This is a genomic window from Micromonospora sp. NPDC023814 (assembly GCF_040639595.1).
Lineage (GTDB): Bacteria > Actinomycetota > Actinomycetes > Mycobacteriales > Micromonosporaceae > Micromonospora.
In genome coordinates, this window is the sequence record NZ_JBFAAF010000014.1 from 1 (window position 1) to 54,955 (window position 54,955).

57 protein-coding genes (1 of these 57 cut by a window edge) are annotated in these 54,955 nt (G+C 73.4%); 26 read left to right on the top strand and 31 right to left on the bottom strand.

Annotated elements, in window-relative coordinates; genetic code table 11:
- Positions 1 to 621, top strand: a 621-nt coding sequence (locus AB0G14_RS10180; RefSeq protein WP_357695740.1) for an SseB family protein, incomplete at its 5' end; no start/stop codon positions are given.
- 181 nt (positions 622 to 802) lie between these two features.
- On the top strand, positions 803 to 994 hold the full coding sequence (locus tag AB0G14_RS10185) for a DUF5703 family protein (RefSeq protein WP_053655860.1): 192 nt from the start codon (positions 803 to 805) through the stop codon (positions 992 to 994).
- Positions 995 to 1,067: 73 nt separating this feature from the next.
- Here AB0G14_RS10185 and AB0G14_RS10190 read toward each other — a convergent pair whose 3' ends face one another.
- A complete protein-coding gene (locus AB0G14_RS10190) occupies positions 1,068 to 1,718 on the bottom strand; it encodes a hypothetical protein (protein WP_357695948.1) in 651 nt (216 codons plus the stop codon).
- 62 nt (positions 1,719 to 1,780) lie between these two features.
- The gene (locus AB0G14_RS10195) at positions 1,781 to 3,109 is read right to left on the bottom strand and encodes a M20/M25/M40 family metallo-hydrolase (protein ID WP_357695742.1); all 1,329 of its coding nucleotides are present in this window, start codon (positions 3,107 to 3,109) and stop codon (positions 1,781 to 1,783) included.
- 184 nt (positions 3,110 to 3,293) lie between these two features.
- Between AB0G14_RS10195 and AB0G14_RS10200 the strand changes: the two genes are divergently transcribed.
- From AB0G14_RS10200 to AB0G14_RS10210, 3 genes are all read left to right on the top strand, one after another.
- Positions 3,294 to 3,902, top strand: a complete 609-nt coding sequence (locus AB0G14_RS10200; RefSeq protein WP_357695744.1) for a hemerythrin domain-containing protein — start codon at positions 3,294 to 3,296, stop codon at positions 3,900 to 3,902.
- 110 nt (positions 3,903 to 4,012) lie between these two features.
- Positions 4,013 to 5,047, top strand: a complete 1,035-nt coding sequence (locus AB0G14_RS10205; protein ID WP_357695746.1) for a LysR family transcriptional regulator — start codon at positions 4,013 to 4,015, stop codon at positions 5,045 to 5,047.
- 135 nt (positions 5,048 to 5,182) lie between these two features.
- The gene (locus AB0G14_RS10210) at positions 5,183 to 5,425 is read left to right on the top strand and encodes a hypothetical protein (RefSeq protein WP_357695748.1); all 243 of its coding nucleotides are present in this window, start codon (positions 5,183 to 5,185) and stop codon (positions 5,423 to 5,425) included.
- A 68-nt stretch (positions 5,426 to 5,493) separates the two neighbouring features.
- On the opposite strand, the gene AB0G14_RS10215 is transcribed toward AB0G14_RS10210, so the two are convergent.
- The 3 genes from AB0G14_RS10215 to AB0G14_RS10225 are packed head-to-tail and all read right to left on the bottom strand — an operon-like array spanning position 5,494 to position 8,584.
- Positions 5,494 to 5,844, bottom strand: a complete 351-nt coding sequence (locus AB0G14_RS10215; RefSeq protein ID WP_350704392.1) for a DUF3140 domain-containing protein — start codon at positions 5,842 to 5,844, stop codon at positions 5,494 to 5,496.
- Entirely contained in the window at positions 5,844 to 6,014 is a 171-nt protein-coding gene (locus AB0G14_RS10220; RefSeq protein ID WP_357695751.1) for a hypothetical protein, read from the bottom strand. The genes AB0G14_RS10215 and AB0G14_RS10220 overlap by 1 nt, the downstream gene beginning before the upstream one ends.
- A 14-nt stretch (positions 6,015 to 6,028) precedes the next feature.
- Positions 6,029 to 8,584, bottom strand: a complete 2,556-nt coding sequence (locus AB0G14_RS10225; RefSeq protein ID WP_357695753.1) for an ATP-dependent Clp protease ATP-binding subunit — start codon at positions 8,582 to 8,584, stop codon at positions 6,029 to 6,031.
- A 198-nt stretch (positions 8,585 to 8,782) separates the two neighbouring features.
- Here AB0G14_RS10225 and AB0G14_RS10230 point away from each other — a divergent pair, with 198 nt between their 5' ends.
- The 5 genes from AB0G14_RS10230 to AB0G14_RS10250 all read left to right on the top strand — a co-directional run bounded on the left by AB0G14_RS10230 (position 8,783) and on the right by AB0G14_RS10250 (position 14,185).
- Positions 8,783 to 9,190 carry a hypothetical protein gene (locus AB0G14_RS10230; RefSeq protein ID WP_357695755.1) on the top strand — a complete coding sequence of 136 codons (408 nt, stop codon included), beginning with the start codon at positions 8,783 to 8,785 and terminating at the stop codon, positions 9,188 to 9,190.
- A gap of 124 nt (positions 9,191 to 9,314) precedes the next feature.
- Positions 9,315 to 9,575: a hypothetical protein gene (locus tag AB0G14_RS10235; RefSeq protein ID WP_089000636.1), complete on the top strand. Its 261-nt coding sequence runs from the start codon at positions 9,315 to 9,317 to the stop codon at positions 9,573 to 9,575.
- An 8-nt stretch (positions 9,576 to 9,583) separates the two neighbouring features.
- Complete coding sequence (locus AB0G14_RS10240) at positions 9,584 to 10,867, top strand: hypothetical protein (RefSeq protein ID WP_357695757.1); 1,284 nt, start codon at positions 9,584 to 9,586, stop codon at positions 10,865 to 10,867.
- Positions 10,860 to 13,523 (top strand): FtsK/SpoIIIE domain-containing protein, encoded by a 2,664-nt coding sequence (locus AB0G14_RS10245; protein ID WP_357695759.1) that lies wholly within the window; start codon positions 10,860 to 10,862, stop codon positions 13,521 to 13,523. The genes AB0G14_RS10240 and AB0G14_RS10245 overlap by 8 nt, the downstream gene beginning before the upstream one ends.
- The gene (locus tag AB0G14_RS10250) at positions 13,520 to 14,185 is read left to right on the top strand and encodes a hypothetical protein (protein WP_357695761.1); all 666 of its coding nucleotides are present in this window, start codon (positions 13,520 to 13,522) and stop codon (positions 14,183 to 14,185) included. The genes AB0G14_RS10245 and AB0G14_RS10250 overlap by 4 nt, the downstream gene beginning before the upstream one ends.
- 66 nt (positions 14,186 to 14,251) lie before the next feature.
- Here the strand turns inward: AB0G14_RS10250 and AB0G14_RS10255 are convergent, their stop codons facing one another.
- Positions 14,252 to 15,520 (bottom strand): cupin domain-containing protein, encoded by a 1,269-nt coding sequence (locus tag AB0G14_RS10255; protein ID WP_357695763.1) that lies wholly within the window; start codon positions 15,518 to 15,520, stop codon positions 14,252 to 14,254.
- A 9-nt stretch (positions 15,521 to 15,529) separates the two neighbouring features.
- Positions 15,530 to 15,880, bottom strand: a complete 351-nt coding sequence (locus tag AB0G14_RS10260) for a hypothetical protein (protein ID WP_357695765.1) — start codon at positions 15,878 to 15,880, stop codon at positions 15,530 to 15,532.
- Positions 15,881 to 16,137: 257 nt separating this feature from the next.
- Between AB0G14_RS10260 and AB0G14_RS10265 the strand changes: the two genes are divergently transcribed.
- A complete protein-coding gene (locus AB0G14_RS10265; RefSeq protein WP_357695767.1) occupies positions 16,138 to 16,884 on the top strand; it encodes a PIG-L deacetylase family protein in 747 nt (248 codons plus the stop codon).
- 112 nt (positions 16,885 to 16,996) lie between these two features.
- Here the strand turns inward: AB0G14_RS10265 and AB0G14_RS10270 are convergent, their stop codons facing one another.
- From AB0G14_RS10270 to AB0G14_RS10310, 9 genes are all read right to left on the bottom strand, one after another.
- Positions 16,997 to 17,425, bottom strand: coding sequence for a DUF2267 domain-containing protein (locus AB0G14_RS10270; RefSeq protein WP_357695769.1), 429 nt, complete (start codon positions 17,423 to 17,425; stop codon positions 16,997 to 16,999).
- 304 nt (positions 17,426 to 17,729) lie between these two features.
- The gene (locus tag AB0G14_RS10275; RefSeq protein ID WP_357695771.1) at positions 17,730 to 18,602 is read right to left on the bottom strand and encodes a DUF72 domain-containing protein; all 873 of its coding nucleotides are present in this window, start codon (positions 18,600 to 18,602) and stop codon (positions 17,730 to 17,732) included.
- Between the two features lie 44 nt (positions 18,603 to 18,646).
- On the bottom strand, positions 18,647 to 19,045 hold the full coding sequence (locus AB0G14_RS10280) for a TraR/DksA C4-type zinc finger protein (RefSeq protein WP_350704414.1): 399 nt from the start codon (positions 19,043 to 19,045) through the stop codon (positions 18,647 to 18,649).
- Positions 19,046 to 19,206: 161 nt separating this feature from the next.
- On the bottom strand, positions 19,207 to 19,845 hold the full coding sequence (locus AB0G14_RS10285) for a uridine kinase (protein ID WP_357695773.1): 639 nt from the start codon (positions 19,843 to 19,845) through the stop codon (positions 19,207 to 19,209).
- Positions 19,846 to 19,971: 126 nt separating this feature from the next.
- Positions 19,972 to 20,577 (bottom strand): winged helix-turn-helix domain-containing protein, encoded by a 606-nt coding sequence (locus AB0G14_RS10290; protein WP_357695775.1) that lies wholly within the window; start codon positions 20,575 to 20,577, stop codon positions 19,972 to 19,974.
- 473 nt (positions 20,578 to 21,050) lie between these two features.
- On the bottom strand, positions 21,051 to 21,551 hold the full coding sequence (locus AB0G14_RS10295; RefSeq protein ID WP_357695777.1) for a hypothetical protein: 501 nt from the start codon (positions 21,549 to 21,551) through the stop codon (positions 21,051 to 21,053).
- 285 nt (positions 21,552 to 21,836) lie between these two features.
- Positions 21,837 to 23,108 (bottom strand): CapA family protein, encoded by a 1,272-nt coding sequence (locus AB0G14_RS10300; protein WP_357695779.1) that lies wholly within the window; start codon positions 23,106 to 23,108, stop codon positions 21,837 to 21,839.
- 53 nt (positions 23,109 to 23,161) lie between these two features.
- Positions 23,162 to 23,836, bottom strand: coding sequence for a response regulator (locus tag AB0G14_RS10305; RefSeq protein ID WP_357695781.1), 675 nt, complete (start codon positions 23,834 to 23,836; stop codon positions 23,162 to 23,164).
- Positions 23,833 to 25,527 (bottom strand): ATP-binding protein, encoded by a 1,695-nt coding sequence (locus AB0G14_RS10310; RefSeq protein ID WP_357695783.1) that lies wholly within the window; start codon positions 25,525 to 25,527, stop codon positions 23,833 to 23,835. Before AB0G14_RS10310 ends, AB0G14_RS10305 begins: the two co-directional genes overlap by 4 nt.
- Positions 25,528 to 25,626: 99 nt before the next feature.
- On the opposite strand from AB0G14_RS10310, the gene AB0G14_RS10315 reads away from it, so the two are divergent.
- From AB0G14_RS10315 to AB0G14_RS10340, 6 genes are all read left to right on the top strand, one after another.
- Positions 25,627 to 26,634 (top strand): tripartite tricarboxylate transporter substrate binding protein, encoded by a 1,008-nt coding sequence (locus AB0G14_RS10315; protein WP_357695785.1) that lies wholly within the window; start codon positions 25,627 to 25,629, stop codon positions 26,632 to 26,634.
- A 5-nt stretch (positions 26,635 to 26,639) separates the two neighbouring features.
- Positions 26,640 to 27,398: a tripartite tricarboxylate transporter TctB family protein gene (locus tag AB0G14_RS10320; RefSeq protein ID WP_357695787.1), complete on the top strand. Its 759-nt coding sequence runs from the start codon at positions 26,640 to 26,642 to the stop codon at positions 27,396 to 27,398.
- A complete protein-coding gene (locus tag AB0G14_RS10325; RefSeq protein ID WP_357695789.1) occupies positions 27,398 to 28,903 on the top strand; it encodes a tripartite tricarboxylate transporter permease in 1,506 nt (501 codons plus the stop codon). Before AB0G14_RS10320 ends, AB0G14_RS10325 begins: the two co-directional genes overlap by 1 nt.
- Positions 28,900 to 29,292, top strand: a complete 393-nt coding sequence (locus AB0G14_RS10330; protein WP_350704433.1) for a universal stress protein — start codon at positions 28,900 to 28,902, stop codon at positions 29,290 to 29,292. The genes AB0G14_RS10325 and AB0G14_RS10330 overlap by 4 nt, the downstream gene beginning before the upstream one ends.
- 50 nt (positions 29,293 to 29,342) lie before the next feature.
- Positions 29,343 to 30,503, top strand: coding sequence for an MFS transporter (locus AB0G14_RS10335; RefSeq protein WP_357695791.1), 1,161 nt, complete (start codon positions 29,343 to 29,345; stop codon positions 30,501 to 30,503).
- 381 nt (positions 30,504 to 30,884) lie between these two features.
- Entirely contained in the window at positions 30,885 to 31,949 is a 1,065-nt protein-coding gene (locus AB0G14_RS10340; protein ID WP_357695793.1) for an N-acetylmuramoyl-L-alanine amidase, read from the top strand.
- A gap of 130 nt (positions 31,950 to 32,079) precedes the next feature.
- Here the strand turns inward: AB0G14_RS10340 and AB0G14_RS10345 are convergent, their stop codons facing one another.
- The 5 genes from AB0G14_RS10345 to AB0G14_RS10365 all read right to left on the bottom strand — a co-directional run bounded on the left by AB0G14_RS10345 (position 32,080) and on the right by AB0G14_RS10365 (position 36,128).
- Complete coding sequence (locus AB0G14_RS10345; protein ID WP_357695795.1) at positions 32,080 to 32,388, bottom strand: ATP-binding protein; 309 nt, start codon at positions 32,386 to 32,388, stop codon at positions 32,080 to 32,082.
- Positions 32,389 to 32,521: 133 nt separating this feature from the next.
- Entirely contained in the window at positions 32,522 to 33,838 is a 1,317-nt protein-coding gene (locus AB0G14_RS10350; protein ID WP_357695797.1) for a multidrug effflux MFS transporter, read from the bottom strand.
- 666 nt (positions 33,839 to 34,504) lie between these two features.
- Positions 34,505 to 34,828: a carboxymuconolactone decarboxylase family protein gene (locus AB0G14_RS10355; RefSeq protein WP_357695799.1), complete on the bottom strand. Its 324-nt coding sequence runs from the start codon at positions 34,826 to 34,828 to the stop codon at positions 34,505 to 34,507.
- A 68-nt stretch (positions 34,829 to 34,896) separates the two neighbouring features.
- Positions 34,897 to 35,061, bottom strand: coding sequence for a hypothetical protein (locus AB0G14_RS10360; RefSeq protein ID WP_357695801.1), 165 nt, complete (start codon positions 35,059 to 35,061; stop codon positions 34,897 to 34,899).
- An 83-nt stretch (positions 35,062 to 35,144) separates the two neighbouring features.
- Positions 35,145 to 36,128: a zinc-dependent alcohol dehydrogenase family protein gene (locus AB0G14_RS10365; protein WP_357695803.1), complete on the bottom strand. Its 984-nt coding sequence runs from the start codon at positions 36,126 to 36,128 to the stop codon at positions 35,145 to 35,147.
- A gap of 289 nt (positions 36,129 to 36,417) precedes the next feature.
- Here AB0G14_RS10365 and AB0G14_RS10370 point away from each other — a divergent pair, with 289 nt between their 5' ends.
- The 5 genes from AB0G14_RS10370 to AB0G14_RS10390 all read left to right on the top strand — a co-directional run bounded on the left by AB0G14_RS10370 (position 36,418) and on the right by AB0G14_RS10390 (position 41,923).
- Positions 36,418 to 37,308 carry a helix-turn-helix transcriptional regulator gene (locus AB0G14_RS10370; protein WP_357695805.1) on the top strand — a complete coding sequence of 297 codons (891 nt, stop codon included), beginning with the start codon at positions 36,418 to 36,420 and terminating at the stop codon, positions 37,306 to 37,308.
- Between the two features lie 459 nt (positions 37,309 to 37,767).
- Positions 37,768 to 38,712 (top strand): PQQ-dependent sugar dehydrogenase, encoded by a 945-nt coding sequence (locus tag AB0G14_RS10375; protein WP_357695807.1) that lies wholly within the window; start codon positions 37,768 to 37,770, stop codon positions 38,710 to 38,712.
- Between the two features lie 270 nt (positions 38,713 to 38,982).
- A complete protein-coding gene (locus tag AB0G14_RS10380) occupies positions 38,983 to 40,026 on the top strand; it encodes an NAD(P)-dependent alcohol dehydrogenase (protein WP_357695950.1) in 1,044 nt (347 codons plus the stop codon).
- Positions 40,027 to 40,208: 182 nt separating this feature from the next.
- Positions 40,209 to 41,057, top strand: coding sequence for an inositol monophosphatase (locus AB0G14_RS10385; RefSeq protein WP_357695809.1), 849 nt, complete (start codon positions 40,209 to 40,211; stop codon positions 41,055 to 41,057).
- Positions 41,054 to 41,923 carry a PhzF family phenazine biosynthesis isomerase gene (locus AB0G14_RS10390; protein WP_357695811.1) on the top strand — a complete coding sequence of 290 codons (870 nt, stop codon included), beginning with the start codon at positions 41,054 to 41,056 and terminating at the stop codon, positions 41,921 to 41,923. Before AB0G14_RS10385 ends, AB0G14_RS10390 begins: the two co-directional genes overlap by 4 nt.
- A 268-nt stretch (positions 41,924 to 42,191) precedes the next feature.
- On the opposite strand, the gene AB0G14_RS10395 is transcribed toward AB0G14_RS10390, so the two are convergent.
- Genes AB0G14_RS10395 through AB0G14_RS10435 form a run of 9 tightly spaced genes read right to left on the bottom strand, consistent with a single transcriptional unit; the run spans position 42,192 to position 50,859 of the window.
- A complete protein-coding gene (locus AB0G14_RS10395; protein ID WP_357695813.1) occupies positions 42,192 to 43,946 on the bottom strand; it encodes a ubiquinol-cytochrome c reductase cytochrome b subunit in 1,755 nt (584 codons plus the stop codon).
- Positions 43,943 to 44,806, bottom strand: a complete 864-nt coding sequence (locus AB0G14_RS10400; protein WP_357695815.1) for a Rieske 2Fe-2S domain-containing protein — start codon at positions 44,804 to 44,806, stop codon at positions 43,943 to 43,945. Before AB0G14_RS10400 ends, AB0G14_RS10395 begins: the two co-directional genes overlap by 4 nt.
- Positions 44,803 to 45,648, bottom strand: a complete 846-nt coding sequence (locus AB0G14_RS10405) for a c-type cytochrome (protein WP_357695817.1) — start codon at positions 45,646 to 45,648, stop codon at positions 44,803 to 44,805. The genes AB0G14_RS10400 and AB0G14_RS10405 overlap by 4 nt, the downstream gene beginning before the upstream one ends.
- A 4-nt stretch (positions 45,649 to 45,652) precedes the next feature.
- Entirely contained in the window at positions 45,653 to 46,042 is a 390-nt protein-coding gene (locus AB0G14_RS10410; protein WP_357695819.1) for a c-type cytochrome, read from the bottom strand.
- Complete coding sequence (locus AB0G14_RS10415; protein ID WP_357695822.1) at positions 46,039 to 46,923, bottom strand: cytochrome c oxidase assembly protein; 885 nt, start codon at positions 46,921 to 46,923, stop codon at positions 46,039 to 46,041. Before AB0G14_RS10415 ends, AB0G14_RS10410 begins: the two co-directional genes overlap by 4 nt.
- Positions 46,920 to 47,309, bottom strand: coding sequence for a hypothetical protein (locus AB0G14_RS10420; protein WP_357695824.1), 390 nt, complete (start codon positions 47,307 to 47,309; stop codon positions 46,920 to 46,922). Before AB0G14_RS10420 ends, AB0G14_RS10415 begins: the two co-directional genes overlap by 4 nt.
- Positions 47,309 to 47,938 carry a heme-copper oxidase subunit III gene (locus tag AB0G14_RS10425; protein WP_357695826.1) on the bottom strand — a complete coding sequence of 210 codons (630 nt, stop codon included), beginning with the start codon at positions 47,936 to 47,938 and terminating at the stop codon, positions 47,309 to 47,311. The genes AB0G14_RS10420 and AB0G14_RS10425 overlap by 1 nt, the downstream gene beginning before the upstream one ends.
- A complete protein-coding gene (ctaD, locus tag AB0G14_RS10430; protein ID WP_357695828.1) occupies positions 47,935 to 49,863 on the bottom strand; it encodes a cytochrome c oxidase subunit I in 1,929 nt (642 codons plus the stop codon). The genes AB0G14_RS10425 and ctaD overlap by 4 nt, the downstream gene beginning before the upstream one ends.
- A 21-nt stretch (positions 49,864 to 49,884) precedes the next feature.
- Positions 49,885 to 50,859: a cytochrome c oxidase subunit II gene (locus tag AB0G14_RS10435; protein ID WP_357695830.1), complete on the bottom strand. Its 975-nt coding sequence runs from the start codon at positions 50,857 to 50,859 to the stop codon at positions 49,885 to 49,887.
- Between the two features lie 201 nt (positions 50,860 to 51,060).
- Here AB0G14_RS10435 and ccsA point away from each other — a divergent pair, with 201 nt between their 5' ends.
- From ccsA to AB0G14_RS10455, 4 genes are read left to right on the top strand one after another with little or no spacing between them, the layout of a single operon-like run.
- The gene (ccsA, locus tag AB0G14_RS10440; RefSeq protein WP_357695832.1) at positions 51,061 to 51,822 is read left to right on the top strand and encodes a cytochrome c biogenesis protein CcsA; all 762 of its coding nucleotides are present in this window, start codon (positions 51,061 to 51,063) and stop codon (positions 51,820 to 51,822) included.
- Positions 51,819 to 52,226 (top strand): cytochrome c maturation protein CcmE, encoded by a 408-nt coding sequence (locus tag AB0G14_RS10445; RefSeq protein ID WP_357695834.1) that lies wholly within the window; start codon positions 51,819 to 51,821, stop codon positions 52,224 to 52,226. Before ccsA ends, AB0G14_RS10445 begins: the two co-directional genes overlap by 4 nt.
- Entirely contained in the window at positions 52,216 to 54,156 is a 1,941-nt protein-coding gene (locus AB0G14_RS10450; RefSeq protein ID WP_357695836.1) for a cytochrome c-type biogenesis CcmF C-terminal domain-containing protein, read from the top strand. The genes AB0G14_RS10445 and AB0G14_RS10450 overlap by 11 nt, the downstream gene beginning before the upstream one ends.
- Entirely contained in the window at positions 54,153 to 54,692 is a 540-nt protein-coding gene (locus AB0G14_RS10455) for a redoxin domain-containing protein (RefSeq protein WP_357695839.1), read from the top strand. Before AB0G14_RS10450 ends, AB0G14_RS10455 begins: the two co-directional genes overlap by 4 nt.
- Positions 54,693 to 54,811: 119 nt before the next feature.
- Here the strand turns inward: AB0G14_RS10455 and AB0G14_RS10460 are convergent, their stop codons facing one another.
- Positions 54,812 to 54,955, bottom strand: partial view of an RNA-guided endonuclease TnpB family protein gene (locus tag AB0G14_RS10460; RefSeq protein WP_357695841.1) — the final stretch only. It continues 966 nt past the right edge of the window; 144 of the gene's 1,110 nt are visible here — the last part of the coding sequence; its start codon lies beyond the right edge, outside the window; the stop codon is at positions 54,812 to 54,814.

Here is a 54,955-nt window from a genome sequence, read left to right on the forward strand (position 1 = left end):
CGCCCGCCCGCCGGCCCGGCCGTGCCCGTGGCCCCGCCAGCCGCACCGCCGCCCCCGCCCGTTCCGGCCGTCCCGCAGCCGCCCGCCGGGGACCGGCCGGAGCGGAGCGGACCGGCCGCCACCTCGGCCCACCGGCCCGCCGACGGCACCGCGCCCACCGCCGACGCCCGGGACGGGTCGACCCTCACCGGGTCCGAGCCGGCCGGCGCCGTCGAGGACGGTTCGGCGGGGGGCGGCCGGACGGTGCAGGACCTACTCGGCGACGCCGTCGCGCGGCGGGACCTGCCGGCGTACCTCGGCGTCCTGGCCGCCTCGATGGTGTGCGTACCGCTGGCGGCGGAGCCGGGCCCGGACCGCGACGTGCCCTGGACGGTCGTCGCCGACGCGGCCGGCGCGCCGCTGCTGCCCGTCTTCACCACGCCGGACGCCCTGGCCGCGTTCGCCGGGTCGGGCGTGCCGTTCGTCGCGGTGCCCTGCGCGGACCTGCTCGCCGCCTGGCCGGACCCGGCGTGGGGGCTGGCGGTGGACGCCGGCACCCCGCGGACGCTGCTGCTGGCACCGCCGGCGCTGGCCGCCCTGCTGGCGGCGAACCCGCTCGTCGACAGCGCGCCCCTCGACTAGACAGCGCGCCGCTCGACTAGGAGGTGTCGGGACCGGCCGGCGTCGGGTGGACCGGCCCGGTGCGGGGGCGACGACGGGCCCCGGCCCGGGGTGGGCCACCTCACACCCGGGCGTCGGACGGCGGCGCGGGTCACCGGCGAGGGGGTGGCGGACGGCCGCCGGGCTGGGCAGCATAGGGCTCATGGACTACGAGTACGCGCCGCTGCGGTTGCCGCCGAACGTCGACCGGTTGACCGCCGCGGCGCAGTTGGCGATCCAGGCGGAGTTCTCCGGGTGGGAGTTGGCCCGGGTGCGGCTGTTCCGCGACGGCACGCGCCAGGTGGTGCTGCGCCGCCGACGGGTCAACCAGCCGCAGCCGGGCCTGTCGTACTGATCACCGGCGGCACCGCCGGTACGCGGACGCCCCGGGGCCCGGCCGAACCGCCGGGCCCCGGGGCGTCGCCGCCCTAGTGGGCGTGGTCGTGCTCGTCGTCGAGTTCCAGGAACGGGTGCTCGTCGAGCCGGCCCACCAGCCGGTCGTCGGGCGCCGGCTGGAACGGGCCGACCGGGTCGTCGTCGTCGAAGGACTCCAGGTCGACCGGGGTGCCGACCTCGCTGACCATCACCACACCGTCCAGCGGTTCCAGCTCCGGCACGTCCAGCGCGCCGAGCGAGCCGTCGCCGCTCTGGAGCAGCTCCAGCACCGCCTCACCGACCCCCTCGACGGGTGCCGGCTCGTCGTCGGCCGGGGTGCCCTCCCGGCGGGCCGCCTCGGCCACCCGGATCAGCGCCGACACGCTCGGCACCCGGTAGTCGCGCCGCTGGCGCACCGAGATGACCCGGGGGTGCGGGTCGGTGGGCTCCACGCCTTCCCCGCCGAAGCGCTCGTCGGCCTCGTCCGGGTCGATCGACTCGACGTCCCAGGGGGTGACCTCGCCGAAGGCGTCCAGGAGTTGCTCGTCGTACGCGAAGGAGGCGTTGTTCAGGGCGACGTACGCCTGCCAGACGTCGTCGTCGACGACGCGGCCCTGCGCGGCTCGGACGGCGGCCAGGTGGTGGCGGGCCGCATCGATCACGCGCTCGAGGGCGGCGTCCAGCTCACCGTGCTGGTCGGTCATGTGGGTCAGTCCCTTCACGATGGGGAGGTTCCCCGGCGGAACACTGGTGTTCCGGACGGGGGCTAGCAGGTGCGGAGGAACCGGTCGAGAACCCGCACGCCGAACTGTAGTCCGTCCACCGGAACGCGCTCGTCGATGCCGTGGAACAGCGCGGAGAAGTTCAGGTCGGCGGGCAGCCGCAGCGGCGCGAAGCCGAAGCACCGGATGCCGAGCTGGGAGAACGCCTTGGCGTCGGTGCCGCCGGAGAGCATGTACGGCACCGGCCGGGCCCCCGGGTCCTCCGCGCGCAGCGCCGCCGACATCGCGTCGACCAGGTCGCCGTCGAACGTCGTCTCCAGCGCGGGCTGGCGCTGGATGTACTCGATGACGATGTCCGGGCCGACCAGCTCGCGCAGCTGCCGCTCCAGCAGCTCCGACTGCCCAGGGAGGCTGCGGCAGTCGATGGTGGCGGTGGCCCGGCCGGGGATGACGTTGTCCTTGTAGCCGGCGGCGAGCCGGGTCGGGTTGGCGGTGTTGCGGATCGTCGCGCCGATGATGTTGGCGATCGGCCCCAGCTTGGCGATGGCGGTCTCCGGGTCCTCCGGGTCGAGTTCGATCCCGAGCAGGTCGGAGACCTCCTCCAGGAAGGCCCGGACGGTGTCGGTCACCACCACGGGGAAGCGGTGCCGGCCGACCCGGGCCACCGCTTCGGCGAGCGCGGTGACGGCGTTGTCGTCGTGCACCATCGAGCCGTGCCCGGGCCGGCCCTTGGCGCGCAGGCGCAGCCAGTCGATGCCCTTCTCGGCCGTCTCGATCAGGTAGAGCCGCTGCTCGTCGTTGACCGAGTAGGAGAAGCCGCCGACCTCGCCGATGGCCTCGGTGCAGCCGTCGAGGAGATCGCGGTGCCGCTGGACGAGGAAGTGTGCGCCGTAGTCGCTGCCGGCCTCCTCGTCGGCGGTGTACGCGAGCACGATGTCGCGCGGCGGGCGCACCCCGGTGCGCTGCCAGTGCCGCACCACGGCCAGCACCATCGCGTCGAAGTCCTTCATGTCGATCGCGCCCCGGCCCCACAGGTAGCCGTCGCGCAGTTCCCCGGAGAACGGGTGCACCGACCACTCGTCGGCGTCGGCGGGGACCACGTCGAGGTGGCCGTGCACCAGCAGGGCGCCGCGGCTCGGGTTGGCGCCCGGGATGCGGGCGACCAGGTTGGCGCGGCCCGGCGCCGACTCGTGGATGACGGACTCGACACCCACCTCGGCCAGCTTCTCCGCCACGTACTCGGCGGCGACGCGTTCGCCGACGCTGGTGTCGTTGTCCCCGGTGTTGGTGGTGTCGATCCGCAGGAGGTCGCGGCACAGGCCGACGACCTCGTCGGTGGGGTCGGGAAGGGCGGAGGCGGCGTCGCTCGTCATCGCTTCTTCATACCAGCCGACCGGTCCGCTCCGGTCGCCCCGTCCCGCCCCTGTGGCGCGGCGGGGCGAGGCCGCCGGGGCGGGCGCGTACCGCTCTGCCCGGTTTCGCCGCCGGCGCGGTCGGGTACCGCCGGTCGCGACCGCACCCCACCACGTGCTCCGCCCGCCGCCCGAGGAGGGCACCATGACCGTTCCCCTGCCGCCGCTGCCGCCCACCGGAGAGGACGAGACCTTCCGGCCGGGCGGGCGCAGCATCGCCGACATCGTCGACGCCGAGCACCGGCAACTGCGGGAGCTGCTGCGCCGGCTCACCGACGCCGACGCCGAGCCCGCACCGGAACGGGGGCTGGAGGTGCTGACGGCGGCGCTGTCCCGGCACCTGTCCGCCGAGGAGCAGTACCTGCTGCCCACGGTCCGGGCCGCGCTGCCCGACGCCGCCGACCGGGTGGACCGGGCGCTCACCGACGACGCGGCCCTGCTGACCGCCCTGGGTGGGCTCGCCGACGACGGGCTGGCCGAGGTCGACGCGCGGGTCCGCCGCCACGTCGAGGAGGTCGGCGCCCTGGTCGCGGCGCTGCGCGAGGTGGCCAGCCCCGAGGAGCTGATCCGCCTGGGCAACCGGCTGGAGATCGCCGAGGAGGCGGCCCCGACCCGACCGCACCCGGGCACGCCGGCGACCCCGCCCTGGAACCGGGTCGTCGAGCCGGCGGTGGGCGTGGTCGACAAGGTGCGCGACGCGGTCACCGGCCGCCCGACCTACCTCGCCGACCTGGCCGAGCCGCCGTCGAGCTGAGCGGCCGGCCTCCCCGCCGGGCACCCCCGGCCACCGGCCCGGCACACATCGGAAGGTGTTGATCCGTTCAGGGCCTTCCGCCAGCCGCTGCGGGGTCATACCGTCACTCTATGAATCTGGAGCTGCGTCACCTGAGGGTGGTCTGCGCGATCGCGGAGACGGGGAGCGTGACCAAGGCGGCCTCGGCGCTCGGCCTGGCCCAGCCGGCGCTCACCGCCCAGCTCCAGCGCATCGAGCGGACGCTGGGCGGGCCGCTGTTCGAACGGGACCGCCGCGGCGCCCGGCCCACCGTCCTCGGCGAGCTGGTCCTCGCCCGGGCCCGGGTGCTGCTGCCGGCCATGAAGGGCCTGCAGGACGAGGCGGCCCGGCTCGCCGGTGCCGGGGACGCCCCCCGTCGCTACCGGTTCGGCGGGGTGAACAGCCCGATCCTCGGTCGGCTCGTGCACCGGCTCGCCGCCGATCCCCCGCCGGCCCAGATCACCACCCACGCCTCCTGGTCGGCGGAGGAGCTGACCCACCTGGTCGCGGGCGGCCGGCTGGACTTCGCGCTGATCGGGGTGTGCGGCGATGCCGCGCCGCCGGCCGAGTACGGGCTGAGCTGGCGCGAGGTGGCCGTCGACCCGGTGCTCGTCATGCTGCCCGAGCAGCACCCGCTGGCGGGCCGGGCCGAGGTGCCCCTGACCGACCTGCGCCGCGAGCAGTGGGTCGCCGCGCCCGGCGACGGCTGCTTCGGCGACTGCTTCGCGGCCGCCTGCGCCCGCGCCGGCTTCACCCCGCGCAAGCTGTACGAGGCCGACGTGCGCGTGTGCATCGACATGGTCGACTCCGGCGAGGCGGTGGCGCTGTGCCAGGCGACCTTCCGTCCGGTCGCCGGGCTGGTCACCCGGATGCTGGCCGGCACCCCGCTGCGCTGGCGGCTGATGCTCGGGTGGCACCCCGACTCCCCCGCCGCAAGGGACGCCGAGGTGGTGCTGGAGACCGCGCTGGCCGCGTACACCGACTCGCTGGCGGCGCATCCGGAATACCTGTCCTGGCTGCTGCGCAACCCGGGCTTCGGGGCGCGGGGGCTGACGGCCGCCGGGAGTGGCCCGGTGTCTGGGCGTGGAGCCGACCGTGAGACCCACCCGCGGGGCCGGTGGCCGTGAAGCGTCAACCCGGCACGGCAACCGCCGGTCAGACCGGGACCGTTCCACCGCGAGGCGGAACCACCAACCATGCGCTCACCAAAGCGCACTGAGAGGTAACGGTGCGAACGGCGTGACGTCGGGTATCCGGCGGGCATGACCGATCTCTACCCCGCCGCCGACGACCGGGAAATCCTCCGTCAGGCGGCCGCCGCGCACACGTCCGCCGCCCGCGACGTGGAGGCCTTCCTGCGCCGCCTGCCCGAGGTGCCCGACCCGGCCGACGTCACGGAGTACGCCACGCTGCTCACTCGGGAGGAGCGGGCGCGCGCCGACCGGGAGGCGGCGGCGGACGCCGCGGGCCTGACGATCGGCAGCCTGGAGAGCGACCAGGGCTGACACACGGGGCCGGCGGCACCCGGGAGGTGTTCCGGGGCGCCGCCGGCCCGCGTGTCGACGGGGACGGTTCAGCGTTCGACGAGGACGTCGTGGCCCAGGTCGAGCAGCGAGTGTCGCCACTCGTCGTCGGCGTTGCCGCGATCAGGCTTGGCCTCCAGCAGGTTCTCGATCTCGTCGATCGCGTCCTGCATCACCTTGATGTCCTCCGGGGTGAGGTCGACCTTGCGCTTGGTGAGCACCTTGAGGATCTCCCGGCCCAGCGCGGGCAGGTCGAGGTCCGGGTTCGGCCCGAACGCCTCCTCCCCGGAGCCGCGGGTGAGCAGCCACTGCCGCAGCTTCTCCGACGGGACGTTCACCTGGGCGTGGAAGTCGTCCCAGAGCACCTCCACCTCGGGATCGAGCCGCTGCTCTCGTACCATCAGCCCTCCTCTCGACGGCGACGGTCGGACGCCGCCGGCTCCGGCTCGTCGCCCTGCTGCTGGCCCAGGCCCTCCGGCGGCACCTGCACCCGGGCGGGGTTCGCCGTCGGCGGCGCCAGGATCGGATCGGTGTGGTCGGTCTCTTCCTGGGTCTCCTCGGGTTCGGTCATGTCCGCCCTCCGGGTCATCGGGGATGGGACGTGCTGGCCGCGGTGTATCCGCGCTCGCCGGCGGTCACGTCGAAGGCGAGTCGGCCGTCGCGGGCGTCGACGACGACCTTCTGGCCGGGCGAGATGGCCGATTCCAGCAGCATCCGGGAGAGGTGGTTGTCCACCTCCCGCTGGATGACCCGACGCAGCGGCCGCGCGCCGAACTCCGGCTGGTAGCCGTGCTCGGCGAGCCAGTCGATGCCGGCGGTGGTGAACTCGACCTGGATGTCCTGGGCGTGCAGCCGGCGCCGGGTCTCCTCCAGCATCAGCTCGGTGATCTGGCGCAGCTGCTCGGCCTCCAGCCGACGGAAGATGATCACCTCGTCGATGCGGTTGAGGAACTCCGGGCGGAAGTTCTCCTGGAGCCGGCGCATCAGCCGCTCGCGCAGCTCGTCGCGCTCGGCGTCGGTGCCCGGCGCGCCGGCACCGAACCCGACGGCGCGCTGGGTGCCGGTGATCAGCTCCGAGCCGAGGTTGCTCGTCATGATCAGCACGGTGTTCTTGAAGTTGACCGTGCGGCCCTGGCTGTCGGTGAGCCGCCCGTCGTCGAGGACCTGGAGCAGGATGTTGAACACGTCCGGGTGGGCCTTCTCGATCTCGTCGAGCAGCACCACCGCGTACGGGCGGCGGCGCACCGCCTCGGTGAGCTGGCCGGCCTCCTCGTAGCCGACGTACCCGGGCGGGGCGCCGACGAGCCGGCTGACCGTGTGCCGCTCCTGGAACTCGCTCATGTCCACCCGGACCATCCGGTCGGCCTCGCCGAAGAGCGCCTCCGCGAGGGCCCGGGCCAGCTCCGTCTTGCCGACGCCGGTCGGCCCGAGGAACAGGAAGCTGCCCATCGGCCGCTCCGGGTCGGCCAGCCCCGTACGCGAGCGGCGGACCGCCTCGGCGACCGCGGTGACAGCGTCGTCCTGGCCGACCACCTTCTCGTGCAGGTAGCCCTCCAGGCGCAGCAGCCGGTCGCGTTCCTCCTCGGTGAGCTGGTTGACCGGGATGCCGGTGGCCCGGGAGACCACCTCGGCGATCTCCCGCGGCCCGACCGCCGGCACCTGCGAGGTGGCGCCCTCGTCGCCCCGGGCGCGGCGGATCTGCTCCTCCAGCTCGGCGAGCCGGTCACGCAGGGTGGACGCCTTCTCGTACTGCTCGTCGGCGACGGCCTGCTCCTTGTCCCGGCGTACCTCGTCGAGCTGCGTCTCCAGCTCGCGCACGTCGGAGGCCGGCGTGCGGGTACGCAGCCGGACCCGGGCGCCGGCCTGGTCGATCAGGTCGATCGCCTTGTCCGGCAGGTACCGGTCGGTGACGTACCGGTCGGACAGCTCGGCCGCGGCGACCAGCGCCTCGTCGGTGAACCGCACCTGGTGGTGCGCCTCGTAGCGGTCCCGCAGGCCGCGCAGGATCGCCACGGTGTCCTCCACGCTGGGCTCCGGCACGAACACCGGCTGGAACCGGCGGGCCAGCGCGGCGTCCTTCTCGATGCTCTTGCGGTACTCGTCCAGGGTGGTCGCGCCGATCACCCGCAGCTCGCCCCGGGCCAGCGCGGGCTTGAGCATGTTGGACGCGTCCATGCCGCCCTCGCTGCCCGCCCCGCCCGCGCCGACCAGGGTGTGAATCTCGTCCAGGAAGACGATCAGCTCCTCGCGGTGCGCGCGGATCTCGTCGATCACCTTCTTCAGCCGCTCCTCGAAGTCGCCCCGGTAGCGGGTGCCGGCGACCAGCCCGGCGAGGTCGAGCTGGACCACCCGCTTGCCGAGCAGCGTCTGCGGCACGTCGCCGTCGCAGATCCGCTCGGCGAGGCCCTCCACGATCGCGGTCTTGCCGACGCCCGCCTCGCCGATCAGCACCGGGTTGTTCTTCGTACGCCGGGACAGGATCTCGACGGCCTGCTCGATCTCGTCGGCCCGGCCGATCACCGGGTCGATCTGGTCGTTGCGGGCCAGGTCGGTGAGGTCCTGGCCGTACTGGTCCAGGGTGGGGGTGCCGCGGTCCGGCTTCGGACCGGCCATCGGCCCGCGCTCGGCGCTGGCCGCCTGCAGGGACTCGGGCTGGATCCGGCCGGCGGCGAACATCCGGCCGGCGGGGGACTCCGGGTTCAGCGGCAACGCCATCAGGATGTGCTCGGGGCCGATGTAGTTCGCGCCCATCGCCCGGGACAACTGGTGGGCGTCGAGCAGCGCCCGCTTCGCCGCCGGCGTCAGCGACAGGTTCGGCGGCACCTCGCCCCGGGGCGCGCCGTCGCCGCGGCCGCCGAGCGCGTTGAGCAGCGTGTCCGGGTCGGCGCCGGCGCGGCGCACCAGGTCGCGCAGCGGCTCGCGTTGCAGCCCCGCCCAGAGCAGGTGGTCGGTGTCCAGGTCGGTGCTCTGCCGCTGGGCGGCCCGCCGGGCCGCGTCGGCCAGCATCTCCCGGGCGTCGGCGGTCATCAGCCGGGTGATGTCGACCCGGTGCGCGGGTCGGCGCCCACCCTCGCCCCGGCCGAAGTACCGGGCCAGGAACTCGTCCCACGGGTCGGAGCCGAAGTCACCGGGTCCCATCATGTCGTCCTCCGCTGCTCGGGCGCGGCACGGTCGCCAGGGGCTACCCGACGGTCGGCCCGACAAACGCCGCCGCCCGCCGAGGCAACCCGTGTACGCCCGGCACGCTGCCGCAGTCGGGGCGTGTGCGGAGGGAAGGGCCCGTTCCGCACACCTGCCGCCGGCGGCGTGGCGGCGGGGGCGGGGTGGCAGGCTGGCGGGATGGAACCGACGCCGCCGCTGCTGATCGTGGACGCCGCCAACGTGGTGGGTTCCCGCCCGGACGGCTGGTGGCGGGACCGCGCGGGCGCCACCGCCCGGCTGCGCGACTCGCTGGCCCGGGTGGCCGACGACGGGCTGCCCCCGGACCTGCCGGCCCCGGTGGAGGTGGTGCTGGTGGTGGAGGGCCGGGCGCGGGACGTGCCGGGCGCGGCCGGGGTCCGGGTGGTCGCCGCGGCGGGGTCCGGGGACGACGCCGTGGTCGAGCTGGTCGCCGGCACGCCGGAGCGCCGGCGGCTGGTCGTCACCGCCGACCGTGAGCTGCGGGAACGGGTCGCGGCACTGGGCGCCGAGGTGTACGGCCCGCGCTGGTTGCGGGACCGGACCTCGCCCTCCGACGAGTCCCGTTAATCGGACTCACGGTGCTTCCGGTCGACAACCGGTCAGCGGGGCAGGAACACTGACAGGGCGGATGTTCTCTCACCGCAACCGATAGGCTCTAATGGAGGCCTCCCCGCCCCCAGGAGGTTCCGCCGTGGCGAGCGTCGCCGAGCTCAAGGCAGCCATCGATGTCGCGCTCCAACAGATCGGCGACGGCCAGAGTGCCGTGCAGGCGGCCGGCGAGAAGCTGGCCGAGGCGCAGCAGACACTGGCCGGCGCGCTGGAGGGCAGCGGGCACGAGACGGTCGAGGCGGCCCAGTCCTCGCTGACCCAGGCCAGCCAGGAGCTGGAGGAGTGCCTCGCCGCGACACTCGTCGCGGTCGAGCAGGCGCAGCTCTACGTCGCGACGCTCTGAGGCCGGCCGTGTCCATCGTCGAGGACATCGGCGGGCAGGTCCGCGCCGCCGCCGAGGACCTGCCGCTCGCCCAGCTCGCCGTGGCGTTGGAGAAGTTCGGGCTGGCCGCCGAGCGGCTGCGCTGGGTGCGCCAGGAGTCGGCCGACCCGATGGGTGTGCCGGAGTTGTCCGCCGCCACCGAGCACGCCGAGACCGCCGGTTACGCGCTGCGCGTCGCGCAGGAGCAGCTGTCGGCGTACCTGGCGGCGATCGGGCTGGGCCCCGACGGCGCGCCGGCGCCCGGGCCGGAGCGGCAGCGACGCCGGCCGGCACACGACGCGCCGCGCGAGGCGGCCCCGGTCGCCCCGGCGCCCGAGCCGCCCGGCGAGGTGAAGCTGCGCCGCTGGTGGTCGGTGCGGGTGGCCGAGCTGACCGGCGGCCGGGAGGGGCCGCCGGACGAGCCCGACGAGCGGGTCGGCGACTCCCGGGAGCTGCTGCGCCGGGTGGTGGGCGGGGTCCGGGCCGGCGACCGGGACCGGCTGCACCGCGAGCTGCGCCGCGCGCACGCCGACGTCGGCCTCGGCCTGGCCGCGCTGGCGCCGCCGCTGCTGCGCGACCTGGCCGGGGAGCTGCTGGGGCACCCGCCGCGCGCCGACGACCTCGGGCGACTGCACCGTGAGCTGGACGGCCGGGTCCGGGACCTGCTGCCCGGGCTGCCCGCGCCGGTGCTGGACACCCTCCTGACCCGGGTCTGCCGGATGCCGCCGCCGCGGCGCGGCGAGGCGGAGCAGCCGCACGCGGCCGACCCCGCGGTCACCGCCGGGGTGCTGGCCGGCGTGCTGCTGGCCCGGCTCGGCCGGGATCTGCCGGCCGAGGGCGAGCGGGACCGGCAGGCCGAGGCCGGCCGGGAGCGGCAGGCCGCCGCCGAGCGGGACCGCCGGGCCGACGCCGCGCGCGACCGGGCCGCCGACGCCGAGTGGGAGCGGCGCGCCGCCGACGCGCGGGACCGGGTGGCCGATGCCCGGAAGCGGGCCGCCGCGGCGTCCGACCGGGCGGCCTCGGCGCACGAGCGGGCCGCCGCGGTACGGGACCGGGCCGCCGCCCGGCGGAACGGACCGGCGGGCGGCGGGCGGGGCGCCCCTGGCGACCCGCCGGCAGCGGGCGGAGCGGGGACACCCGGCGGGCCGGCGGCCGGCCGGGGCACGGCGGGCGCCGACCGGCCCGGCGCCGGTCGCGCCTGGTCGAGCCCGCCGACGGGTCGGCCCGCGTCCGGCGGGGCCGGGGAGCCGCGGCCGCGGGGCGTCGATGGCTGACCGGCGGGCGCAGCTGGTCACCCGGGTCCGGGGCATGCTCGGCGAGGCCCTCGGCGCGACCCGGACGCGGCTGTCGACGGCGCAGGCCGAGCTGACCACGGCCCGGGAGCGGCTGGCGAAGGTGCGGCGGGCCGCGGCGGTCGTGCCGGAGCGGGTGGGCGCGCAGCGGGACCGCCGGCTGGCCGACATCGACGACCGGCACGCGGCGCGGATCGCCGAGTTGGCCCGGCGCGCGGGGGACGCCGCGCGGCGGGAGGCCCCCGGCGCCGCGTCCGCCGACTGGGCGCGGTGGCGCCCCACCCCGGCGCGGCGGGCGGAGCCGCCCGGCGCGCTGCGGATCGGCACGGTCCGCATCCCGGGCGCGGAACCGGTGCCGGCGCTGGTGCCGCTGCTGGACGCCGGCCACGTGGAGCTGACCGGGGACGACCGGGACGGCGGCGAGGCGGTGGTGTCGGCGCTGCTGCTGCGTGCCGTCGGCCGGGCCGACCCGGGCGCCGTCCGGCTGATCGGCTACGACCCGGAGCACCTGGGCGGCGGCCTGGCCGGCTTCGCCCCGCTCGGCACCGCCGGGCTGCTCACCTTCGTCGGCCCGGGCGGGCTGGCCCGCCTGCTCGACGACCTGGTGGAGCAGATCCGCCGGATCAACGAGACGGTGCTGGCCGGGGAGCACGGCTCGCTGCGCGAGCTGGCCGCCGCGACCGGCCGCCGGCCGGAGCCGTGGCGGGTGGCGGTGCTGCTCGGCGGGGACGAGCTGTCCCGGCACGAGCGCGGCCAGCTCGACCGGGTGGTGCGCACCGGGGCGGCCTGCGGGGTGCACCTGGTGGTCCGGGGCGTGTCGCTGCCCGGCGACCCCACGGTGACCCGGGTGACGGTCGACCCCGACGGCGCGCGGATCGGTGGGCTGCCGGTCCGGTCGGACCCGCCGCCGCCCGCGGCCCTGGTCACCGAGACCTGCCGGGACGTGGCGGCGCGGGTGAACGCCGGCCCCGCCCCGACCCCGTTCACCGACCTGCTCCCGCCCCCGGAGCAGATGTGGCGGGAGGATTCGGCGACCGGGCTGACCGCCCCGATCGGCGAGGGGCCGCACGGCCGGCCGGTCCTGCTCACCCTGGGCGACTATCCGCCGCACGCGCTGATCGGCGGCCCGTCCGGCACCGGCAAGACGAACCTGATCTTCGCCTGGATCGGCGCGCTGGCGGCCCGCTACTCCCCCAACGAGTTGGAGTTCTACCTGCTGGACTTCAAGGAGGGGGTCTCCTTCGCCCGGTTCGCCCAGGGCCGGCGCGACCCGAGCTGGCTGCCGCACATGCGGCTCGTCGGGATCAACGTCAACACCGACCGGGAGTTCGGCCTGGCGCTGCTGCGCTTCCTCGCCGAGGAGCTGCGCCGGCGGGCCGACGCCGCGAAGAAGCACGAGGTCACCAAGCTCGCCGAGCTGCGCGCGGTCGACCCGACGGGGCACTGGCCGCGGATCGTCGCGGTGGTCGACGAGTTCCAGATGCTGCTGGCCGGGCGCGACGTCGTCGCCCGGGAGGCCGCCGACCTGCTGGAGGACCTGGCCCGGCGCGGCCGGTCCCAGGGCATCCACCTGGTGCTCGCCTCACAGGACGTGCGCGGCATCGAGGCGCTCTGGGGGCGGCCGGCCCTGGTCGCCCAGTTCACGCTGCGCATCGCGCTGCCCAAGGCGCTGCGGATCCTCGCCGAACGCAACGACGCCGCCCAGTCGCTGCCCCGCCACCACGCGGTCGTCAACGCCGAGTCGGGCATGGCCGAGGGCAACCAGGTGGCCCGCATCCCGTCGGCCAGCGACTGGGAGACGTGGAGCGAGCTGCAGCACCGGCTGTGGCGGATGCGCCCGCAGGACGCCGCCCCGGCCCGGCTCTTCGACGGCGACGCGATCCCCCGGCTCGCCGACGCGCCGGACTTCCGGGCGCTCACCGCGCCGGAGGCGGGCCACCCGCGGACGCCGGTCGCGCTGCTCGGCGAGATCATCGACGTGCAGGCCCGTTCGGCGGTGCTGCGGCTGCCCCGGGCCCCCGGGCGCAACCTGGCGGTGCTCGGCACCCGGGTGGACGAGGCGTGCGCGGTGCTCGACGCGGCGGCCCGCTCGCTGGCCCGCCAGCACCGCCCCGGCACGGCCCGCTTCTCCATCGCCTGCCTCGACCCGGACGCCGACCCGGCCGCCCGTTCCCTCTACGAGGACCTCGCCGACGACGCCGCCTGGTACGACGAGGAGACCGTCGGGGAGCTGATGGCCGAGACCGCCGAGGGGCTCGGCGCGCCGGGCGTACCGCACTACCTGCTGCTGTTCGCGGTCGACGCGGCGGCCGGGGCGCTGGCGGCGCGGGTCGGCCGGCGCACCGGGCTGGAGGAGCTGCGCCGGATCCTGCACGACGGGCCGGAACGGCGTACGCACGTGCTGGCCTGGTGGCGGGGCGTCGCCCGGATGCGCGCCGACCTGGGCGGGCCGGCGGCGCGGACGGACCAGATCGGCGCCTGGGTGGCGCTGGACGCGCACGGCGGCGAACTGGGCTCGTCGCTCTATCCGGGCACCGGCGGCCCGGACTGGTATCCCCGCCCCTGGCGTGGGCTGTTCTTCGACCGGGCGGTGCACCGCACCGGTCAGGTGATCATCCCCTACGGACCGGCCCGATGAACGAACCGGTGACCAGTGAGACGTACGCGGCGCAGCTGCGGCGGCTGGCCGAGCTGACGGCGCGGGTGCGCGACCAGCGGGCCGAGGCGCACACCTGGTACGCGCAGCAGTGTGCCGCCGCCGAACGGGCGGTCGCCGAGGCCGAGGCCGAGGTCGCGCGCGCCGAGCGGGAGGCGGTGGCGGCGCGGGAGCTGCAGGAGCGGGTGGACGCCGAGGTCGCCCACCTGTGGCAGCAGCTACGCGGCCGGCTCGGCGGGGGCGGCCGTCGGGCGGGCGGGCCCCCGGCCCCGGCGCCGGGCGCCACGGCGGACCCGGTGACGCTGCTGGACGGCGTACGCGACCTGCTGAACCGCACCCGCCAGCCCGGTGACCTGCCGGGCTCGGTGAACCCGCTGCTGGCGCTCTGCGGCGTGGCCGGCGCCGTGGTCGCGTACGCCCTGGGCGGCGCGGCCCGGGCGGCCGGCGACCGGTACGGCGGCGAACTCGCGGTCGGGCTGCCCGTGCTGGCGCTGGTGGTGACCCTGCTGGGCCCGCTGGTCGGCCTGGTGCCGGCGAAGGCCCTGGCCGACCGCCGGCACGCGGTGCTCGGCCCCCGCCCGGTCGCCGTGGTCATCGGTGCCGGCCTGCTCACCACGGTCCTGCTGCTGACCCTCGCCCGCTGACCCCGCGCCGGTGGCGTGGACGTCAGCGGGCAGGCCGGGTGTCCGTCCCGCGGGCGGGGCGCGGCGTCAGGCCGGGACGACGACGGCCTCCCGGAGCAGGCGGCGGGCCAGGGTGACCCGGTCGGCGTCGTCGTCGAGGCCCGGCAGGTCGCCGACCCGGGTGGCCTCGCCCGTGAGCAGGGCGCGCACCGCCGGCGCGCACGACGCGGGCAGGGTGATGGTGCGGTCGAACAGGCGCAGCGCCACCCGGTCGCCCTGCGGGGCGAGCTGCCAGCGCAGGCCGGGGCGCGGGGCGAGCGGGGTGTCGACGTCCAGCGCCGCCAGCGCGGCTGCCTGGACCAGCGGCCGGATCGGCGCCGGCCGGGCGGCCGGCCAGGCGCGCTGGCGCAGCCGGGCGGCCACCGCCGCCGGGTCGGCCCGCAGCAGCCAGTCCCGCAGCGCCTCGACGGTCTCGGTCAGCTCCGGCTCGATCGCGTCCGGGTCGGCCACGTCGGTGCCGAACGGCAGCGTGGCGCGGAGCCGCTGGTCCTCGGCCGCCAGGGCGATCAGCTCCTCGACCAGGGCGTACCGGGTCAGTGCCCGGACGCCGACGGTCAGGTGCAGCGAGCTGGATTCCTGCGCCTGCGCGCTGTGCAGCCAGCCGCGGGGCAGGTAGAGCGCGTCGCCGGGGCCGAGCACCACGTCGAGCGCGGGCGGCCCGTCGGCGGTGGCGGCGACCTCGTCGGCCCGCCCGCCCCAGGTCTGCTTCTCCAGCGGGTCGGGCAGCACCGGCGGGTGGATCCGCCAGTGCTTGCGGCCGTCGACCTGGAGGACGAAGACGTCGTGGGTGTCGTAGTGGGTGGCGAAGCCCTGGTTTCCGGCGGGGGTCAGGTAGGCGTTGACCTGCAGCGGCTGCCCGACCGCGACGCCGAGGTCGCGGGCGAAGTCGATCAGGGCCGGCCAGGTGCGGTGCAGGCCCTGCAGCACCAGGGTGGCGCCGCCGGCGTACAGCTCCAGGACCCGCTCGTCGAGGACCTGGTCGCCGATCTCGGCCCCGGCGCCGCCGCCGCCGGTGAAGCGCGCCGCCGGGACGAGTTGGCCGTCCTTGGCGATGCGCAGGAACGGGGTACGCAGGCCGCGCCGGCTGAGCAGCTCGTCGGCGTCGGCGGGGCTGAGCAGGTCGGCGAACCCGGCGGGGTTGGGCAGCTCGTCGGCGCGGGACAGCAGCGGCGTGTGCCCCCAGTGGGCGGCGGCGAACTTCGCCGGCTCGACCGACACGCAGCGGGTCAGCGCGGTCGTGGGTGCGGACGGAACCGCCGGGCGGCCGTGGCCGCCCGGCGGGACGATGTGGGTCACGGCGATCCGTCAGGAGGCGCTGCCGTCGGCGCCGCCGTCCTGCTGGCCGGGGGTGGCACCACCGTCGGCCGGGCCCTCCGCCCCGCCGTCGGCGCCGCCGTCCTGCTGGCCGGGGGTGGCACCGCCGTCCGCCGGGCCCTCCGCGCCCTTGTCGGCGCCCCGGTCCGCGCCCTTGTCCGCGCCCCGGTCCGCACCCTTGTCCGCGCCCCGGTCCGCGCCCCGGTCCGCACCCTTGTCGGCACCGCGGTCGGCACTGCCGTCGGCGCCACCGTCCTGCTGGCCGGGGGTCGCGCCGCCGTCGGCCGGACCCTCGAGGCCGCCGCCGCCGGTGGTCTGCATGTCGTCGTCGTTGAGTGCCATCGGTGCTCCCTCGGATGTGCCGCCCCGCCGTGCGCCGGGGTCCGTCGTGCAGCGGGTGGTACCCCACGCCCGATCTTCTCTAACCACACCGTAGACGCCCTTTCCCGCTCACACCGGCGGTTCGCCGTGCCGGGTGGGCGGCCAGTTCGGCGGTACGGCAGGACGGTCGAGGTAGGCGTTCACCCACGCGGGCGGCGGGTGCCGCAGCGGACCGGCACCGCCGGTGCCAGGATGGTCAGGCCGACGAGGAGGTGGCGATGACCGAGGGGCCGGGGCCGCTGGAGCCCGTGACCGAGCAGTGGCAGCGCGCGCTGGCGATCGTGGCGCACCCCGACGACCTGGAGTTCGGCGCCGCCGCCGCGGTCGCGCGCTGGACGGCGCAGGGCAAGCACGTCGTCTACTGCCTGGTCACCAGCGGCGAGGCGGGCATCGACGGGATGCCACCGGCGCAGGCCCGCCAGGTGCGCGAGCAGGAGCAGCGGGCCTCCGCCGCGCTGGTCGGGGTGGACACGGTGGAGTTCCTCGGCCTGCCCGACGGTATCCTGGAGTACGGCGTGCCGCTGCGCCGCGAGCTGGCCGCGGTGGTGCGCCGGCATCGCCCCGAAATCGTCATCACCAACAACTTCCGCGACACCTGGGACGGGGCGTACGCGCTGAACCAGGCCGACCACATCGCCACCGGGCGGGCGGTGCTGGACGCCGTCCGTGACGCCGGCAACCGCTGGGTCTTCCCGGAGCAGCTCGCCGACGGCGTCGAACCGTGGGGCGGGGTGCGCCAGGTGTGGGCGGCCTCCTCCCCGCTCGCCGCCCACGGGGTGGACGTCACCGACACCTTCGACCGGGGACTCGCCTCGCTGCGGGCGCACGACGCGTACCTGGCCGGGCTGGGCGACGGCAGCTTCGACGCCGAGGAGTTCCTCGAGGGGCTGGGTCGGCCCGCCGGCGCCCGGCTCGGCGTCCGCTACGGCGCCGCCTTCGAGGTCTTCCACTTCGACCTCTGGTAGGGCTGCCACGACGATCCTGCTCGGCACCACGGTCGAGGTGGACAACGCCTCCGCCGGAACGCGCGAGCGGCCCGCCCCACGCCGGTGGAGCGAGCCCTCGTCGGCGCGCCGGTCAGGGAATCATCCGGGCCATGTCCTTGGGCATGGTGTCCTTCACGTCCTGCCACTCGCCCTGGGTCACGTGCCGGCGCAGGGTGTCCAGCACCACCTGCACCACCCGCTCCGGGCCGCCCTCGACGTCGTACGGAAAGCGCTGCCGGACCTCCAGCAGGAAGTCGTCCCGGTTCAGCTTGACCGGCACGTCCATCGGCTTCCAGCCGTCGAAGTAGATCCCCCGCACCACCACCGGCAACTGCGCGGCGAACTCCACGCTCTCCTGCACCGGCATCCGGTCGCGCAACAGGTGCAGCACCGTGCGCATCGCGCAGTAGGACTGGTTGCGTTGCTCCTTCGGCCAGCCGTAGGCCTGCTCGATGTCCCGCAACATCTCGTTGGTCTTCTGCATCGAGGACTCGATTGCCGACTGCAACTGCTCAGCCATCTCCCCACCCCCGTACGTCGGTCTCCCACCGTCGGTCGTCGTCACGTCGCGGCGGCCCCACCGGGCCGCGCGGCTGCCGGGTCGGCCTGACCCGGTCGGCGCGCGGCACCCACCGGGCGTCGCCGGACGACCCGACGACGTGCAGCACGGCGCCGCGTCGTCGATCCGGTACCACCCGAACCGTCATCTCCAGCCACCTCCGTGGTGTCGGTTCCGCGGTCGCGGTCGACCGCACGCACCGTCCATGCTGCGCGGCGGCGGGGTGAGCGGGCCTCACCCGGACGGGATGAGACCGGGGCGCGGCTCAGCCGGCGTCGAGCAGCCCGGCGAGGGTGGCGGCGTTGGTCTGCGCATAGTCGCGGTAGCAGTTGTTCAGGAGAACGTGGGTCTGCTCGGTGGAGTCGGCCAGCTCGCGCAGCTTCGGCGCCCAGTCGCGCAGCTCCCGGTCGGAGTAGCGGTAGCCGAACTTCTCGTGGATGTCCTTGCTGGTCCACTTGTCGCTGTGCCCGTGGAAGCGGACCACCGCCAGGTCCGCGGTGGCGGCCAGCACCGGCGGCACCGACGAGCGGTGCCCCTGCGGCATGTCCACGCAGACGTACGCCAGCCGGTGCTGGCGCAGGAAGGCGAGCGTCTCGTCGGCGTTGTCGCCGGCGAACCAGGAGGCGTGCCGGAACTCGTAGACCGGGCGCAGCGGGGCGCAGCGCTTCGCCACCTCCAGGAGGTACTGCTTGTTGTCCCGGCGGATGGTGAACCAGGGCGGGAACTGGAACAGCAGCGCGCCGAGCCGGCCCGCCTCGACCAGCGGGTCCAGCGCGCTGAGGAACCGCGTCCAGACCTCCTCGTACGCCTGCGGCGGCAGGTCGTCCGGGTAGAGGTTCTTCTTCTCCGTGTCGGGCCGGAGATCCTTATAGAGGGCGTCGACCCGGGTCGGGTGCCCGGTGAGCATGCTGAACGCCTTGACGTTGAAGGTGAAGCCGGCCGGGGTGCGCTCGGCCCACAGCCGCGCCGTCCGCTCGGCGGGCGGCGAGTAGTAGGTGGCGTCCACCTCGACGAGCGGGAACTGCCGGGCGTAGTACGCCAGCCGCTTCTCCGGGGTGTCGGCGGTCTGCGGGTACCAGCCGGAGTCCAGCAGCGTGCGGTCGGTCCAGGAGGCGGTGCCCACCTTGATCTCACCCATGGGTGGAGTCCACCGCGTCCCGGACCGACCGGCAACCGCTCGCGTCAGGCCGCCCGGCGCTCCCGGTTCTGCTTGCACTGCACGCAGGTGGTGGCGGAGGGGAAGATCTCCAGCCGCTCGACCGGGATGGCCGCGGAGCAGCCCTCGCAGAAGCCGTAGGTACCCTCCTCCAGCCTGGTGAGGGCGTGCTCGTACTGGGCGCGGCGGTCGAGGATGGTCCGCAGCAGGGACTGCGCGGTGTCCCGTTCGGCCGTCTTGGTGCCGCTGTCGGCCTGGTCGTCGCCGGCGGTGTCGCCGACCTCCACCAGCCGCAGCACCTGGCTCTGCAGCACCGCCTGCTCGTACTCCGCGGACAGCTCGTCGTAGCGGGCCTGCAGGGAGCGCCGGATCTGGTCGATCTCCGCCTGGGATCGGCCCGTACCGACCTTGTCGTGGACGAGCATTGCTGCCTGCCTTTCTGGGCCTCAAGGTCCGTCGGGGCGCCGGTGCGTGCGCCCGGGCCGTGGTCTTCTGCGCGCGGGTGGATCACCCGTGCTCTGTGAGCCGGCCGAATACCCCGGCCCGCCGACGATCAAACCGGCCACTTTTCCGGACGTCGCGGCGGTCAGGAGGACACCGCGGACTCCACCAGCGCCGGGTGTCGGGGGTCGTCGGCGCGCACCACGACGTCGGCGAACGAGGCCGGGGCCACCTCGTCGGCGTACCGGGCGAAGGCGGGCAGCGTCCACCGCAGCGCCGGGTCGGTGCGCCGGGTCAGGGCCGCCGGGGAGAGCGCCAGGTGGACCGTGACGTCGAAGGGCAGGCCCCCGCCGAGCAGCAGCGCCCCGCTGACCAGCAGGACGCCCCCGGGTGGCAGGTCGACGTACGCGGCGCGGCTGGCCCGGTCGGCGCGGGCGTCCCAGAGCGAGGGCAGTACCCGCCCGGAGCCGTCCGGCCCGGCCGGGTCGAGCACCTCCCGGCGCAGCCCCGCCTCGTCGACCCACCCCTCGTAGTACGCGTCGGGGTTGGTCCGGCCGTGCTCAAGGCGGACGGAGGCGGGGCGGAGGAAGTCGTCGGCGCGCACGTGCAGCACGGGCCGGCCGAGCGCGCGCAGCGGGTCGACCAGCGCGGCGGCCAGCGCGTCCGGGCCGGCGGCGGGCGGGCCGTCGACGGCCACGCGCAGCCGCCCGGCGCTCACGGTGCCGGCGAGCCGCTCGGTCAGCTCGGTGATCAACCGGTCCGGGGTGATGGGACGGATCCGCATCCGACCATCGTGCCCCGTGGGCCGGCGGTCCCACGGGCCGGCCGGCTGCGGGGTGGGGGCCGGGCGGTCACCGCCCGGTCGCACCGGCGCGACTCCCCCCGCGAACGGGCCACTCCGGGCGCGAGGTCAGCCGCTGCGGTCGATGGTGACGCGGGCGTCGTCGGCCAGCCGGTAGCCGACGCCGTAGACGGTGGTGACCAACGGGACGTCGACACCGACCTTGCCGCGCAGGCGGCGGACGTGCACGTCGACCGTGCGCACCCCGGCGTGCTCGTAGCCCCACACCGCGTTGAGCAGCTGCAACCGGGTGAACACCCGGCGAGGGTGGGCGACCAGGTGCAGCAGCAGGTCGAACTCCAGCCGGGTCAGCGGCAACGGCTCGCCGTCGCGCAGCACGGAGCGGGACGAGGCGAGGATGTGCAGGGCGGGGATCGTGGGGGCGGTGGCCGGGCGGGACGGCGACCGCCCGGCCGGCACGGCGTCGGGCCGCCGCTCCACGGTGGCGGCCGTGATGGTGCCCTCTCCGCGTTCGAGCATCTCCCGGGCGGCCTCCAGCAGCCGACGGGCGGGTGGGGTCAGCGACTCCTCGCAGGCCAGCGGGATGTTCAGCGTCACCGTGAGCATCGGGGCGGCCGTGTTGGCGGGGCGACGCTGGCCGCCGGGGGGCCGACCGGGAACAGCGGGCTGGGACGTATGCCATCCGGCGCGCGACGAGGCGGGGCTGACCGACATGGTCCTCCTTGGCTGGTCCGGGTATCTCCCCACGGCCCGGGACGCCGCTTCATCGATGCTTCCCGGCGCCCGGGCGAGGGTCAAGGGGCGGCTACGTTGCATGAATGTGACAATTGACGAACGCATCGGAGCCGAATGCTCGCTCTGCGTACGAAGCCTGATGATTACAGCAGAGCCGTCGGGTTGACCCGATACGGGGGGTGCCCGTCCGGTTCACATCCGTCGAGGTGATATGCCCCGGCGGGGGCGAACCTGACTCACGTCGGCACTACTTGGTGGGCCGGGCACGCTCCCACGGAGGCCTGGCGCCGTCGGACGGTCGCCGGACCACGCCCGTGATGGCGCGGAATCGGAAGTCCTGACACCACGGCGGAGCGCCACAGCGCCGGCCGGAGGCAGAGGTCGAGCAGGGCGTGTCCGCGCAGAGCGGGGATCAGGACAAGTGGCCGGCGCAGTGCCTTCTCATGGCTCGGTCAGGCCTTCTCGAAGGTGATGCCCCGCCGACCGACCGACACCTGCTTCTCCACGACGCTGCCTTCCGCATTGGTGTACCAGCAGAAGAACGGCGTCGTGCCGAAGGGGAACACCGCCTGGTCGGGCATCGCGGCGTCGCACATCGCGGTGCCCAGCCGGGCGTTGTTGTTGAATGCTTCGCTGTTCCACAGCCAGTCCACGTTCATCCGGGACAGCACGCCGACCGAGGCGGTGGCGGACCAGGTCAGGTACTGGTCGGCGATCGAGGCGGTCACGTCCATCGGCACCGCGAGGTCGTCGAACTTCACCGTGCACCTCGCCGTCACGCTGCCGGTGATGAACTTCTTGTCGCAGGTCACAGACGTGTGCGCGGGCGCGCCGGCCTGATTCAGCACCTGTTGTTGCAGCTCACGCATGATTTTCGCGTGCGCTGTACCAGGAGCGCCGTAGTCCGTGGGCCTGGCAGGGCCGTCGGCGGTGTACGGGTGGGCGCTCGACACCAGCCGCCCGGGCCGGGGCGGCGCGGCCGGCGACGAGGAAGGCGCGGTCGCGGCCGTTTCGGGACCCGAGCAGGCGGCGAGGGCAAGTAGCAGCAGCGGTCCGAGGCTCGCACGGGAAGGGCGCATCTGGACAGGATATCGACAAACACCACCATGACCGGCGAGCCTGCCGCAGCGGGCCTACGGCCTTCCGTGGTACCCGGCTGGTCCGGTCAGGCGGGTGTGCGTGGCTGACCGCGTACTCGAAAGGCGCCCAGAGCCACTCGTCAGGCGCATCCGGCTCGATCATTGGTGCGGCATCCGCAGCCCGGCGGAGAAGGCATCCCGTAAGTCGACGTATCCGTTGATCCGCCGTGCGATCGCGGCGTAGTGCGCTCGACGCGGGGCGGGCACCACCGGGTCGCTCAGGGCGGCGGTCAGGTCGACGACGCGGGCCCGCGGTCGGTACTCCATCCAGGTTGGCAGCACGGTCACGCCGGTGACCTCCCACCCACCGGACGGGGTGCGGGTGAAGGTGAACTCCGGCACGACCGCGTCCTGAGTGTTTTCCGCCGAACCGTCACCGAACCGGGTGGTCAGGTTACCCATGCCGTAGGCGACCCATTTCGCGCCGACCTTCTCGAAGGGCTGCACCACGTGCGCATGGTGGCCGACGATCAGGTCGATGTCGGGCGAGGACAGCAGCCGGATCGCGAGGTCGACCTGGTCGGCGTTCGGTTCGTTCTGGTACTCGGTGCCCCAGTGCATCGACAGGATGACGATCTCCGCGCCGGCGACGCGGGCCCGCCGCGCTTCGGCGAGGATGGCGTCCGCGTCGATCAGGTTGGCCGCCCACGGTCGTCCCGGTGGCAGCGGGATGTCGTTGAAGCTCAAGGTGTACGAGAGTTGTCCGATCTTGACGCCGCCCACGTCCATGACGTTCGGGCGTTGGCTCTCCGCCGCGGTCCGGGCCGTGCCCGTGTGCCGCAGGCCCACCCGGTCGAGGTTGTCGAGAGTACGGGCGATGCCCTCGACCCCGGTGTCCAGAGAGTGGTTGGAGGCGGTGGAACAGGTGTCGAAGCCTGCCCATGCGGCGGCGTCGGCCAGTGCCGGAGGCACGCTGAAGTTGGGCCAGCCGGTGAACGGGCCGGTTGGCTCGGCGAGAGGCGTCTCCATGTGGCAGATGGCCAGATCGGCGGCGCTCACGCGGGCGCGGACCGCGGCGAGCACCTGGGTGAAGTCGTGGCCGTCGCGTCCGGCTCGGCGCGCATCGGCGGCTGCCTGCTCGGTGAGCGCGGGGTGTACGAGCAGGTCACCGGCCGCCACCACGGTGAGTGAATTTCGGGGTTTGGGGCTGGCGGCGGCGGAGCTGGGCGGCGGTTCGCTTGTCGGCTTCCTCTCCGGCGCGTCGCAGCCGGACGCCAGAACAGCGATCACCAGTACAGCCGCAGCCGACATTCTCCTCATATCAGCACATAATGCCGATGTTCCGGACAGAGCGTTGGGAGAGAGGAAAACGTCCTTCCCGGGAGGAAGGGCCAGATGTCGGCATCGTCCTGGGACGATCGCGGCGAGCACGCCAGGCGCGTCCCCGGGGGCGCCAGGTGTCTGCGGCTCCGAGCCGTCGGTCGTCAGGAGACCCAGATGTAGCGACGCTCCGGGCGGCCGGCGGAGCCGTACCGGAGGCTGACCTCCGCCCGTCCGGTGTCGGCGAAGTGTTCCAGGTAGCGACGGGCGCTGACCCGGGAGATGCCCACCGCGTTGGCGCACTCGGCGGCGGAGAGCGTCCCGGAGTGCCCCCGCAGGGCGCGCTCCACCAGCTCGGCGGTCTCCCCACTGAGGCCCCGGGGCAGCGCGGAGGTGGCGATGTGCGCGCCGCTGCGGGACAGCACCCGGTCCACGTCGGTCTGGTCGCTGACCACGGTGGCGCGCAGCGAGTTGCGCCGGGCGGCGTACTGCTCCAGCCGGGTCCGCAGCTCGTCGAAGCCGAACGGCTTGAGCAGGTAGTTGACCGCGCCGTAACGGACGGCCCGACGCACCGCCTCGGCCTCCCGGGCCGCGCTGATCACCAGCACGTCGCAGTCGTGCCGGGCGGCCCGCAGCCGGGTCACCACGTCCAGGCCGAACATGTCCGGCAGGTAGAGGTCGAGCAGCACCAGGTCGGGGCGGAACTCGTCGACGGCGGCGATCGCCTCCTCGCCCGTGCTGGCCGTGCCCACCACCCGGAAGCCGTCGATACGCTCGACGAAACCGCGGTGGATCCGGGCCACCATGAAGTCGTCGTCGACCACCAGTACGTCGATCACCGGCTCGCCTCCACTGCCCCGGTCACCGACATCCGGGCCGTGAACATCGCACCCTCCTCGGTGTTCGCCACCGCCACCTCGCCGCCACGGCGGTGGCAGACCAGCCGGGTGAGCGCCAGTCCGATGCCCCGTTCGCCACCGCGCGCCGCCTTGGTGGTGAACCCGTGCGTGAAGACCTCCTGGGCCAGTTGCGGGGCCACCCCCGGGCCGGAGTCGCGGACCACGATCTCCACCGAGGAGGCGTCCTGGCGTAGTTCGACCTCCACCCAGGCCGGCCCGTCCGGGACGTCGCCGCCGTCCGCTCCGGCGCCGTCCGGGCTGCCGGACGGCACCGGGGTCCGGGTCTCCCGGCCGCCGGCGACGGCCTCCACGGCGTTGTCGACCAGGTTGCCCAGGACCGTCGCGACGTCCGCGGCGACCGCCGGCTCCAACCGGTCGAGGCCGGTCCGCTCGGAGATCCGCAGCTCCACCCGGCGCTCGGCGGCCAGCGCCGACTTCGCCATCAGCAGGGCCGCCACCGCCGTGTCCTGGATCCGGCTGGTGACGGTGAGGTCGAGGGAGGCCCGGTGCCGGCTCAGCGCGTCGACGTACCGGACCACCTCGTCGTGCTCGCCGATCTGGATCAGCCCGGAGATGGTGTGCAGCTGGTTGGCGAACTCGTGGGTCTGGGCGCGCAGCAGCTCGGTGGTGCTGCGGAAGGAGCCGATCTCCTGCTCCAGGCGGGCCAGTTCGGTGCGGTCCCGCAGGGTGGTCACCGAACCGAGCCGACGGCCGTCCTTGCTGACCGTCATCCGGTTCATCACCAGCACCCGGCCGGCGCGCACCACCACCTCGTCCCGGGCCTGCGGCTCGTGGTCGGCGCCGGCCAGCACGTCGCGCAGCCGGCCGGAGATCCTCAGGTCGGCGAGGGTGCGGCCGAGGCAGTGCTCGGGCAGGTCGAGCAGCCGCCGGCCGACCGCGTTGACCAGGGTGACTCGCTGCTGCGGGTCCAGCGCGATCACCCCCTCGGCGATGCCGTGCAGCAGCGCCTCCCGGTGCTCGGCCAGGCCGGCGATCTCCCGGGGCTCCAGGCCCAGGGTCTGTCGCTTGATCCGGCGGGCCAGGAGCCAGGAGCCGACGACCCCGAGCAGGCTGGCAATGCCCAGGTAGGTGAAGAGGTACGACGAGGCGCCCACCAGGCGCTGGGACCATCCGGGCGACGCCTCCCCGATCATCACCACGCCGAGATGCCGCCCGAGGTTGTCCTTGCGGTCGCCGAGCACCGGCACCTGGGCGACCAGCTCCCGCGAGTCGCCGACCGCCAGCTCGCCGGACCAGCTCCGGCCCCGTGCCACCGCGGGGTCGCCGAGCACGAGCGGGCTGCCCACCAGCGTCGGGTCGGTGGAGCTGACCACCCGGCCCCGGGCGTCGGCCACGGTCACCGAGGTCACGCCGGACTGGGTCAGCGCGTTCTGCACCAGCGGGGCGACGAGTTCCGCCGGCGCCGGCTGGTTGATCCGCTCGCGCAGCAGCCGGTTGCCGGCGAGCTGCTCGCCGAGGGCGGCCACCCGCCGCCCCTCCACCCGGTTGAAGGTGGCGGCGGACTGGGCCAGCGAGACGGCGGCCACCGCCACCAGCACGACCACGATGATCGCGAGCTGGAGCACGAGCAACTGCCCGGCCAACGTACGGCGGGGGGTGACCGTGACCACAAAGACCTCAACTTCCGCTGGTGACAGAACGCAGACGTGGGGTTCGCCCGGGGGCCATCATCTTGCCGCCGGACTCCTTCGAAACGGAAGAGAAACATGATGGCAACTCGGAGAAAACTGCTGGTCATGGGCGCCGCGGTCGCCACGGCGCTGGCGCTGGGCGCCTGCGGTGCCACCGCGGACAAGAACGAGGGCGGGTCCGGCGGCGACGGTGGACCCGCCACCGGACTGCGGATCATGGTGCCGAACACTCCCGGCGGCGGGTACGACACCACCGCTCGCACCGCGGCCAAGGTGATGGAGGACGCCAAGATCGCCACCGGGGTGCAGGTCTTCAACCTGCCGGGCGCGGGCGGCACCGTCGGCCTGCAGCGCATGGTGAACGAGAAGGGCAACGGCAAGCTCGCCATGCAGATGGGGCTGGGCGTGGTCGGTGCCTCGTACACCTCGAAGTCGTCGGCGACGCTCACCCAGACCACCCCGCTGGCCAAGATGATCGAGGAGGCCGGCGCCATCGTGGTGCCGAAGGACTCGCCGTACAAGACCATCGGCGACCTCGTCGCGGCGTGGAAGGCCAACCCCAAGGGCATCGCGGTCGGCGGCGGCTCGTCTCCCGGCGGCCCGGACCACCTGCTGCCGATGCAGCTCGCCAAGGCCGTCGGCATCGACCCCCGCCAGGTCAACTTCGTCTCGTACGACGGCGGCGGCGAGCTGCTGCCGGCCGTGCTCGGCGGCAAGGTCGCCTTCGGCGCCAGCGGCTTCGGCGAGTTCCTCGACCAGGTCGAGGCCGGTCAGATCCGGGTCCTCGCGGTCACCAGCGCGGCCCCGATCGACGCGCTCAAGGACGTGCCGACGCTGAAGTCGTCCGGCATCGACCTCGTCTTCACCAACTGGCGGGGCATCGTCGCGCCGCCCGGCATCAGCGACGCCGACAAGAAGGTCTGGATCGACGCGCTGACGAAGATGCACGAATCGGACGAGTGGAAGGCCGAGCTGACCAAGCGGGGCTGGACCGACGCCTTCGTCACCGGCGACCAGTTCGCCACCTTCCTCACCGAGCAGGACAAGTCGGTGGCGGACCTGCTCGCGCAGCTCGGACTGGCGTGACCGGCATGACCACCCGACCGGAGCGGGGCGGCGACCCGCCGTCCCGCCCGGGCGCCGCCGACGGACCGGTCACCGCGCCGGTGCCGGGCCAGCCGACCGGTCCGGACCCGGCCACGGCGGGCGGGACGCCGACGGTTCCCGGCCCGGACGTGGCGCCCGTGCCCGCGGCGGGCCGGCTGGGCGCGGCGCGTACGCCGGTCGGGCCGGCGGAGCCCTCGGCCGTGCCGGGCGGTCCCGCCCCGGCCGACGCGGAGGTCGAGGCGGGACCGGCGGCGACGCCGCGCCGCGACCGGGCCCAGTACGCGGTCTGCGCCTTCCTCGCCCTCGTCGGCGCGCTGGTCCTCGTCGACGCGGCCCGCACCGGGCACGCGATCAGCACCGCCGACCCGATCGGCCCGAAGCCGATGCCGATCCTGCTCGGGGTGCTGCTGCTGATCGTCGCCGCCATCTACGCGGTGGACGTGGCCCGTGGCGGCGCCGGGGAGCCGGAGGCCGGCGAGGACGTCGACCTGACCACGCCGATCGACTGGCGGACGGTGCTGCTGCTCATCGGCGCGTTCGGAGTCAACGCGGTGCTCATCGACCGGCTGGGCTGGGTGATCAGCGGGACGCTGCTGTTCTGGGGTTCGGCGTTCGCGCTGGGCAACCGGCACCACGTGCGCAACCTGCTGATCTCCGTCGCGCTGTCGTTGATCACCTTCTACACGTTCGCCATCGGGCTCGGCGTGAACCTGCCCGCGGGCGTGCTGCAAGGGATCCTGTGATGGACAACCTCGGAAACCTGCTCGACGGGTTCGCCAACGTGGTGACCCCGATGAACCTGCTGATCGCGCTGCTCGGGGTCACCATCGGCACCGCCGTCGGCGTGCTGCCCGGGATCGGCCCGGCGATGACGGTGGCGCTGCTGCTGCCGGTCACCTACGGGATGGAGCCCACCCAGGCGTTCATCATGTTCGCCGGCATCTTCTACGGCGGCATGTACGGCGGCTCGACCACCTCGATCCTGTTGAACACCCCGGGCGAGTCGTCCTCCGTGATCACCGCGATCGAGGGCAACAAGATGGCGAAGGCGGGCCGGGCCGCGCAGGCTCTCGCCACCGCCGCGATCGGCTCGTTCGTCGCCGGCACCATCGCCACCCTGCTGCTGGTGGTGGTGACCCCGCCGGTCGTGCAGTTCGCGATCAGCCTCGGCGCGCCCGACTACTTCGCGCTGATGCTGCTGTCGTTCGTGGCGGTCACCGCGGTGCTCGGCGCGTCCCGGGTACGCGGCTTCGCCTCGCTGCTGATCGGCCTGGTCATCGGCACCGTCGGGATCGACGCGGTCAGCGGTCAGCAGCGGCTCACCCTGGGGATTCCGCAGCTCGCCGACGGCATCGACGTGGTCGTGGTGGCGGTCGGCATCTTCGCCGTCGGCGAGGCGCTCTGGATCGCCGCGCACCTGCGCCGCCGCGCCGCCGAGGTGATCCCGGTCGGACGGCCGTGGATGGGGAAGCAGGACTGGAAACGGTCCTGGAAGCCGTGGCTGCGCGGCACCGCCTACGGGTTCCCGTTCGGCGCGCTGCCGGCCGGCGGGGCGGAGATCCCGACATTCCTGTCGTACGCCACCGAGAAGAAGCTGACGAGGCACCCGGAGGAGTTCGGCCGGGGCGCGATCGAGGGCGTCGCCGGGCCGGAGGCGGCCAACAACGCCTCCGCCGCCGGCACGCTGGTGCCGATGCTGGCCATCGGCCTGCCCACCAACGCCACCGCCGCGGTGATGCTGGCCGCCTTCCAGCAGTACGGCATCCAGCCCGGCCCGCTGCTCTTCGAGCGGGAATCGGGCCTGGTGTGGACGTTGATCGCCAGCCTCTTCGTGGGCAACCTGCTGCTGCTGGTGCTCAACCTGCCGCTCGCGCCCGCCTGGGCGCGGCTGCTGCGGATCCCCCGCCCGTACCTCTACGCCGGGATCCTCTTCTTCGCCTCGATGGGCGCGTACGCCGTCAACGCCCAGCCGTTCGACCTGTTCCTGCTGCTCACCCTCGGCCTGCTCGGCTTCGGCATGCGTCGCTTCGGGCTGCCGATCCTGCCGCTGATCGTCGGGGTGATCCTCGGCCCGCGCGCCGAGTTGCAGGGCCGGCGGGCGTTGCAGCTCTCCGGCGGCGAGCTGCACGGCCTCATCGGCGGCTGGGTCTCCTGGACGATCTACGCCGTGGTCCTGGTGGTGCTGCTCTGGCCGGTGCTCGGCCGCTTCGTCGTTCGACCTGTTCGGGAAAGGCTGGTGGCCCGATGACGGTGCTGGTGGGGTACGTCCCCTCGGCCCTGGGTGAGGCGGCCCTGCGGGCCGCCGTGGAGCAGGCCCGGTTCCGCGACGAGCCGGTGCTGGTGGTGAACACGTCACGCGGCGACGCCTACGTCGACCCGCGCTTCGCCCAGGAGGACGACCTGGCCCGGGTGGTGCGGGAGTTGACCGCCGAGGGGGTGCCGCACACTGTCCGCCAGCTGATGCGCGGGCGGGACGCGGCCGAGGAGATCGCGGAGATCGTCGATACGGAGGAGATCTCGCTGGTGGTGATCGGCATCCGGCACCGCACCCCGGTGGGCAAGCTGATCATGGGTTCGACCGCACAGGAGATCCTGCTCCGGGTGCCCTGCCCGGTGCTCGCGGTGAAGGCCGACTGAGTGGAGTGCCCACCGCGGTTCATGGGGACCCCGGGCTGACCGGGGTCCCCGTGCGTACCCAGACGGGCCTGCTGCTCGCCCACACCGTCGTGGTGCAGGCGGTCACCTTCATGCTGCGCCCGGCGTCCGCGTACCGGGCGCTGGACCTGGACGTGCCGGCGGCCTGGCTCGGCGTACTCGGGGCCAGCTTCGCCGTCGTGCCGCTGGTGCTCGCGGTCCCCTCCGGTCAGGCGGTCGACCGGTTCGGCGAACGCCGGATCGTGCTGGCCGGCTCGGGTCTGCTCGCCGCCGCCGGCGCCTGCTTCGTGCTGTTCGCCGACTCGGTCGCCGGCCTGGTCGTGGCCAGCATGGTCCTCGGCACCGGCCACCTCTTCGCGGTGGTCGGCCAACAGGCGCTGGTCGCCAACCGCACGGCGGCGGACCGGTACGACACGGCGTTCGGCTACTACACCTTCGCCGCCTCGCTCGGCCAGGCGTTCGGTCCCGGCCTCATCGTGGCCTTCGGCGGTGACCGCCCGATCCCGGACACCGGGGCGATCTTCCTCGGCGCCACCGCGCTCACCCTGCCCCTGCTGGTCGCCGCCGCGTTCCTCCGCCCGTCAGCGCACCACCGGCAGGCCGCGGGGCCGGCCGCCGGTGGGCTGGGCGGCCTGCTCCGCCAGCCGGGTCTGGTGCGTGCCCTCGCGGTCAGTTGCGTCGTCCTGGCGGCGGTCGACATCACCCTGGTCTACCTGCCCGCCCTCGGCGCCGAGCGGGGCATCGCCGCCGGCACCATCGGCGTGCTGCTGGGGTTACGGGCGGTCGCGTCGATGGCCTCGCGGCTGCTGCTCGGCCGACTGGTCGCCGCCGTCGGTCGGCGCCGGCTGCTCGTCGGCACCGTCGCGATCTCCGCCGTCGGTCTCGGTCTGCTGCTGCCGCCCCTGCCGCTGTGGGCGATGGCCGTGGTGGTCACGGTCTCCGGGTTGGGCCTGGGCGCCGGGCAACCGCTGACCATGTCGTTCCTGGCCGAGGCCGCGCCGCCCGGGCTGCGCGGCCGGGCGATGTCCCTGCGCCTCACCGGCAACCGGCTCGGCCAGGTGCTCATCCCGAGCGCCGCCGGTGCGCTCGCCGCCGGCGCCGGGGCGGCGGGCGTGCTCGCCTGCACCGCCGCCGGCCTGGCCGGCGCCGCCGTCGCCGCGACCGGCCTGCACCGGCCACTCCTGGAAACCTGATCGCGGGGTGGGGGACTCGGACCTGACGTGGACACCTGGACGACCACCGGCGGCGAGCATGTCTGCGAGCCCAAATGGGCGCCTTTCAAGATCAGGATACGAACACGTAAACGTCCTTCCCGGATAGATCGACGCTGGTTACAGTCTCCGCCGTGAGGCTTCCGTGGACTCCACGCGCATTGCCGGCGGCGGCAGCTGAGGTTGCCGCCGTGTCGGCCAGGCGCGCATGCCACCGCTAGACGCGGCCCCTCAACGACGTGGCGTCATCGCGCATGCTCACGTACGCGAGGTTCGCCGGGCGGAGGCAGACAGCGCCAGACCGGCGCCGTGGTGGGCGCCTCGCACTCCCCCGTTGCCCACCCCTCTATCCGAGAGGCACCCATGCTCAGCAACACCCCCCTGCGGCGCCGTACCCTGTTGGCCGCCGCGGCCGGCGCCGTGTTCGCGCCCGTCGTCGCCGGCCAGGCCCGGGCCGCGATCCCCCGCGTCTACATCGACCCGGGGCACGGCGGCACCGACCCCGGCGCGGTCGGGAACGGACTGCAGGAGAAGGCACTCACCCTCGACATCGCCCTGCAACTGCGCAGCATCCTGCTGGCCAACTGGAGCGTCGACGTGCGGATGTCACGGACGACCGACGTCACCCGTAGCCTCACCTACCGCACCGACGACGCCAACGCGTGGGGCGCCGACCTGTTCGTAAGCGTCCACATCAACTCGGGCGGCGGCACCGGCTTCGAAAGCTACCGATACCCGACGGCGGATTCGGCTACCGTCAACCTGCACAACGCACTGCACTCGAGGGTCCTCTCGGGCATGCGGTCGATCGGCGGGGTCGCCGACCGGGGCCAGCGGACGGCCAACTTCCACGTACTCCGCGAGACCACCATGCCGGCGGTCCTCACCGAGAACCTGTTCATCGACACCGTTGCCGACGCGAACCTGCTCAAGCGGGCCGACTTCATCACCGCCACCGCCCGCGGGCACGCCCAGGGCATCGCGCAGTACCTGGGGCTCGGCAGCACTCCCCCGCCCGCCTACAGCACCATCGTGGACAACGCCACCGCGGGTCGCTTCAGCGCGAGCGCCAACTGGGGCACCTCGACCTACTCGGCACAGCGGTACGGGGCCGACTATCGGTACGCCAACCCGGTGTCCGCGAGCGACGCCGCATGGTTCAAGGTCAGCATTCCGCAGTCCGGCAACTACCGCATCGAGGTGCGGCACCCGGCGGACCCCGGCTACAACAGCGCGACGCCGTACGTGATCGTCACCGCGGCGGGAAACCAGACGGTGTACGTGGACCAGCACACCAACGGCGGTGCCTGGCGTTCGATCGGCACCTTCAACCTCGCTGCCGGCGACCGCAACCTGGTCGGTGTGAGCCGTTGGAGCAGCGCAAGCGGATACGTGATCGCCGACGCGGTACGGGTCACCCGAGTCTGAGTCGCCGGCCTCGGCGTTGAGTGGGAGGGCGCGGCCCGTGCAGGGTCACGCTCCGCGCCCTCCCTGGCGGAGTGCGGTGCCGGCGTGGCCAACGTGGGCGGTCGGACCAGGTAGGCGGTGTGTTCGGTCGTCACACCGGAGAGGCCGTCGGAGGCGGGTCGTCGTCGGTGCGGTCGGTGGCCGGTAGCCAGCAGACGAAGGTGCTGCCGGTGCCCGGTCGGGAGAAGACGGTCGCGTGCCCGCCGTGGGACTCGACGATCTGCCGTACGATCGCCAACCCCAGCCCGGTACGCCGTTGACCGGACGCGTCAGGAGTGCTTGTCTGCACGACAGGCTCGTGGCGGCCGGCGTCGTCGGTGGCGTACGCGACACCGCCGGCGACGGCCACGGCGGCCGCAGCTCCGGGAAGGGCGAGCCCGGTGATGATGCTGATCCGCATGATTGCTCCTCTGTTTCTCGTTCTGGGAAGGGCGGGTGCCCGGCGAACGGGGGCGGCGCCAGGCACCCGCTGGTACCGATTCAGCCAGGACGGACCGAAAGACAGCCGAAGAGCGTCGCCATGCCTGGCCCGGTCACGCCGGGGTCCTTTCCTGTCCGGCGCGCGATGGCAGGAGGGTGGCGGAGACGGGATCCGGCACACCTCCGGGGACGTTGACCACGCTGGACGGCGCGCCGTCGGCGGCGAGGTGGGGTGCGCGACTCGCCTCGTTGCGTAGGAGGATGACGTAGGTGGTGGCAGCGAGGGCGGCTGACAGCACGGTGACGAGTCCCAGCGGGGTGGCGTCGTCGGCGCCGCCGAGGCCCACCAGTGGCGCTGCCAGGCCACCGAAGGCGAAGCGGGCGCATCCCAGCAGCGAAGATGCCGTACCGGCGATGTCGGGGTAGCTGGCGAGTGCGAGGGAGGTGGCGGGTGGGGTGGTCACGGCCACGCCGCTGACCATGGTGAGCAGCGAAAGGACCATCGCGATGAGGGACAGCTGGAGCACGGCGGTGGCGAGGAGGGCGCCCGCGCCGACAAGCGTCATCAGGAGACCGAGTACCAGGGTGCCTTTCTCCGACCACGACTCGGCGAGCCTGCCGGCGACGAAGCCGAACACCATGAACCCGAGCGAGTTGAGGCCGAAGGCGAACGAGTATCCCTGCGGGGAGAGCCCGTAGATTCCTTGCAGCACGTACGTGGCGCCGCTGAGGTAGGCGAACAGGGCGGCGTTGACGAAGCCGGTGATCACCACGGTTCCGACGAACATCCGGTCGGAGAGCAACCGCCGGAAGTCCCGCCCGGTGTGCGCGATGCCACCGGCGACACGCCGGTCGGCGGGCAGTGTCTCCCGGAAGATCAGCATGGCGGCGGCGAGGATGACGGCGCCGACACCGCCGAGGAACAGGAAGATGCCTCTCCAGTCGGTCAGCGAGGCGAGCTGTCCTCCGATGACGGGGCCGATGATCGCGGCGAGACCGCCGAGTACGGTCAGCCGGCCGTAGTACCGGACGAGCCGGCCACCGGAGTAGAGGTCGCGGCCGGCGGCCTGGGCGATGACGATGCCCACCGCACCCGCGAGGCCTTGCACGAACCGGGCCGCGACCAGCAGCTCGATGGTGGGGCTCACCGCGCACAGGATGGAGGTCAGCAGGTACGCGACGACACCGGCCAGCAGTGGGCGACGACGGCCGAGCCGGTCGGACAAGGGGCCGGCGACGACCTGGCCGATGGCCAACCCGAGCAGGCACGCGGTGACGGTCAGCTGCGCGGCCGAGGTGGTTGCCCCCAGCTCGGTGGTGAGGGCGGGGAGGACGGGCAGGTAGAGGTCCATCGAGATGGGGCCGAAGATGGTCAGCAGGCCAAGGACGACCGCGAGAGCTTTTCCGATGTGCTGTTCGCGCGTGGTCACCGATACTTCACTTTCCTGGTCAGAGGCTGTTATTGGTGCGCCTTCGCTTACCCCGGCCTTGCGGCTCGCGGCCTGGGTCGAGGCGACCGTGACTGCTCCCTGTGGGCACGGCACGACGGCGTCCGAGCGGGTGGCGCTCCGCATGGCCCGCACTGTGCGGCTGGCCCGCGACCAGCGGGCCGTCCTGCCCTTTCCGGAGATCCGCGCCGGACGTGTCCGGTAGCGTCAATCGATTTCAAGGAAACCGTGCTGCGACCCGATTGGGGAGTCCCTGGTGAACGGTGTACCGGCAGAACACCCTTCGCGCAGGCCCGTGACCTACGGCCGAGGCCGGCTCGGGTGAGAAGCAGGAACGCTCGATCTGCCCGCTCGATCGTCACCCGGAATCCGGCGGGCGGCATTGCGGGGACCGCCGCGCTTCTCACGTAACACCGACCGGCACGGGCCGGGCTGCGGCCCGCGTTCTCGCCGACGGTCCCAGCGGCGGGCCCTGGCTTTCAGGAATGCAACGACCAGGGCTGCCTCGGATGCGTCGACAGCGTCGTGAGCCACGGCGACAACCCGGGCAACGGCCGAGGCGACGGCCGGTACGTCTGGGCGCATCGAGCGGCAGCAAGCCTTATCCGCTGCCTGATCCTCCGCGACGCGGTCCGGCTGGCTCTACGGTCAGCCCTCGAAGGCCTGCTTGGCCGCGGCGACGGCGGACATGGCCCGGGGCCACCCGGTGTAGAACGCCAGGTGGGTGATGGCCTCGACGATCTCGGCCTGCGTGAGGCCGTTCTGCCTGCCGAGGTTGAGGTGGAACGGCAACTGTTCGCTGTTGCCACCAGCGACCAGGGCCGCGATGGTGATCAGGCTGCGGTCGCGGGGCGCGAGGTCGGCGCGTTCCCAGACGTCGGCGAAGAGCGCGTCGTCGGTGAGGGAGACGAGCTTGGGCGCGAAGTCTCCGAGCATCTTCCGGGCGGCGGACTGCTGGGGGGCCTCGGACATGTCCATGCTCCTCCTGGCGTCGTCGGGTGGGCCGTCGGCCGCGGGACGACGCGGCCGACGGCAGGTGGTCACGCGGGCTGCCGGCGGTACTGGGCGGTGCGGGCGCCGGGGGCGAAGTGCACGGCGTTGCACCGGCGTGCGAACGCGAGCGCGGTGGCGCGACCGATCCCGTTCGCCGCACCCGTCACGAACGCGACCCTGCCCGCGAAGCTGCCGCCAGCCGTCCTGTCCATCACTGGTTCCTTTCCGCGTTGGAGCTCACTCAGCGCGGCGTTCGCTGCCATGACGGCCGCCCTTTCAGGGGTGGCGCGGTTCGTCAGGGATTGAGGAGGACCTTGATGGCCCGTCGCTCGTCCATGGCCTTGTACCCCTCGGCGGCCTGCTCAAGGGGGAGAGTGAGGTCGAAGACCTTGCCAGGGTCGATCTGCCGGTTCCAGATCAGGTCGATCAGGTCGGGCAGGAAACGGCGCACCGGTGCGGGGCCGCCGTGCAGGTGCACGTGCGAGAAGAACAGTTCCTCGCCGGGCAGTTGGACATCGTGGGCCACACCGACGTAGCCGACGTGGCCGCCGGGACGGGTCGAGCGGATGGACGTCATCATCGACTCCTGGGTGCCGACCGCCTCGATCACCGAGTGCGCCCCGACGCCGTCGGTGAGGTCCTTGATGCGTGCGACACCGTCGTCGCCGCGCTCGGTGACGATGTCGGTGGCACCGTAGTGGATCGCCAGTTCTTGACGGGGCTCGTACCTGCTCATCGCGATGATGCGTTCCGCGCCGAGCTGCTTCGCCGCCAGGACGGCGAGAAGACCGACCGCACCGTCACCGACCACCGCGACGGTCTTGCCCGGGCCGACCTCGGCGGCCACGGCGCCGAACCAGCCCGTGCCGAGCACGTCGGAGGCAGCGAGCAGGTCTGGGATCAGGTCGTCCGAGGGGTTGTCGGGTGTGGCGACCAGGGTGCCGTCCGCCAGAGGGACACGCAGGTACTGGGCCTGGGCGCCGAGTCCGCCCACCGGTTCCCGCTGGATGCATGAGGTCTGGTAGCCAGCCCGGCAGATCAGGCAGGTGTTGTCGGAGGCGAAGAACGAGCCGATGACGAACTGGCCCGGCCTGATGTTCTCGACCCCGCTGCCGACCTCCTGGACGACGCCGACGTACTCGTGGCCCATCGGGGATGGCCCGTTGACCGCTTCGACGCCCCGATACGGCCACAGGTCCGAACCGCAGACACAGGTCGCGGACAGGCGAATGATCGCGTCGGTCGGGAGCAGGATCCGGGGATCCTCCCGCGTTTCCACGCGGACGTCGCCTGGGGCATGCAGGACAGCACCACGCACAGGTTCTTCCTTCCCGAAGGACCGGACGCGATCCGGTCTGTTATTCTCCCCCGCCTACCCGAGTAGGCCGTGATGATGCCGCCATCCGGGCGTGCTACCCGCCTGGGACCACGACAGTCGCTCCCACTGGGCGCGGCGGCGCGTTCATCGCCATCCAGCAAACCCCGGCAGCGCCCGCTCAGGGAGTTTCTCCTGGAAGGTGTACTGACAGGGCACCCCATTGGCCAGCCGTGACACGTACGGTCGAGGCGTGGACAACCGGACGGAGGTCCGCGAGTTCCTCGTCTCGCGGCGCGCCAAGATCAGCCCGGAGCAGGCCGGCCTGCCCGCCGGCACCAAGCGGCGGGTCCCGGGACTACGCCGCAGCGAAGTCGCGTCGCTAGCCGGCGTGAGCATCGAGTACTACTCGAAACTCGAACGAGGCTCCCTCGCTGGAGTATCGCCTGGTGTGCTGAACGCCATCGCACGGGCGCTCCAACTCGACGACGCAGAGCGGGCGCACCTGTTCGACCTCGCCCGAGCCACGGAGGGCGGCAGCGCGCTCATGCGGCCCCCGCGCCGCACCGCGCGGCAGTGGTCGGTGCGCCCCAGCCTGCAATGGACCCTCGACGCGGTGACCCAGGGCCCCGCGTTCGTGCGCAACGGCCGCATGGACCTGCTCGCCGCGAACCGGCTCGCCCGCGCCTTCTACGCCGACGTGTACGCCGATCCGCAGCGCCCCGCCAACATCGCGCGGTTCACCTTCCTGGACGAGAAGGCGCACCGCTTCTACCCGGAATGGGACCTCGCCGCCGACGTCTGCGTCGCCATCCTCCGTACGGAAGCGGGCCGCGACCCCCACGACAAGGACCTCCACGACCTCGTGGGTGAGCTCTCCACCCGCAGCGACGAGTTCCGCAAACGCTGGGGAGCCCACAACGTGAGGCACCACGGCACCGGAGCCAAAACCTTCCGCCACCACGTCGTCGGCGACCTGACCCTCGCCTACGAAGGGCTGGAGATGGCCGCGGAGCCCGGCCTCACCCTCACGATCTACACCGCCGAGCCCGGCTCCCCGTCCGAGGACGCGCTACGCCTGCTCGCCTCCTGGGCCGCCTCCCAGGAAGCGGACGCCGACGCACAAGCCGCCTTCACGGAGTGATGCAGCGGCCGACCTGATCGCCCCCGCACGTACGGCCGTGATGACCGGGCCCCCACCGTCGGATGAGCGGACGTGGCATCCGACCACCTGTACCCGCCTCGAGGGCCCCACCTGATCGGCCTGACCCGGCCGAACATCACCACACCCCGCCCCCGCCGCCGTCCGCTCAGTTGCCTTTCTCGGGGCTTTCGGGCGCTCGTGGTGGCGTGGCTCACGCGGATCTTCAGCGGCCGACGGAAACACGCTCCCCAGCAGTCTCGGAGGAATCAGATGGCAATCGTCACGACAGGCAGACGGTGGCGTGCCGCATGCGCCGCGCTGCTCATGGTGGGCGTGATCGCCGGCTGTGACAGCGGCCCCGGTGGCGGGGACCAGCCCGGTCGAACGCCACAGGGGGTGGCCACCAGCGCTGCTGCCAGCACGCCGTCAGGACGTCCCGATCTCGACGCCGGCGAAGAGATGGCGCGGGGCATCGACGTTCCCTGGGGGCTGGCGTTCCTGCCGGACGGCGACGCCGTGGTCGCGGAGCGGAACACGGGCCGGGTGCTGCGGTTGAGCCCGGGCGGCGCACACCCCCGGCAGGTGTACGAGGTGCCCGGTGTGGTGGCCGGCGGTGAGGGCGGCCTGCTCGGCCTCGCGGTGTCGCCGACGTCTGCCGACGACAACCTGATCTACGCCTACTTCACGGCGGAGCAGGACAATCGGATCGTCCGGTTCCGGCTCGACGGCGGACGCCCCGAGGTGATCTTCGACGGCATCGCCAAGGCCAGCTACCACAACGGCGGGCGGATCGCGTTCGGCCCGGACGGCATGCTCTACGTCTGCACCGGGGACGCCGGTGAGACGCAGCGGTCGCAGGACCCGGCGAGCCCCAACGGCAAGATCCTGCGGCTGGCCCCCGACGGGACGCCCGCCCCCGGAAATCCGAGCGCGGGTTCCCCGGTGTACAGCCTCGGACACCGCAACGTGCAGGGCCTGGCCTGGGACTCGGCTGGACGGCTCTTCGCCACCGAGTTCGGGCAGAACGAGCTGGACGAGGTCAACCGCATCGAGCCGGGACGCAACTACGGCTGGCCCCGGGTCGACGGAACCGGTGAGACGGACGGTGGGCGGTACACCGACCCGCTCGTCACCTGGCCCGTCCGCGAGGCCTCGCCGTCGGGCATGGCCATCGCCGCCGACACCGCGTACGTGGCGGCGCTGCGAGGTGAGCGGCTGTGGACCATCCCCCTCAACGGCGGCACCGGCGGTGAACCGTCGGCGCGACTGGAGGAACGCTACGGCCGCCTGCGGACCGTACAGATCGCGCCCGACGGAGCTTTGTGGCTGACCACCTCCAACACCGACGGCCGTGGTGACGTACGCGACGGCGACGATCGCATCCTGCGCTTCCCCGCCCGATAGGTCCGCCCGCACAGGGGTGGGGCATACTTCCTGCGGCTCGCCGTGGGGTGCCCTGGCAGTACACCTTCCATCAGAGACTCCCCAGCAGGTCACAGACGAGGTTTCCTGGATGGCGATGAACGCGAGGCCGCTCGCCTGAGCCCACGTCGTCGGGCGGCGCCAGTGCCATCCTGCGCGACGGCGGCACCCCGACGCCCTGCTCGGGCAGGTGCCCGTGAGCGCAACCGGCCGCGCCGCGGCCAAGCCTCGTCACGAAGAACAGGAGCAACCATCATGCGTGTTCACGCCTACGCAGCACCCAGCCCGTCCGAGCCGCTGGCCCCCACGATCATCGAGCGGCGTGACGTCGGTCCCAACGACGTGCTCATCGAGATCAAGTACGCGGGCATCTGCCACTCCGACATCCACACCGTTCGCGGTGACTGGGGACCCCAGCCCTACCCGCTGGTGCCCGGCCACGAGATCGTCGGTATCGTCACCGAGGTGGGCTCCGAGGTCACCCGGCACCAGGTCGGGGACCGGGTCGGGGTCGGCTGCATGGTGAACGCCTGCCGGGACTGCGTGAACTGCCGCAACGGCGACGAGCAGTACTGCGCCAACGGCATGGTGCCCACCTACGGAGGCGTCGACCGGGACGGCACCGTCACCCAGGGCGGCTACGCCACCCACGTCGTGGTCGACGCCGCTTTTGTCCTGTCGGTACCGGAGGGAATCGACTTCGCGGCCGCCGCGCCGCTGCTGTGTGCGGGCATCACCACCTACTCGCCGCTGCGCCGCTGGGGCGCCGGCCCCGGCAAGAAGGTCGCCATCGTCGGCCTCGGCGGGCTGGGGCACCTGGCAGTCAAGATCGCCCACGCCCTGGGCGCCGAGGTGACCGTGCTGTCCCAGTCGCTGAAGAAGCAGGAGGACGGACTCCGCCTGGGCGCCGACCACTACCACGCCACCAGCGACCCGGACACCTTCCAGCAGCTCACCGGCCGGTTCGACCTGATCATCAACACGGTCAGCGCCCCCATCGACGTCGACGCCTACCTGAACCTGCTCGCCGTCGACGGCACCCTCGTCAACGTCGGCGCCCCCGCCGAGCCCCTGACCCTCAACGTCTTCTCCCTCATCGGCGCCCGACGCTCCTACGCCGGCTCGATGATCGGAGGCATCCGCGAGACCCAGGAGATGCTCGACTTCTGCGCCGAACACCGCATTGGCGCCGACATCGAACTCATCTCCGCCGACAAGATCAACGACGCCTACGAACGCGTCCTCGCCTCCGACGTCCGCTACCGGTTCGTCATCGACACCGCCACCCTCGGCTGACCCGAGGTTCCCTGGCCGGCTCCGCTCGGCCGGCCCGCGGCCGAGCGGAGCCCACGCCCCGAGGACCAGCAACCTGCTGGAGCAGATCGCCCCGCACCATGCTCGCCGGAGAGCTGATCGGCGCGCCTCGCCCAGCCGGAAGCGGACGGTCGGTCGCGCCGAGATAGGCAAGGATGGTGCCCATGGAAAGCGACCTTCTGCTTGCTCGACGTGCCGCCCTGACCGGTGCCGCAGTGGGTCTGCGGTATTTCGCGGCCCTCGCTCAGCTTCCCCGGCAGCTGAAGTCGGACGGCAGCGTAGTAACGGAAGCCGACCGCGCCGTCGAAGCCGCCATCCGAGAGGTTCTGGCCGACACGCGGCCCGACGACGCCGTCCTGGGCGAGGAGAACGGGCAGAGCGGTGGGGGCAGCCGTCGCTGGATCGTCGACCCGATAGACGGCACCGCGCTGTTCGTCGCCGGTGACAACCGGTGGTTGGTGCTCGTCGCGTTGGAAGAGGCTGGCGAGATCGTCGTCGGGGTGGCCGCGGTTCCCGCGCAGGGAAAAGTCTGGTGGGCGCAGCGGGGCGGCGGCGCGTTCCGAGCGGACTTCTCCGGACTGACACCGACCGACGAGCGACGGATCACCGTTGACGGCGACAGGCCGGACATCCTGCGCGGGAGCCGACTCGGCGTGATCCCCACCGACGATGAACTCTTCCAGGCCGAACGCGAGATGATCGCACCGCTGAGTGCCATGACGTCGACCGCGCCGTGGAGCACCCATGCTGCGCTGCTCGTCGCGTGCGGGCAGTTGGACCTCGCCGTCCAGACCCGGGGACAGGTGTGGGACTACGCGGCTACGTCACTCATCGTCGAGGAGGCTGGTGGGCGCTTCAGCGGGCTTGACGGGCAGGCACAGCCCACCCCCGGGCCGGCGCTGTTCGCGCGCAGCGGCCTCATGCACACCGCGGCACTGCAGGTCCTCAACACCGGCGCGGACCAGTCGGCGGACGACCAACGATCGATGACCGGCGAAGGGATGCCGGCGTGACTGGCTTCTCCCGCCGCGACGTGACGATCGTCGACGCCTGCACGCTCCAGGGACAAGGCGGCAGCCCCACCGCCGTGCTGATCGACGACCCGGCACTCGACGATGGCGCACGCCGCGTGGCAGTTCGCGATGCAGGTACCTCACACGCGGCGTTCGTGGACACCGACACGGACACTGTCCGGTTCTTCACCACGCATGGCGAACTCACCAACTGCGGGCACGGCACCGTGGCCGCCCAAGCGTTCCTGCTGCGCCGTCGCGGGTCAGCAGAGCATCACGGGCACCAGCGGACCGGTGGCCGCATCTTCGGCACCACAGCGGTCGAGCGCGACGACGGCATCGAGGTGTGGTTCGACCAGGGCCTCATCGGTCTTCAGGACGGCGTTCCCGCGGGCCTCGACGAGGTCCTCGGCGCCCTCGGTATCGGGCCGGACGCCATTGCCGCAGACGACACCCCGAGCGTCGCATCGCCGGGAACGCCGCGACTGCTCGTGCCCGTCAAGTCGGCGCCGATCCTGCGCTCCCTGCGACCGGATCTGCCCCGGCTCGCCGCTGAATGCCGCCGCCTCGGTTACCTCGGCTGCTTTGCCTACACGATGTCTCCGGTCAACGGCAGGGCGATGGCGCGCATGTTCGCGCCCGCCATCGGAGTCGGCGAGGATGTGGTCAACGCCAACAGCAGCGGATGCCTCGCCGCGCATCTTCATGCGACGCATGGCCGGAGCAGCGTCGAAGTCGAACAGGGACACTCCGCCGGGCGCCCGTCCCTGGTGTTCGCCACCGCGACGACCACTCCTGAGGGCATCTTGACCCGGGTCGGCGGAACCGCCGTTGTCCGAAGCAGACTCGATGGCACGGCGGCCTGACGCATCCGGGTCGTCAGGGTGTGGGTGGCCAGCATGGTGACGAGCGCCAGCGCACCGGCGACGTAGCTGGCGTCCGACACGGAGGGGCAGCCGACCGACGACGGCCCGACCTCGACAGCCGCCACGAAGTCGTACGGGGGACAGCTCGGCGAGCGTGCGTCGCCCGCCGATGCGCGGGCCGACCGCGGTGACGTGGCGCAGAAGGGCCTTGACCGTCGCCGAGCGCGGCTCCGTGGAGTCCCCCACAATTCCGTCATCGCCGTACCGGTCAGTCCGACGGCCCCGACCGCCCGGCCGGCCGGTCGCCGTCCGGGCCGGGACGGTCCGGTTTGCGCTCCCGCCGCCGCTGGGCCAGGGCCGTCACCAGCAGGGACACCCCGAGTGCGGCGTCGCCCCAGCGGCGCAGCGCGGACCGGAGGCCGGGAGCGGGCGGCGGGGGCCCGGGGACGACGACGCGGTCCACCCCCGGGAACGCCAGCCGGGACGCCCGGGCCACCTCCTGCTCCGACTGCCCCGACAGGTTGCCGTGGATGGTGACGTCCCGGGCGTCGTCGCGGTAGCGCCAGCGCCACAGGTCGCCCTCGGACCACATCTCGATCCGCTCGCCCGGCAGGGGCGCCTGTGCGAGGGACCCGGGCGGCTGGTCCACCCGCCCCGCGTCGCCGCCGCGCCGGGTCCCGCCGACGGCCCGCCGCAGGTCGGCGCGGGTAAGATCGCCGATCCCGGCGGCGTCGCCGCGGTTCAGGGCCCGCGCCACCAGGTACGCGAGCAGCCCGGCCGCCACGGGCAGCAGCAGGACCAGCACCCGCAGCAGCGAGAGCACGTCATGGGTCCGCACATCCAGCAGCCGGGCGATGACGTCGTCGCCCGCGGCGACGGTCAGCACCCCGTAGAAGGTGATGGCGGTTACGCCGATGCCGGTGCGCGCGGGGTGGTCGCGGGGGCGGTCGAGCAGTTGGTGCGGCCGGCGGTCCTTCGTGCGCAGCCGCTCGGCGAACGGCCAGGCGTACAGGGCGAGGAAGGTCAGTCCGCCCAGCACCACCCCGGGGACGAACGGGGCGGGCACGAGGTACCCGGCGATTCGGATCTCCCACGGCGGGAAGAGGCGCAGCGCCCCGTCGCCGAAGGCGACGTACCAGTCGGGTTGGGCGGGGGACGTGGCCTCGGCCGGTTCGAACGGTCCGTAGATCCACACCGGGTTGATCTGCACCAGCCCGCCGAGGGCGAACAGCACGGCGAGCAACCAGGCGAACAGGGCCAGCGAGCGCAGGGCGTAGCTGGGCCAGAGCCGGGAGCCGACGACGTTGTGTTCGGTCCGTCCCGGGCCCGGGAACTGGCTGTGCGTCTGCCGCACGATGATCGCCAGGTGGATCGACACCAGCGCGACGAGGAAGCCCGGGACCAGCAGCACGTGGCTGACGAACATCCGGGGGATCATCTCGTCGGAGGGAAACTCGCCGCCGAGAGCCAGGGACGCCAACCACGGCCCGACCAGTGGGACGGACTCCGTCACCGAGACGAGGATCCGCAGGCCCATACCGGAGAGCAGATCGTCGGGCAGCGAGTAGCCGGTGAAGCCGTTGAACAGGGCCAGGGCCAGCATGGTGACCCCGATCAGCCAGTTGATCTCGCGCGGCTTGCGGTACGCCCCCGTGAAGAAGATCCGGGTCAGGTGCACCACGATCGCGGCGACGAAGACCAGCGCCGCCCAGTGGTGTGTCTGCCGGATCAGCAACCCGGCGGACACGTCCCAGCTCAACCGCACCGTCGAGGCGTACGCGGCGGAGGTGGGGACGCCATCCAGCGGCGCGTAGTTGCCCTGGTAGACGCGGTCGGCGACGCTGGGGTCGAAGAAGAGGGTCAGGTAGACGCCGGTGAGGATCAGCGCGACGAACGAGTAGAGCGCGATCTCGCCCAGCATGAACGACCAGTGGTCGGGGAATACCTTGGCCAGGGACCTGCGGGCGACCGGAGACAGCCGCAGCCGGTCGTCGAGGGCGCGGGCGAACCGGTCGACGATCACGGCCGGCCCCAGAAGCCGGCGCCGGGTGGGGCGGTGAAGTCACCGGTGGCGCGCAGGTGGCCGTCCGGACCGACCTCGATCGGCAACCCGGGCAGCGCTCGGGCGGCCGGGCCGGACACCGGGCGGGCCGCGGCGAGCAGGTCGAACGAGGACTGGTGGCAGGGACAGAGCAGTTGCCCGGTACCTGCCAGGTAGAGGCGCACCGGGCAGCCGGCGTGCGTGCACAGCAGCGAGTAGACGACCAAGCCGTCGAGGTGACCGCCGGCCGGTGGCCGGGTGAAGCGTCGCGGGTCGAGGCGGACCGCGAAGGCGGGCCCGTCACCGGTGTCGACGTCGCCTTCCGGGAAGACCGCGACCATCGTGTCCGCCGGCACGTCCTCGGGGCGCAACGGTCGCCCCTCGCCGTTCACCAGCCGCACACCGAACCCCCAGGGCGTGTCCTTCCGTGCCGCCAACGGGCGGGCGCGGTCGAACGGCAGCAGGGAGCGCAGCGGGAAGAGCGCGGTGGCGCCGAGGGCGGCCAGCGCCAGCCCGAGCGCGGCGAGCGGGCCACGGCGGCGCAGCGGGCTGTCCTGGGCCGTGAGCGCCGCCGCCGTCAGCGCCTGCGTGCGCGGCGGTGGGGTGAACCCGGCGTGCTCCTCGACGTAGCCGCCGGACGGCACGAGCCGCCGCCCCCAGACCGCGAGCCCCACGGCCAGACCGGCGAAGGCGACCGCGAGCGAGACGCCCTCCCACTGCGTCTGGCCGCCGAGTACGTAGGTCACCGCGAAGCCGACCGCTCCGGCGGCGCTGACCAGGAAGGCCGCGACGATGCGGCGGGTCACACCCCGGTCGGGCGGCGGTGCACCTCTGTCGCTCACTCGTCAGCCCTCCTGCCCAGCCAGCGCGCTGCCGCGACGAGCAGCGCCAGCACGACGATCCACGCCACGAGTCCCTCGGCCAGCGGGCCCAACCGGCCCAACGGGTTCCCGCCCCGGTCCAGCCGGTCGCTCTGCAGCCTCCGCACGTAGGTGACCACGTCGTTGACCTGCTGGTCGCTGAGGACCTGGCTGGGAAAGGCCGGCATCAGACCGGGACCGACCCGCATCGCCTCGGCCACCTGCACCGCACTCGCGTCGTACAGGGGTGGGGCGATCGATCCGTCGGTCAGGGACGCGCCCGCCCCGGTCGCGCCGTGGCAGGGTGCGCAGGTGGCGGCGAAGATCTCCCGGCCGTTGGTGACGCTGCCGGGTGCGACCTGCGGGATCTGCGGGCCACCGCCGAAGGTGCCGACGTGGCCGACCAGCGCCGCGATCTCGCCGGCCGAGAACACCGGCTCGGCACGTCGGGGCTGCTGCCGCTCGGACGAGAGCGGCATCCGGCCGGTGGAGACCTGGAAATGGACCGAGGCGGGCCCGACACCGATCAGGGAGGGCCCCCGCTGGGCGCCCTGGCCCTGGGGGCCGTGGCAGCTGGCGCAGTGCTGCCGGTAGAGCTCGGCGCCGCGGTCCGCCGGCGCGGACGCGACCGGTGCGGACGTGGCCGGTGCGGACGTGGCCGGTGCGGACGTGGCCGGTGCGGACGTGGCCGGCGGGGGGTCGGGCTGCGCCGCGACGCCGGGTCCGGCGGCGAGCGCCAGCACCGCACCGACGGCGAGGGCCCGGCGGGGGTGCAGCCGCGCCCTGCGGCCCCGTCCGGCGGTGATCGTTGCTCGTTGGTCCACGGTCTCAGTCCAGTGTGTACAGGTAGGCGGCGATGTCCTGCGCGTCGATCGGGTCGATGCCCAGGTCCGGCATGGCGGTGCCGGGCTCGACCGCCTGCGGGTCGGCGATCCAGTGCCGCAGGTTGTCGGCGTTGTTCGGCAACGCACCGGCGATGTAGGAGCGGGCACCGAAGCGGGTCAGGGGCGGGCCGACCAGCCCGTTCGCCCGGTCGATGCCCGGGATCACGTGGCAGGAGCCGCAGCCGTGCTCGACGATGAGCTGTGCGCCGCGCTCGGGGAAGCCGACGCGGACCTCCGGCGGTGGCGGCGGGGCGGTGCTGGTGCAGCCGGGCGCGACGAGCACGATCGGCAACACCAGCAGGACCGGCCACAGCGACCGGGTTCTTCGCGTCATCGCGTCCCCGCTCCGGTATGCGTGGTGACGACCGGGCCGCTCGGTTCCGGCGGAGTCACCCGGTCCGGGCTCTGCCGGCGCAGCAGCCAGCGCAGGAAGATGGTCAGCGTCGCGACCAGCACGACCACGTCCATCGGCGCCCACATCAGCAGGCCCGCCACCTGTTGGTCGGTGAGCGGGTTGGGGCCGAGCGCCTCGGCCGGGTAGACCGGTTGCGGCGCGAAGGTGAGCACCGCGCCCAGCGCCGAGGCCGGCAGCATCGTGGCGATCAGGAGCAGCACCGCGATCGGGGCGGGCAGGCGGTGCTGCGGCGCGCCGAGCACCGGCGCCCACAGCAGCCAGGCAGCGGTGACGAAGCAGAGGTGCTCGACGGCGTGCACGAGCGGTTGCTGCAGGGCGGCGACGTAGGGCCCGGGCAGGTGCCAGACCCACAGCACCAGCGTCTGCACCCCACCGGCCAGCGCAGCCGTGGTCACCGGCCGGCGCAGCCACCGGGCGGTGGGGGCGGCCCGGATCCGGGCCAGTCGTTGCCGTAGCGGCTGCGGGCAGGCGAGGGTCAGCGGCAGCCCGGCGGCGCCGGCGGCGAGCAGCGGCCCGGCGACCAGCAGCAGGGCCATGTGCTGGATCATGTGCCCGGTCAACGACCGCCCGGCCAGGTCGGTCAGCGGAGGGCCCTGAGCGGCAAGCGCGACCAGCACGCCGAGGCCGAAGGTGGCCACCCGCCAGCCCGGCAGGACGCGTCCCGCGCCGCGGCGTGCCCAGAGCTCGTGCACGCCGCGGCCGTAGCCGGCGGCCAGCAGGGCCAGCGTCAGCACGAGCAGGATGTCGAGCAGCCCGGCCACGACGGACGCCTCCTGCGGCACGCCGCCGGTCGCGGTCATCCCTGGCATGGCGCCAGCACCAGCAGGGCGGCCCCGCCCAGGACGATGATGGTCAGGAAGAGCAGGTTCAGCCAGATCCCCACGACGGCGAGCATCCTGGTGCGGGAGACAGACCGGTCCTCGCCGTCCTGGCGGATGCGCCGCCAGGCCAGCCCGGCGGCGAACAGCGAACCCACGGTGGCCAGGGCCGGCAGCACCACCGCCAGGGTGACGACCAGGCGCAGCGGCACGGCGCCGACGTGCGTGGAGCCGGTGGCGCAGGTGAGTTCGTCGACGCCCCAGGCGACGATCAGGTGTACGGCCCAGGCGAGCGCGCCGCCGAGGACCCCGTACCAGAGCAGCAGCCCACCGGCGAGGCGGGCGCGCTGACCGGGCTGGACGCTCATCACAGCCACGGCGAGAGGTAGACGGTGAACAGGATGGCGGCCCACACCGCGTCGACGAAGTGCCAGTAGATGGCCGTGTTGCGGACCCGGTCGTGGCGGTGGCCCCCAAGGCTGCCGCCGCTCAGCGAGGCGGCGAGCAGCCGGCTCAGCATGGTCAGCCCGACCAGCACGTGCAGGCCGTGGAATCCGGTGATGACGTAGAACAGCGAGCCGTAGACGTTGGTGGTCATGGTGAACTCACGCAGCAGTTCGGCGTACTCGGTGGCCTGCAGGGCCAGGAACGTCAGCCCGAGGAGCAGGGTGGCGGCGACGCCGATGTTCAGCCGCCGGCGCTGCCCGGCACGGATGCCGCGTTCCGCCCAGATCAGGGGCAGGCTGCTGGGCAGCAGCACCGCGGTCATCACCAGCGGGCGCAGCAGCGCCGGCTCGGCGATTCCGTCTGGGGGCCACGGCGAACCGTGCTGGAAGCGCAGGTAGAAGTAGCTGCCGAGCAGGTAGGCGAACAGGGTCGCCTCGGTGGCGACGAACATGACCATTCCCCACCAGCCGATGGAGCGACCGACCGGCAGTTCCGTGGTCAGCGCCTCGGCGCCGGTGGCCGCCGCGATGCGGCCTCGGGCGGCTCTCATCCGGTCACCCCCGGCTCCGCCTCCGGCCGGCGCGGCGGCCAGAGCCAGACGGCCAGCGTCGCGGCGACGGCCAGCGCGGCGGCGGCGGCGACCGGGTACCAGGCGAACAACATCGCGGTGAAGAAGACGAGCAGTTCCACGGCGACCAGGAGCGGCTGCAGGGAGGCCTCGGGCATCTGGACCGCGCGTTCGCGCCGGCCGTCCAGTTCGCTGGTGATCAGCGTCGTCCGGCCGTCGGCGAGGATCCGGTCACCCGTGGCGCCCGCGCCCATCGACTCCATGCTCCGGGCGTCCCAGGCGGGGTGCAGGCTGTGTACCCGCGGCAGCACCGGGAAGTTGTAGGGCTGCGGTGGTGATGGGGTCGCCCACTCCAGGCTGTCCCCGCCCCACGGATCGGCCGGGGCGGGCCGGCCGCGCCGGATCGCGTGCCCGACCCCGATCAGTACGAGCAGCAGCCCGACCGCGAGGAGGTACGCCCCGGCTGTGCTGACCAGGTTCCACCGCTCCCAGCCCAGTTCTCCGGGATAGGTGTAGACGCGTCGGGGCATGCCCCACAGGCCGTAGAGGTGCATCGGGAAGAACGTGACCTGCATGCCGGTGAACACCAGCCCGAAGGCCCACCGGCCGAGCCGCTCGTGGTACATCCTGCCGGTGATCTTCGGCAGCCAGTAGTAGATGCCGGCGAGGATCGGGAACAGCGCGCCGCCGACGAGCACGTAGTGGAAGTGCGCCACGACGAAGTACGAGTCGGTGATCTGCTGGTCGAAGGCGGTGATCGCGAACATGGTGCCGGTGAAGCCGCCGACCACGAAGGTCACCAGGAATCCGATCACGAACAACATCGGCACCCGGAGGACCAGCCGGCCCAACAGCATGGTGGCCAGCCAGGCGAAGATCTGGATGCCCGACGGGATGGTGATGATCGTGCTGGCCGCGCTGAAGAAGCTGTAGGACAGCTGCGGCAGCCCGGTGGCGAACATGTGGTGCACCCACACGCCGAAGGAGATGATCGCGATGGACACGATGGAGAGCACGATCAGCGCGTAGCCGACCACGCCCCGGCGGGTGAAGGCCGGCAGCACCGCCGAGACGATGCCCAGTGCCGGCAGCACGATGATGTAGACGTCCGGATGGCCGAAGATCCAGAACAGGTGCTGCCAGAGCAGCACGTTTCCGCCGGCCTCCGGGTCGAAGAAGTGGGTGCCGAAGCGGCGGTCGAGGAACAGCATCGCGTTGTCCAGGTTCAACGCGGGCAACGCGAAGATCACCATGAACGCGGTGGCGACGATCGCCCAGACGAACAGCGGCACCCGGTCGAGCGACATGCCGGGGGCGCGCAGCTTCAGCGCGGTGACGATGAAGTTGATCGAGCCGGCGGTGGTGGCGATGCCGAGGAACAGCAGCCCGAGGGTGTAGACGTCGATGTTCAACCCGGGCAGGCTCTGCTCACCGGCCAACGGCACGTACGCGAACCAGCCGGCGTTCGGGGCCGCGCCGAAGGGCAGGCTGGCCCACATGAACAGCCCGGCGAAGAGGAAGATCCAGTAGCCCAGCGCGTTCAGCTTCGGGAACGCCATGTCCCGCGAACCGATCATGAGCGGGACCAGGTAGTTGCCGAAGCCGAAGAGCATCGGGGTGGCGAACAGGAAAATCATCGCCGTGCCGTGCATGGTGAACAGCTGGTTGTACTCGTCCGGGGAGAGCAGGGTGGACTCGGGGCGGGCCAGTTGGGTGCGCATCGCCAGCGCGCTGATGCCGGCGAGGGCGAAGAACAGTCCGGCGGTGACCAGGTAGCGCCGCCCGATCTTCTTGTGGTCGACGGTGCCGAACCAGGCGACCAGGGACGGCCGCTCACCCCAGTGCTGTTCCAGCCGTGCCAGGTCCTCGCGAGTCGCGCCGGTCGGCGGCGCGGCAGCGGTCGACATGTCGTCACCTCCCCCGGGTGGTCACTTCAGCGACTGCAGGTACGCGATGAGGTCCGGCAGCCGCGCGGCGTCGATCGGTTGCGGTGGCATGTAGCTGCCGGGTTTGACGGTCTGCGGGTTGGCGATCCAGCCGCCGAGGTGGCCGGCGTCGTTCGGCACCGCGCCGGCGCCGAGGCTCCAGCGGGAACCGACGTCGGACAGGTCGGGACCGGCCCGGCCGCCGGCGCCGGTGCCGCGGATGGCGTGGCAGCCGGCGCAGGTGCCCTGGACGAACGCCTGCCGCCCGCGCTGTTCGGCGTCGGTCCGCGGCTGCCGGGCCGGCGAGCCGAGTCGGGCCAACCAGGCGTCGAACTGCGGGCGGGGCTCAGCCACCACCAGGAACGCCATGTGCGCGTGCTGGGTGCCGCAGTACTCGGCGCACTGACCGCGGTAGGTGCCCGCCCGCTCGGCCTGCAGCCACGTCTCGCGGGTCTCGCCGGCGATCAGGTCGGTCTTGGGCATCAGCTGCGGCACCCAGAAGCTGTGCAGCACGTCCGCGGTCCGCAGCCGCACCCGGACCCGCTCCCCCACCGGGATGTGGAGCTCGTTGGCGGTCGCCCCGTCGATCCCCGGCACCCGCACCTCCCACCACCACTTGTGGCCGGTGACCTCGATGGTCGGCGCCTGCGGCTCCGGGCCGGCGCCGAGCGCCGCCAGGTCCCGCAGCCCGACGCCGTAGACCGCGACCAGGATGAGCAGCGGAACGCCGGCGCCGGCGACGGCCACGAAGCGCAGTGGCTGGCCGTGCCGGACCCGGGTCGTCGGTGCGCGGCGGAACAGCAGCGCCCAGGCCAGCAGCGCCATCACCTCGACGAAGACCGCCAGGGCTATCCAGAACAGCAGCCACCAAGTCCGCTCGACGCGCTCGGCGCCGGTCCCCGCGGTGTCGAGCGTCGACGGCGCGTCCGTGGCACAGGAGGTCAGGGCGAACAGCGCCGCCAGGGTGCCGAGCGCCATGACGGTGCGACGGTGCGACCGCCGCGCGGTCCCACCGGCCGTCGACGCCGCTGACCTGTCCACCGCCAGGGACGGTAGCGGCACGAACCGCACTGGGCCGCAATTATGCCAAAAGCCGCCTATCGCCTTCTTTGGGCCGCTAGCGTCCTGTTCGAGCGATAGCCAGCGGAAGCGCCCGGTCGGGGCGCGGACAGGGAGATCATGCACCAGCGGGTCCTCGATCTCGTCGCGGATACCCCACGGGCCGCCGCCGGCCGCCGCACCCTGGCCTGGATCGCCGGCGGGTTGGCCGCCGCGGCGACCCTGACCGGCGGGTTGGTGGCGCCCGCGGACCAACTCCAGGGGCAGGCGCAGCGACTGATGTATCTGCACGTCCCGGCCGCGTGGGTGGCGTACGCCGCCTTCGCGGTCGTCCTGCTCGGCAGCGGCGCCTACCTGCTCAACCGGGATCTGCGGTTCGACCGGCTGGCCCGGTCGGCGGCCGAGATCGGCGTCGTGCTGACCGCCGTCGCGATCGCCACCGGCGCCGTCTGGGGCCATCTCGTCTGGGGCACCTGGTGGGCCTGGGATCCGCGGCTGGTGAGCACCGCCCTGCTGCTGGCGGTGTACGCCGGCTACCTGGCGTTGCGCCGCCTGCTCAGCGAGCGGCACGCCGCGGCGGACAGCGCCGACCATCGGGTCGCCCGTTCGGTGGCCGCCGTCGGCATCGCCGGGTTTCTGCTGGTACCGGTGGTGCACTTCTCGGTCGTCTGGTGGCGCTCCCTGCACCAGCAGGCGACGGTGCTCGCGCCGCAGCGCCCCCCGATCGACCCCCGGATGGGAGCGGCTCTGCTGCTCGCGGTCGCCGCCGCGACGGCCGCCGCTCTCTGCGTCCTGCTGCACCGGCTGGCAGCTCTGGAACGCCAGTCCGCCCCTGCGGCGCGGCAGGCAACCGCGGCCCGGACGCCGGTCCGTACGGGATGACCCGCCGCATCGGCCGGATCGCAGTCGGCCTGGTCGGCCTGGCCGCCGGTGCCCTGCTGGCGGCCGCCGCCATGCAGGGCACTCTCACCTACTACCGCACCCCGGCGGAGGTGTCCCGGGATCCGGAGGTCCGTCAGGAACGGCTGCGGGTGGGCGGCCAGGTGGTGCCCGGCTCGCTGCGCCGTGCCTCCGATCGGACGGAGTTCCGGCTCGCGGAGGACGGCCACGAAATCGCCGTGCGGCAGCGCGGTGTGCCGCCGGAGACCTTCCGGGAGGGCGAGGCGGCCGTCGTCGAAGGCCGCTACTCCGCCGACGGGGTCTTCGACGCGGATCAGGTCGTCGTTCGGCACGGCAACGAGTACCGGCCTCCGACAACCCAGGGAGGGCCGGCGGATGGCCGGTGAGCTCGGCACCGCGAGCCTCGCCGCCGGCCTGGTTACGGCCACCCTCGCCGCCCTGCTCTGGCTGCGCGCCGGGCTGTCCGGCGGGCCGGTCAGGGTGGCGCGCGCCGCGACCGTCGCCAGCTTCCTGGCCGCCGTCCTCGGTGGCGCCGTACTGGAGTACGCCCTGCTGCGCCACGACTTCAGCGTCCGGTTCGTGGCCGAGAACGGTGGACGGGACGTGCCGGTCTACTACACCGTCACCAGCCTCTGGTCGGCGCTGGACGGCTCGCTGCTGCTGTGGCTGGTCATCCACTGCGCGATCGCCACGCTGCTGGCGACTCGGGCGTCGCGGTACCCGGCCCGGCTGCACGCGTACGCCATGCTCGTGGTCAGCGCGGTCGGCATGTTCTTCTTCGCGCTGACCTACTTCGCGGCGAACCCGTTCCGGGAGGTGCGGCCGGTGCCGCTCGACGGTCCCGGACCCAACCCACTGCTGCAGCAGCACCCCGCGATGGGAGTGCACCCGCCCCTGCTCTACCTGGGCTACATCGGCCTGGTCGTGCCGTTCGCGTTCGCGCTCGCCGGGCTGCTCGCCGGCCGGAACGGGCACCGCTGGCTGCGCGCCGCCCGGCCCTGGGCCCTGGTCGCCTGGTCGGCGCTCACCGCCGGGATCGGGCTCGGCGCCTGGTGGTCCTACGCGGTGCTGGGCTGGGGCGGATACTGGGCCTGGGATCCGGTGGAGAACGCCTCCCTGTTGCCCTGGCTGACCGCCACCACGCTGCTGCACACGGCGCTCGGCGGCGCCCGGGCGCGGGCGGGTTGGAACGTCGTGCTGGCCTGCGCGAGCTTCCTGCTGGTGCTGCTCGGCACGTTCCTCACCCGCTCCGGCGCGGTGGCCAGCGTGCACGCGTTCACCGAGTCGCCGCTCGGTCCGATGCTGCTGGGCTTCGTCCTGCTCGCCGTCGCGGTCTCGACTGTGCTGGTGGGGTGGCGGGGCCCGGGTGCGGTCCCGCGGAGGCGCACGCCGGTGCTGTCGCGGGGCGCGGCCGTTCTGGTCAACGGGGTCCTACTGCTGACCATCGCGGCGATGGTGCTGGTCGGCACGATCTTCCCGCTGTTGTCCGAGTCCCTCGGTGGGATCCGGACGGCCGTGGGCCCCCGCTACTACCAGCGGACCGCGGTGCCGCTGGCCGTCGTGGTGCTACTGGTGATGGGCGTGGTGCCCGCGGTGGTGTCGGCCCGGCGGGCGGGCGGGCTGCGCCGGCTGGGCGTGCCATTCGGCATCGCGCTGGCCGTCGTGGCCGTGCTGGGCTGGGCCGGGCGCCCCGGTGCGCCCGCCCTCGCCGCGTTCGGGGCCGCAGCGTTCGTCCTCACCGGCCTGGCGGGGCAGGCCACCCGGGCCGCCCGCGTCGTGACGGCCGCCCCCCGGCTGGGCGCTGCGAGGCTCGGCGGACTGCTGGCGCATGCCGGGATCGCGCTGGTCGCCGTCGGGGTCGCCGGCTCGTCGGCGTACGGCAGCAGCATCGAGCGGGAGATCCGGGTGGGCGAGGCCCTGCGCGTCGACGGGGTCCAGGTGCGGCTGCTGGAGGTGCGTCGAACGGGCGACACGGATCGGATGGCGGTGACCGCCCGGCTCGAGCGCGACGGCGGCGCGACGCTGGCCCCGGCCCTGCGCTACTTCCCCGCCCACGACACCGCCGTCACCGTTCCGCAGGTCCGCACCGGAATGCTCCGGGACGTCTACGTCACGCTGATCGCCGCCGCCGCGGACGGCGGCAGCGCGACCGTACGGCTCGCGGTGAATCCGCTGGTGGCTCTGCTGTGGGTCGGTGGCGGGCTGACGGCGGCCGGTGGGCTGCTCGCGGTGCCGGCGGCGGTGCGGCGCCGCCCTGCGCCCGGGGCCGCCGTCCCGACCGCGGCGGCAGTCGAGCGGCCGGAGGTGCGGGTGTGAGCGTGCTCCGCACGCGGCTGTGGCCGGCGCTGGTGCTGGTGGTCACCGCCGCCGTCGGTGCCGGCCTCGCCGCCGGCCTCGACACGCCGGACCGATCGGCGCCGGTCGGTGCCTCGACGGGGGACCCCGCGCCGCCGATCGCGGGCACCACTCTGGACGGGGGCCGGTTCGACCTCGCCGAGGTGCGGGGGCATCCGGTGCTGGTGAACGTGTTCGCGTCCTGGTGCGGGCCCTGCCGCGACGAGCTGCCGCTGCTGGCGGAGGCCGGCCGGCAGGGGCAACCCGCCGGGTTGCGGGTGGTCGGCATCAACCTGCGCGACGGGCCCGACGCGGTACGGGCGCTGCTGCGCGAGACCGGCGCGGAGACGATGACGGTGGTGCCGGATCCCGACGGCACGCTGGCGATCGGCTGGGGGGTCCGGGGCGTGCCGGAAACCTTCCTGGTGGACCGGGACGGGCGGGTCGTGGACCGGCGCCAGGGCGTGGTCACCCGGCAGTGGCTGGAACAGCGGCTCGGTCCGCTGCTGACCGGTTGACATCCTCCCGGCCCTGAAGGGCCGGGATTCCCTCGGTCGCCCGTGGGGTTTCCTGCTTCGTCGCCGACTGCCCGCCCGGAGGAACTCCGTTGAGGTCTTACACCAGCTCCACAGGCGTTTTACCTGTCCACCAGCCCGGCGGCCAGGAGGTTCCTCGCTGCGTTGACGTCCCGGTCATGGGTCGCACCGCACGGGCATTGCCACGTACGGATGTTCAGCGGCAGGGATTCGGTGAGCCGCCCGCAGTCCGAGCACAGCTTGGA

Bases quoted from the DNA above. Each gene is read 5' to 3' on its own strand.
- AB0G14_RS10375 (WP_357695807.1), top strand. From the start codon at position 37,768: ATGGCGCGGGGCATCGACGTTCCCTGGGGGCTGGCGTTCCTGCCGGAC.
- AB0G14_RS10340 (WP_357695793.1), top strand. From the start codon at position 30,885: ATGCTCAGCAACACCCCCCTGCGGCGCCGTACCCTGTTGGCCGCCGCG.
- AB0G14_RS10435 (WP_357695830.1), bottom strand. From the start codon at position 50,859: ATGGCGCTCGGCACCCTGGCGGCGCTGTTCGCCCTGACCTCCTGTGCC.
- AB0G14_RS10185 (WP_053655860.1), top strand. From the start codon at position 803: ATGGACTACGAGTACGCGCCGCTGCGGTTGCCGCCGAACGTCGACCGG.
- AB0G14_RS10450 (WP_357695836.1), top strand. From the start codon at position 52,216: ATGGCCGGTGAGCTCGGCACCGCGAGCCTCGCCGCCGGCCTGGTTACG.
- AB0G14_RS10245 (WP_357695759.1), top strand. From the start codon at position 10,860: ATGGCTGACCGGCGGGCGCAGCTGGTCACCCGGGTCCGGGGCATGCTC.
- AB0G14_RS10360 (WP_357695801.1), bottom strand. From the start codon at position 35,061: ATGGACAGGACGGCTGGCGGCAGCTTCGCGGGCAGGGTCGCGTTCGTG.
- AB0G14_RS10215 (WP_350704392.1), bottom strand. From the start codon at position 5,844: ATGGTACGAGAGCAGCGGCTCGATCCCGAGGTGGAGGTGCTCTGGGAC.
- AB0G14_RS10420 (WP_357695824.1), bottom strand. From the start codon at position 47,309: ATGAGCGTCCAGCCCGGTCAGCGCGCCCGCCTCGCCGGTGGGCTGCTG.
- AB0G14_RS10415 (WP_357695822.1), bottom strand. From the start codon at position 46,923: ATGACCGCGACCGGCGGCGTGCCGCAGGAGGCGTCCGTCGTGGCCGGG.
- AB0G14_RS10265 (WP_357695767.1), top strand. From the start codon at position 16,138: ATGACCGAGGGGCCGGGGCCGCTGGAGCCCGTGACCGAGCAGTGGCAG.
- AB0G14_RS10355 (WP_357695799.1), bottom strand. From the start codon at position 34,828: ATGTCCGAGGCCCCCCAGCAGTCCGCCGCCCGGAAGATGCTCGGAGAC.
- AB0G14_RS10345 (WP_357695795.1), bottom strand. From the start codon at position 32,388: ATGCGGATCAGCATCATCACCGGGCTCGCCCTTCCCGGAGCTGCGGCC.
- AB0G14_RS10445 (WP_357695834.1), top strand. From the start codon at position 51,819: ATGACCCGCCGCATCGGCCGGATCGCAGTCGGCCTGGTCGGCCTGGCC.
- AB0G14_RS10225 (WP_357695753.1), bottom strand. From the start codon at position 8,584: ATGATGGGACCCGGTGACTTCGGCTCCGACCCGTGGGACGAGTTCCTG.
- AB0G14_RS10200 (WP_357695744.1), top strand. From the start codon at position 3,294: ATGACCGTTCCCCTGCCGCCGCTGCCGCCCACCGGAGAGGACGAGACC.
- AB0G14_RS10205 (WP_357695746.1), top strand. From the start codon at position 4,013: ATGAATCTGGAGCTGCGTCACCTGAGGGTGGTCTGCGCGATCGCGGAG.
- AB0G14_RS10290 (WP_357695775.1), bottom strand. From the start codon at position 20,577: ATGTCGGTCAGCCCCGCCTCGTCGCGCGCCGGATGGCATACGTCCCAG.
- AB0G14_RS10275 (WP_357695771.1), bottom strand. From the start codon at position 18,602: ATGGGTGAGATCAAGGTGGGCACCGCCTCCTGGACCGACCGCACGCTG.
- AB0G14_RS10260 (WP_357695765.1), bottom strand. From the start codon at position 15,880: ATGGCACTCAACGACGACGACATGCAGACCACCGGCGGCGGCGGCCTC.
- AB0G14_RS10190 (WP_357695948.1), bottom strand. From the start codon at position 1,718: ATGACCGACCAGCACGGTGAGCTGGACGCCGCCCTCGAGCGCGTGATC.
- AB0G14_RS10280 (WP_350704414.1), bottom strand. From the start codon at position 19,045: ATGCTCGTCCACGACAAGGTCGGTACGGGCCGATCCCAGGCGGAGATC.
- AB0G14_RS10270 (WP_357695769.1), bottom strand. From the start codon at position 17,425: ATGGCTGAGCAGTTGCAGTCGGCAATCGAGTCCTCGATGCAGAAGACC.
- ctaD (WP_357695828.1), bottom strand. From the start codon at position 49,863: ATGTCGACCGCTGCCGCGCCGCCGACCGGCGCGACTCGCGAGGACCTG.
- ccsA (WP_357695832.1), top strand. From the start codon at position 51,061: ATGCACCAGCGGGTCCTCGATCTCGTCGCGGATACCCCACGGGCCGCC.
- AB0G14_RS10250 (WP_357695761.1), top strand. From the start codon at position 13,520: ATGAACGAACCGGTGACCAGTGAGACGTACGCGGCGCAGCTGCGGCGG.
- AB0G14_RS10315 (WP_357695785.1), top strand. From the start codon at position 25,627: ATGGCAACTCGGAGAAAACTGCTGGTCATGGGCGCCGCGGTCGCCACG.
- AB0G14_RS10330 (WP_350704433.1), top strand. From the start codon at position 28,900: ATGACGGTGCTGGTGGGGTACGTCCCCTCGGCCCTGGGTGAGGCGGCC.
- AB0G14_RS10210 (WP_357695748.1), top strand. From the start codon at position 5,183: ATGACCGATCTCTACCCCGCCGCCGACGACCGGGAAATCCTCCGTCAG.
- AB0G14_RS10410 (WP_357695819.1), bottom strand. From the start codon at position 46,042: ATGACGCGAAGAACCCGGTCGCTGTGGCCGGTCCTGCTGGTGTTGCCG.
- AB0G14_RS10230 (WP_357695755.1), top strand. From the start codon at position 8,783: ATGGAACCGACGCCGCCGCTGCTGATCGTGGACGCCGCCAACGTGGTG.
- AB0G14_RS10385 (WP_357695809.1), top strand. From the start codon at position 40,209: ATGGAAAGCGACCTTCTGCTTGCTCGACGTGCCGCCCTGACCGGTGCC.
- AB0G14_RS10325 (WP_357695789.1), top strand. From the start codon at position 27,398: ATGGACAACCTCGGAAACCTGCTCGACGGGTTCGCCAACGTGGTGACC.
- AB0G14_RS10220 (WP_357695751.1), bottom strand. From the start codon at position 6,014: ATGACCGAACCCGAGGAGACCCAGGAAGAGACCGACCACACCGATCCG.
- AB0G14_RS10320 (WP_357695787.1), top strand. From the start codon at position 26,640: ATGACCACCCGACCGGAGCGGGGCGGCGACCCGCCGTCCCGCCCGGGC.
- AB0G14_RS10195 (WP_357695742.1), bottom strand. From the start codon at position 3,109: ATGACGAGCGACGCCGCCTCCGCCCTTCCCGACCCCACCGACGAGGTC.
- AB0G14_RS10285 (WP_357695773.1), bottom strand. From the start codon at position 19,845: ATGCGGATCCGTCCCATCACCCCGGACCGGTTGATCACCGAGCTGACC.
- AB0G14_RS10425 (WP_357695826.1), bottom strand. From the start codon at position 47,938: ATGAGAGCCGCCCGAGGCCGCATCGCGGCGGCCACCGGCGCCGAGGCG.